This window comes from Pseudomonas sp. PDM25 (assembly GCF_019219045.1).
Taxonomy (GTDB): domain Bacteria; phylum Pseudomonadota; class Gammaproteobacteria; order Pseudomonadales; family Pseudomonadaceae; genus Aquipseudomonas.
Map to the genome: position 1 here is coordinate 1 of NZ_JAHUWL010000015.1, position 57,671 is coordinate 57,671.

General features: G+C 59.1%; 44 protein-coding genes (1 of these 44 running past the window's edge). 21 read left to right on the forward strand and 23 right to left on the reverse strand.

The window, feature by feature from the left end:
• A partial coding sequence (locus tag KW848_RS24295) for a dermonecrotic toxin domain-containing protein (RefSeq protein WP_375154733.1) occupies positions 1–622 on the reverse strand: 622 nt, incomplete at its 3' end.
• 134 nt (positions 623–756) lie between these two features.
• Complete coding sequence (gene treR, locus KW848_RS24300; RefSeq protein WP_218538321.1) at positions 757–1,461, reverse strand: trehalose operon repressor; 705 nt, start codon at positions 1,459–1,461, stop codon at positions 757–759.
• 237 nt (positions 1,462–1,698) lie between these two features.
• Here treR and treP point away from each other — a divergent pair, with 237 nt between their 5' ends.
• The 7 genes from treP to tadA all read left to right on the forward strand — a co-directional run bounded on the left by treP (position 1,699) and on the right by tadA (position 11,100).
• Positions 1,699–3,141 carry a PTS system trehalose-specific EIIBC component gene (gene treP, locus KW848_RS24305; RefSeq protein WP_111450267.1) on the forward strand — a complete coding sequence of 481 codons (1,443 nt, stop codon included), beginning with the start codon at positions 1,699–1,701 and terminating at the stop codon, positions 3,139–3,141.
• A 117-nt stretch (positions 3,142–3,258) separates the two neighbouring features.
• Positions 3,259–4,905: an alpha,alpha-phosphotrehalase gene (gene treC / locus KW848_RS24310; RefSeq protein ID WP_218538322.1), complete on the forward strand. Its 1,647-nt coding sequence runs from the start codon at positions 3,259–3,261 to the stop codon at positions 4,903–4,905.
• Positions 4,906–5,011: 106 nt separating this feature from the next.
• Complete coding sequence (locus KW848_RS24315; RefSeq protein ID WP_218538323.1) at positions 5,012–6,235, forward strand: carbohydrate porin; 1,224 nt, start codon at positions 5,012–5,014, stop codon at positions 6,233–6,235.
• Between the two features lie 62 nt (positions 6,236–6,297).
• On the forward strand, positions 6,298–8,832 hold the full coding sequence (ptsP, locus tag KW848_RS24320) for a phosphoenolpyruvate--protein phosphotransferase (RefSeq protein WP_218538324.1): 2,535 nt from the start codon (positions 6,298–6,300) through the stop codon (positions 8,830–8,832).
• A gap of 2 nt (positions 8,833–8,834) precedes the next feature.
• The gene (locus tag KW848_RS24325) at positions 8,835–9,122 is read left to right on the forward strand and encodes a PTS transporter subunit EIIB (protein WP_218538325.1); all 288 of its coding nucleotides are present in this window, start codon (positions 8,835–8,837) and stop codon (positions 9,120–9,122) included.
• 104 nt (positions 9,123–9,226) lie between these two features.
• Positions 9,227–10,603: a multicopper oxidase family protein gene (locus tag KW848_RS24330; protein WP_218538326.1), complete on the forward strand. Its 1,377-nt coding sequence runs from the start codon at positions 9,227–9,229 to the stop codon at positions 10,601–10,603.
• Positions 10,603–11,100, forward strand: coding sequence for a tRNA adenosine(34) deaminase TadA (gene tadA, locus KW848_RS24335; protein ID WP_218538327.1), 498 nt, complete (start codon positions 10,603–10,605; stop codon positions 11,098–11,100). Before KW848_RS24330 ends, tadA begins: the two co-directional genes overlap by 1 nt.
• Before the next feature lie 135 nt (positions 11,101–11,235).
• On the opposite strand, the gene cmoB is transcribed toward tadA, so the two are convergent.
• The 7 genes from cmoB to KW848_RS24370 form a co-directional block, all read right to left on the reverse strand.
• Positions 11,236–12,192, reverse strand: a complete 957-nt coding sequence (cmoB, locus tag KW848_RS24340; protein ID WP_218538328.1) for a tRNA 5-methoxyuridine(34)/uridine 5-oxyacetic acid(34) synthase CmoB — start codon at positions 12,190–12,192, stop codon at positions 11,236–11,238.
• Positions 12,189–12,968, reverse strand: coding sequence for a carboxy-S-adenosyl-L-methionine synthase CmoA (cmoA, locus tag KW848_RS24345; protein WP_218538329.1), 780 nt, complete (start codon positions 12,966–12,968; stop codon positions 12,189–12,191). The genes cmoB and cmoA overlap by 4 nt, the downstream gene beginning before the upstream one ends.
• 153 nt (positions 12,969–13,121) lie before the next feature.
• Entirely contained in the window at positions 13,122–13,757 is a 636-nt protein-coding gene (locus KW848_RS24350) for a lysoplasmalogenase (protein WP_218538330.1), read from the reverse strand.
• A 2-nt stretch (positions 13,758–13,759) separates the two neighbouring features.
• Entirely contained in the window at positions 13,760–14,152 is a 393-nt protein-coding gene (locus KW848_RS24355) for a protease inhibitor I42 family protein (protein ID WP_150658656.1), read from the reverse strand.
• Positions 14,153–14,355: 203 nt separating this feature from the next.
• On the reverse strand, positions 14,356–16,773 hold the full coding sequence (lon, locus tag KW848_RS24360; RefSeq protein WP_218538331.1) for an endopeptidase La: 2,418 nt from the start codon (positions 16,771–16,773) through the stop codon (positions 14,356–14,358).
• A 545-nt stretch (positions 16,774–17,318) separates the two neighbouring features.
• Positions 17,319–19,730: a glucose/quinate/shikimate family membrane-bound PQQ-dependent dehydrogenase gene (locus KW848_RS24365; protein ID WP_218538332.1), complete on the reverse strand. Its 2,412-nt coding sequence runs from the start codon at positions 19,728–19,730 to the stop codon at positions 17,319–17,321.
• Positions 19,731–19,944: 214 nt separating this feature from the next.
• Complete coding sequence (locus tag KW848_RS24370) at positions 19,945–21,327, reverse strand: carbohydrate porin (protein ID WP_218538333.1); 1,383 nt, start codon at positions 21,325–21,327, stop codon at positions 19,945–19,947.
• 400 nt (positions 21,328–21,727) lie between these two features.
• On the opposite strand from KW848_RS24370, the gene KW848_RS24375 reads away from it, so the two are divergent.
• Positions 21,728–21,958, forward strand: coding sequence for a VF530 family DNA-binding protein (locus KW848_RS24375; protein WP_111452034.1), 231 nt, complete (start codon positions 21,728–21,730; stop codon positions 21,956–21,958).
• A 2-nt stretch (positions 21,959–21,960) separates the two neighbouring features.
• A complete protein-coding gene (locus tag KW848_RS24380; RefSeq protein WP_218538334.1) occupies positions 21,961–22,617 on the forward strand; it encodes a Pr6Pr family membrane protein in 657 nt (218 codons plus the stop codon).
• Between the two features lie 125 nt (positions 22,618–22,742).
• Here KW848_RS24380 and KW848_RS24385 read toward each other — a convergent pair whose 3' ends face one another.
• Both KW848_RS24385 and KW848_RS24390 read right to left on the reverse strand, forming a co-directional pair.
• Entirely contained in the window at positions 22,743–23,528 is a 786-nt protein-coding gene (locus tag KW848_RS24385; RefSeq protein ID WP_218538335.1) for a siderophore-interacting protein, read from the reverse strand.
• On the reverse strand, positions 23,525–24,100 hold the full coding sequence (locus KW848_RS24390; RefSeq protein WP_192410264.1) for a PadR family transcriptional regulator: 576 nt from the start codon (positions 24,098–24,100) through the stop codon (positions 23,525–23,527). Before KW848_RS24390 ends, KW848_RS24385 begins: the two co-directional genes overlap by 4 nt.
• A 507-nt stretch (positions 24,101–24,607) precedes the next feature.
• Between KW848_RS24390 and KW848_RS24395 the strand changes: the two genes are divergently transcribed.
• The 5 genes from KW848_RS24395 to KW848_RS24415 all read left to right on the forward strand — a co-directional run bounded on the left by KW848_RS24395 (position 24,608) and on the right by KW848_RS24415 (position 30,278).
• Complete coding sequence (locus tag KW848_RS24395) at positions 24,608–25,084, forward strand: CS1 type fimbrial major subunit (RefSeq protein ID WP_192410265.1); 477 nt, start codon at positions 24,608–24,610, stop codon at positions 25,082–25,084.
• Between the two features lie 107 nt (positions 25,085–25,191).
• A complete protein-coding gene (locus tag KW848_RS24400; RefSeq protein ID WP_218538336.1) occupies positions 25,192–27,714 on the forward strand; it encodes a CS1-pili formation C-terminal domain-containing protein in 2,523 nt (840 codons plus the stop codon).
• 4 nt (positions 27,715–27,718) lie between these two features.
• Positions 27,719–28,939, forward strand: a complete 1,221-nt coding sequence (locus KW848_RS24405; protein WP_218538337.1) for a hypothetical protein — start codon at positions 27,719–27,721, stop codon at positions 28,937–28,939.
• 59 nt (positions 28,940–28,998) lie between these two features.
• Positions 28,999–29,745: a molecular chaperone gene (locus tag KW848_RS24410; protein WP_192410268.1), complete on the forward strand. Its 747-nt coding sequence runs from the start codon at positions 28,999–29,001 to the stop codon at positions 29,743–29,745.
• Positions 29,746–29,777: 32 nt separating this feature from the next.
• Entirely contained in the window at positions 29,778–30,278 is a 501-nt protein-coding gene (locus KW848_RS24415) for a CS1 type fimbrial major subunit (protein WP_218538392.1), read from the forward strand.
• A 71-nt stretch (positions 30,279–30,349) separates the two neighbouring features.
• Here the strand turns inward: KW848_RS24415 and KW848_RS24420 are convergent, their stop codons facing one another.
• Positions 30,350–33,466 carry a transglycosylase domain-containing protein gene (locus KW848_RS24420; protein WP_192410269.1) on the reverse strand — a complete coding sequence of 1,039 codons (3,117 nt, stop codon included), beginning with the start codon at positions 33,464–33,466 and terminating at the stop codon, positions 30,350–30,352.
• Between the two features lie 298 nt (positions 33,467–33,764).
• The gene (locus KW848_RS24425; RefSeq protein WP_218538338.1) at positions 33,765–34,223 is read right to left on the reverse strand and encodes a transposase; all 459 of its coding nucleotides are present in this window, start codon (positions 34,221–34,223) and stop codon (positions 33,765–33,767) included.
• Positions 34,224–34,851: 628 nt separating this feature from the next.
• On the opposite strand from KW848_RS24425, the gene KW848_RS24430 reads away from it, so the two are divergent.
• The gene (locus KW848_RS24430; RefSeq protein WP_192410271.1) at positions 34,852–36,270 is read left to right on the forward strand and encodes an amino acid permease; all 1,419 of its coding nucleotides are present in this window, start codon (positions 34,852–34,854) and stop codon (positions 36,268–36,270) included.
• 72 nt (positions 36,271–36,342) lie between these two features.
• Here KW848_RS24430 and KW848_RS24435 read toward each other — a convergent pair whose 3' ends face one another.
• Positions 36,343–37,467, reverse strand: coding sequence for an OpgC family protein (locus tag KW848_RS24435; RefSeq protein ID WP_218538339.1), 1,125 nt, complete (start codon positions 37,465–37,467; stop codon positions 36,343–36,345).
• 242 nt (positions 37,468–37,709) lie between these two features.
• Between KW848_RS24435 and KW848_RS24440 the strand changes: the two genes are divergently transcribed.
• From KW848_RS24440 to KW848_RS24455, 4 genes are all read left to right on the forward strand, one after another.
• Positions 37,710–38,084, forward strand: a complete 375-nt coding sequence (locus KW848_RS24440; protein WP_111452022.1) for a GtrA family protein — start codon at positions 37,710–37,712, stop codon at positions 38,082–38,084.
• Positions 38,081–39,022: a glycosyltransferase family 2 protein gene (locus tag KW848_RS24445; RefSeq protein ID WP_218538340.1), complete on the forward strand. Its 942-nt coding sequence runs from the start codon at positions 38,081–38,083 to the stop codon at positions 39,020–39,022. The genes KW848_RS24440 and KW848_RS24445 overlap by 4 nt, the downstream gene beginning before the upstream one ends.
• 1 nt (position 39,023) lies before the next feature.
• Positions 39,024–40,532, forward strand: a complete 1,509-nt coding sequence (locus KW848_RS24450; RefSeq protein WP_218538341.1) for a glucosyltransferase domain-containing protein — start codon at positions 39,024–39,026, stop codon at positions 40,530–40,532.
• Positions 40,533–40,681: 149 nt separating this feature from the next.
• The gene (locus tag KW848_RS24455) at positions 40,682–41,056 is read left to right on the forward strand and encodes a GtrA family protein (protein ID WP_218538342.1); all 375 of its coding nucleotides are present in this window, start codon (positions 40,682–40,684) and stop codon (positions 41,054–41,056) included.
• Between the two features lie 157 nt (positions 41,057–41,213).
• Here KW848_RS24455 and KW848_RS24460 read toward each other — a convergent pair whose 3' ends face one another.
• From KW848_RS24460 to KW848_RS24475, 4 genes are all read right to left on the reverse strand, one after another.
• Entirely contained in the window at positions 41,214–42,833 is a 1,620-nt protein-coding gene (locus tag KW848_RS24460) for an FMN-binding glutamate synthase family protein (protein ID WP_218538343.1), read from the reverse strand.
• 89 nt (positions 42,834–42,922) lie between these two features.
• On the reverse strand, positions 42,923–45,217 hold the full coding sequence (locus KW848_RS24465) for a glycoside hydrolase family 3 N-terminal domain-containing protein (RefSeq protein ID WP_218538344.1): 2,295 nt from the start codon (positions 45,215–45,217) through the stop codon (positions 42,923–42,925).
• Between the two features lie 14 nt (positions 45,218–45,231).
• Entirely contained in the window at positions 45,232–46,875 is a 1,644-nt protein-coding gene (locus KW848_RS24470; RefSeq protein ID WP_218538345.1) for a glucan biosynthesis protein D, read from the reverse strand.
• Between the two features lie 271 nt (positions 46,876–47,146).
• On the reverse strand, positions 47,147–47,947 hold the full coding sequence (locus KW848_RS24475) for a LuxR C-terminal-related transcriptional regulator (RefSeq protein ID WP_111452018.1): 801 nt from the start codon (positions 47,945–47,947) through the stop codon (positions 47,147–47,149).
• Positions 47,948–48,072: 125 nt separating this feature from the next.
• Here KW848_RS24475 and KW848_RS24480 point away from each other — a divergent pair, with 125 nt between their 5' ends.
• The gene (locus tag KW848_RS24480) at positions 48,073–48,894 is read left to right on the forward strand and encodes a carbon-nitrogen hydrolase family protein (RefSeq protein ID WP_218538346.1); all 822 of its coding nucleotides are present in this window, start codon (positions 48,073–48,075) and stop codon (positions 48,892–48,894) included.
• Between the two features lie 224 nt (positions 48,895–49,118).
• Positions 49,119–50,444 (forward strand): APC family permease, encoded by a 1,326-nt coding sequence (locus KW848_RS24485; RefSeq protein ID WP_218538347.1) that lies wholly within the window; start codon positions 49,119–49,121, stop codon positions 50,442–50,444.
• Between the two features lie 115 nt (positions 50,445–50,559).
• Here KW848_RS24485 and KW848_RS24490 read toward each other — a convergent pair whose 3' ends face one another.
• The 5 genes in view from KW848_RS24490 to KW848_RS24510 are tightly spaced (at most 33 nt apart) and all read right to left on the reverse strand, a layout consistent with a single transcriptional unit that may run on beyond the window.
• The gene (locus tag KW848_RS24490) at positions 50,560–51,960 is read right to left on the reverse strand and encodes an ATP-binding protein (protein WP_218538348.1); all 1,401 of its coding nucleotides are present in this window, start codon (positions 51,958–51,960) and stop codon (positions 50,560–50,562) included.
• Positions 51,957–53,768 carry a DAHL domain-containing protein gene (locus tag KW848_RS24495; protein ID WP_218538349.1) on the reverse strand — a complete coding sequence of 604 codons (1,812 nt, stop codon included), beginning with the start codon at positions 53,766–53,768 and terminating at the stop codon, positions 51,957–51,959. Before KW848_RS24495 ends, KW848_RS24490 begins: the two co-directional genes overlap by 4 nt.
• Positions 53,765–54,724 (reverse strand): cytochrome-c peroxidase, encoded by a 960-nt coding sequence (locus tag KW848_RS24500; RefSeq protein ID WP_218538350.1) that lies wholly within the window; start codon positions 54,722–54,724, stop codon positions 53,765–53,767. Before KW848_RS24500 ends, KW848_RS24495 begins: the two co-directional genes overlap by 4 nt.
• Positions 54,725–54,757: 33 nt before the next feature.
• On the reverse strand, positions 54,758–56,647 hold the full coding sequence (locus KW848_RS24505) for a bifunctional diguanylate cyclase/phosphodiesterase (RefSeq protein ID WP_218538351.1): 1,890 nt from the start codon (positions 56,645–56,647) through the stop codon (positions 54,758–54,760).
• Positions 56,644–57,671 carry the 3' end of a bifunctional diguanylate cyclase/phosphodiesterase gene (locus KW848_RS24510; protein ID WP_218538352.1) on the reverse strand. The gene runs 1,279 nt beyond the window's last position, so 1,028 of the gene's 2,307 nt are visible here — the last part of the coding sequence; the start codon falls outside the window, past its right edge; the stop codon is at positions 56,644–56,646. The genes KW848_RS24505 and KW848_RS24510 overlap by 4 nt, the downstream gene beginning before the upstream one ends.

Genomic DNA, 57,671 nt, shown 5'->3' on the forward strand with positions numbered 1-57,671 from the left:
GCCGGGTGAGCGGCCTGCTGACATTACCGGCGCAGGCGCTGAGCACCGTGCTGAAGTGTTCTTGGGTCAAGTAACCCTTCTCGTAGTCTTCAATGGCTTTGGCGATGAACGTGCACTTGGCCAGCGCCCGGAAGTTGGTGCTGTGCTTTTCCCAGAATGTCGCGATGGCCGTTTTGTAGCGATCAGCGAAATTGATGTCCCAGAAGGCTTTCAGCACGTCGTTGCCGTGCAGGCGCACTTCATTGGTTTCATCGTAGGATTCGGCGTCCGCCCCCACACGATAAAAGCCGCCGTAGAGGTCCAGCAGGTCGGCATTGTCCTGGTCGTGGACGCTGAAACGTTGCATGACCAGTTGCGGGAAGGTCATGGATTCCTTGGGTTTTTCAAGGATGTGCTGCCAGCCGGTAAAGGGCGTGGAGCTGCTTTGGGCGCCATGGAACCGGTGCCACCAGACTTTGTCGGGTTCGATATCCGTGATGTCGTGCTGGACGAGAATGTCCTTGGCGACCTGATATGCCAACGCGTGCAGGTCGGGGCAGTCGGCAGCGAGATCAGTGATCAGGGGCTGGAGGGCCAACACATCGGCAGCGTCGGGCAGGGTAATTTCTTGGGTATCGTCCATGATGTCTTCCTTGAGAGGTGGTCGGGGCGCTCACTATCTCAAGGGGCATCGGTTCCAGCTGTAAGGCACTGGGTCGTTGGCGGTGGTCAGTTGCTGACGCAAGACGTAGGAAATGATGAGTACCAGAGTCAGGCTCAGCGCCGTGCAATGTCAGAAAAGTAAAACTTGTCCAGCGTATGCCGCGACTCGGTGTACTCGAACTGCCGACCATCCTGCAAAAACGTCTGGTTGCTGACCACGATCACATGGCTCTGGCCGTCGAGGTCCAGGTGTTGCTGGTCGTCCTTGCTGCGGGGCACCGCTTCGATGGTGCGCTGGGCGTAGGCGATTTGCAGTTGCAGGGTCTGCTCGATGAAGGCGTAGATCGAGTGCTCGGCAATGTCCCGGGACAGGCCGGGGATCACGTCGCTGACGAAATGGTTGATGTCCAGGATCACCCGTTTGCCGTCAATCCGCCGTACTCGTTTGATTCGCGTGATCAGGCTGCCGGCTTCGGCCTGGATGTGTTCCAGCAGCGTGCCCTCAAGCGGTATCTGAGTGAACTCGACCACCTCTGTGCTGACGTCATTACCCAGGCGTGGATACGTTTCCTGAAAGCTGACGATCCCGCCGAGCTGGAATTCGATCGGGTTGGTCGACAGCACGAACGTGCCTTTGCCGTGGACCTTCTGCGCGAAACCGCGCTCCTGCAATTGCTCGATCGCCTTGCGCACGGTGCCGCGACTGGCCTGGTAGCTGTCCATCAGTTCGGTTTCGGAAGGCAACCGGGCGCCGCGTTCCAGACGTTCGGTCGTGATGCTGGCAAGCAGATCGCTGTAGATCTGGTTGTATTTACTCATGGGGATGGCTCTATGCCGCGCTGTACTCAAGGCTTCGAACCTTAAGGGCAGGGTAGGGGTTTGTCCATGCGGCGTTAGGTTTCTTTGACTTTGGAGGTAGGAAACATCGCCGCCTGTCGGGTTCAGGATAAACAAAATCAAACTCGTCTGTACGAGTTGTTGCTTTAACTCGTACAGACGAGTACTTTTCGCTTCGGCGTGCTGCCAATAACAAAAAACTACAGCGCAAGGACAATCATGAGCCACGACTATCCGAATATCGCCAGCGAGCTGCTGCAAAGCCTCGGTGGCAGCGACAACCTCGAGCAGGCCGCGCACTGTGTCACACGGCTGCGCCTGGCCCTCAAGGACCCGAGCCTGGTCAACAGCGCCACGCTGAACCAGATTGATCTGGTCAAAGGCTCGTTCTTCACTGGCGGCCTGTTCCAGGTGGTCATCGGTCCCGGTGAAGTGGAAAAGGTCTACGCCGAACTGCGTCGTCAAACCGGTCTCGCCGCCTCGACCATCGCCGACGTCAAACAGAAAAGCGTCGAGAAGATCAATCCCATGCAGCGTCTGGTGCGGGTGTTTTCCGACGTCTTCATGCCGATTCTGCCGGCGTTGATCATTGCCGGCCTGCTGATGGGCATCAACAACCTGATCGGCGCCAAGGGCATGTTCATCGAGGGCAAGACCCTGCTGGACGCCTATCCGAAGCTTGACGGGCTCTGGAGCCTGATCAACCTCATGGCCAATACCTCGTTTGTGTTCCTCCCGGCGTTGGTGGGCTGGTCGGCGGCCAAACGCTTTGGCGGCAGCGAAATCCTCGGCATCGTGCTTGGCCTGATGCTGGTGCACCCCGATCTGCTCAATGCCTGGAACTATGGCAAGGCCGTTGCGGGTCTCGACGGGCAGAGCCTGCCGTACTTCGACATCCTCGGTTTGTTCCAGATTGAGAAGGTGGGTTACCAAGGGCAGATCCTGCCGATCCTGATGGCAGCCTACGTGATGAGCGTCATCGAAAAATGGCTGCGGGCGCGGGTGCCTAACGCGGTGCAATTGCTGGTAGTGCCGATCACCACCATCGTTGTGACCGGCGTGCTGGCGCTGGCGGTGATCGGCCCGGTGACCCGGCATCTGGGGATTCTCATCACCGAAGGCGTGGTCATGCTGTTTGACCTGGCGCCGATGGTCGGCGGGGCGATTTTCGGTTTGCTCTACGCGCCGCTGGTGATCACCGGCATGCACCACATGTTTCTCGCGGTCGACTTGCAGCTGATCTCCACCCAGGGCGGCACTTTCATCTGGCCGATGATCGTCATGTCCAACCTGGCCCAGGGCAGCGCGGCATTGGCGGTGTTCTACATGACCCGCAACGTGCGGGATAAAAGCATGGCCTCGACCTCGGCGATTTCCGCTTACTTCGGCATCACCGAACCGGCCATGTTCGGGGTCAACCTGCGCTACAAATTTCCGTTTTATGCGGCCCTGATCGGTTCGGCCCTGGGCTGCATTTTCCTGTCGCTGAACAAGGTCCAGGCCTCGGCGATCGGCGTCGGTGGCTTGCCCGGTTTTATCTCGATCATTCCGCAGTTCATTCCGATGTTCGTGATCGGGATGGTGATTGCCATGGTCGTGCCGTTTGTTCTGACCTGCGGGTTGAGCATGAAGATTGTTCGGCCTGGGTATCGGGTTGCCTGATAGATCGCATTCGCGAGCAAGCCCGCTCCCACATGGGAATGCATTCAACTGTGGGAGCGAGCCTGCTCGCGATGAGGCCCTAAGGGCCGCTACAAAACTTATTGAAGGAATAGCGCCATGCAAGACTGGCAACGTTCGGTGATCTACCAGATCTACCCGAAGAGTTTTCACAGCCACGCCGGCAACCCCACGGGTGATTTGCTTGGCGTTGTGGCCAAGCTCGATTACCTGCACTGGCTGGGTGTCGATTGCCTGTGGATCACGCCGTTCCTGCGCTCGCCCCAACGCGACAACGGCTACGACATCAGTGATTACTACGCCATCGACCCGAGTTACGGGACCATGGCCGATTGCGAATTACTGATCGCCGAGGCCGGCAAGCGCGGGATCAAGTTGATGCTCGACATCGTGGTCAATCACACCTCCATCGAGCACACCTGGTTCCAGCAGGCCCGTAGCAGCCTCGACAACCCGTACCGGGATTTCTACATCTGGCGCGACCAGCCGAACAACTGGGAATCCAAGTTCGGTGGCTCTGCATGGGAGTATGAAGCCCAGACCGGTCAGTACTTCCTGCACCTGTTCGACCACACTCAGGCCGACCTGAACTGGGACAACCCAAAGGTGCGCGCCGAAGTCTTCAAGATGATGCGTTTCTGGCGCGACAAGGGCGTCGGCGGGTTCCGTCTGGACGTGATCAACCTGATCTCCAAACCGGCGGACTTCCCGGAGGACAACACCGACGGTCGACGTTTCTACACCGACGGCCCGAACGTCCACGAGTACTTGCAGCAAATGCACCGCGAAGTGTTCGAAGGCCATGACCTGATCAACGTCGGCGAGATGTCTTCCACCAGCCTGGAGCACTGCATTCGTTACTCGCGACCCGAGTCGAAAGAACTGTCGATGACCTTCAATTTCCATCACCTGAAGGTCGATTACCCGAACCTGCAGAAGTGGATCCGCGCTGATTTCGACTTCCTCGAACTCAAGCGCATCCTCTCCGACTGGCAAACCGGCATGCAGGCCGGCGGTGGCTGGAACGCGTTGTTCTGGTGTAACCACGACCAGCCACGGGTGGTCTCGCGTTTTGGTCATGACGGCGAATATCGCGTGCTCTCGGCGAAGATGCTCGGCACGGCGCTGCACTTCCTCCAGGGCACGCCGTTCGTGTACCAGGGCGAGGAACTGGGCATGACCAATCCGGGCTTCGATCACATCGATCAGTACCGCGATGTCGAGACGCTGAACATCTTCCGGCTCAAGCGCGAGGCGGGTGCGAGCGATGCCGACAACATGGCGGCGATCATGCAGAAGTCCCGGGACAACGGCCGTACGCCGATGCACTGGAATGCCGAGCCCAACGCGGGTTTCAGCGCTGTCGAGCCGTGGATCGGGGTGCCGGCGAACGCCGGGCAGATCAACGTTGCCGCTCAGCTCGATGACCCGGATTCGGTGTTGCATCACTACCGTCAGTTGATCGCTCTGCGCCGCAGTGAAGCGCTGATGTCCGACGGTGTCTATCGGCAATTGTTGCCCGAGCACACGCAAATCTGGGCGTACGTGCGTGAGGGCAATGGCGAACGCTTGCTGGTGCTGAACAACTTCTACGGCACGCCATGCGAAGTCGAACTGCCAGATCAAGTGATCAGCGAAGACATGGCCCAACGTCTGGTCATCAGCAATTACCCGGACTGTCCGACGCGAAATCGGCAGGTCCGCTTACGGCCTTATGAGTCGTTCGTGCTGCATATGACCGACTGACCGACCGCAAAAAAACACCGACTCAAAAAAACACGCAGAACGCTGCGCGGGGGAGTTTTGCGCGCCGATTTTGCTGCTGCACACAATAAAAATAATGGGGTAGCTCTTGAACACAACAATAAATCGCAGCCTTGCAATGGCGGGCGTGTGCCTGGCCTTGCCTCTTTCGGCCCAGGCGCTGGAGTTCGCCGGTTACTTGCGCAGCGGCGTCGGCACCTCGGTCAACAGCGGTAAACAGCAGTGCTTCCAGCTGCCGGGCGCGCAGACCAAATACCGCTTGGGCAACGAATGCGAGCAGTACGCCGAACTGGAATTGCGCCAGGATCTTTACACCCTGGATGACGGCTCGGTGCTGAGCGTCGACGGCATGGCTTCGTTGTACAACCAGTACGACAAGGACCTGACCTTCAACGGTGACAACGGCTCGGTGCGCCTGCCGCAGGCGTATGCGCAGTGGTCGAACATGCCCAGCCTCAACGGCGGTTCGCTGTGGGCCGGCCGGCGTTACTACAAACGGAACGATATTCACATTTCCGACTTCTACTATTGGAACCAGAGCGCCACCGGCGGCGGTATCGAGGACGTGCTGATCGGCGATCTGAAATACAGCTACGCCTTCTCGCGCAAAGACAACCTGTACCAGAAGGACTACATCAACCGCCATGACTTCAACGTTGCCGGCTTCAACACCAACCCCGGCGGTGCGTTGGAATTCGGGCTGAGCTACATCGACAAACCCGACAGCCGCGACGCTCACCGTGGCTGGGCGATCACCACCCAGCATGTGCAGAAGGGCTTTTTGGGCGGCAAGAACAAACTGGCTTTCCAGTACGGCGAAGGTCCCGGCACCGGGTTGGGTTATACCGGTAACGTGAAGCTCGACGACAGCAACAAAAGCTATCGGGTGGTGGAGTTCTTCGACTGGCAAGTGACGCCGCGATTTGGCGGGCAGATCGAGGCGGTTTACCAGAAAGACATTCGCTCCGACGGCAGTGATCAGAACTGGATTTCCCTGGGTGTTCGCCCGACCTATGCGCTCACCGAGCAGTTCAAACTGGTGACCGAACTGGGTCACGATCAGGTCGACGCCACGGGCGGCACGCGCAAGCTGAGCAAGTTCACCTTCGCCCCGACCTGGTCGCCCAAGGGGCCGGAATTCTGGGCACGGCCCGAGGTGCGTCTGTATTACACCTATGCGAGCTGGAACGAGGCGGCCAAACGGGCGGCCAATGAACAGGCGCAGGGCTCAGCGTTGTCCGACACCGGCGCTTTCGGCACGGCGCGGCACGGTTCGAATGTCGGATTGCAGGTCGAGTACTGGTGGAAATAAGCGATGCTGTCGGAGCCTCGCGCTCCATCGGCACTTCAAAGAACAAAACAGCAGGTGACGTCATGGCCACACCCCAACAATTGCAACTGCACGCGCCCCTGTCCGGCGTATTGATGCCATTGGACCTCGTGCCCGATCCGGTGTTTTCCAGCCGCGTGATCGGCGATGGTCTGTGCATCGATCCGACTTCAACGACGTTGTGCGCGCCGCTGGCAGGGGTTGTCAGCAACGTGCAGGCCAGCGGGCATGCGATCAGCATCACCGACGAAAATGGCGTGCAAGTGTTGATGCACATTGGCCTCGACACGGTGAACCTGGCCGGGAAGGGGTTCACGCGGTTGGTGGAGGAGGGCCAGCAGGTTGACGTTGGGCAGTCGCTGATCGAGTTCGATGCCGATTTTGTGGCGTTGAATGCCCGCAGCCTGCTGACGTTGATGCTGGTGGTCAGCGGTGAGCCGTTCACTTGGCTGACGCCGGAAACGGGTGTGGTCGACAGTGGCCAGCCGTTACTGAGCTTGAAGCCCATCGAGCAGGCAACGGATGAGCCAGTGCCGGAAGCGGGCGAAGCAGTGTTTTCCAAACCGGTGACACTCGCCAATCCGAACGGTTTGCACGCCCGTCCGGCCGCGGTGTTCGCTCAGGCGGCGAAAGGTTTTTCGGCGAGCATTTACCTGCATAAACAGCAGGCGAGTGCGAACGCGAAATCCCTGGTGGCGATCATGGCGTTGCAGACGGGGCACGGTGACGTTGTGCAAGTCAGCGCGGCCGGCCCGGATGCTGAAGCGGCGATCAAGACGCTGGCCGAGCTGCTGATCAGTGGATGCGGTGAAGCGGTGGCGGCCTCGGCGCAGGTTGAGGCGAAGGCGACCGAGGCTTCATCGCTGACGGTGTTGCGTGGGGTTTGCGCATCGGCCGGGTCGGCGTTTGGCCAAGTGGTGCAGATAGCCGAACAACACCTGGAAGTGAATGAATTCGGCGCCACACCACAGGTTGAACGCGATCATCTGTCCCGCGCCCTGGCCGAGGCGCTGCTGGCCTTGCAAAAATTGCGTGACACCGCCATGGGCAGCGCGCAGGCAGACATCTTCAAGGCGCACCAGGAACTGCTCGAAGATCCGGGCTTGCTGGAGGTGGCTCACGTGCTGATCAACGAAGGCAAAAGTGCCGGGTTCGCCTGGCGCGCGGCCACCGAGTCGGCGGCAACGGTGTTCAAAAGCCTGGGCAATGCCTTGCTGGCGGAGCGGGCGGCGGACCTGGCCGATGTTGGCCAGCGAGTGCTCAAGCTGATCCTCGGCGTACAGGATCAGGCGATGGAGCTGCCTGAAGGGGCGATCTTGATCGCCGAACAACTGACGCCGTCACAGACCGCCGGGCTCGATACCCGCAAGGTACTGGGTTTCGCCACGGTCGGTGGTGGCGCTACCAGCCACGTTGCGATCCTCGCTCGAGCGTCCGGTTTGCCAGCGATCTGCGGGTTGCCCGTTCAGGTGCTGGGGCTGGCCAACGGCACTCAAGTGTTGCTCGACGCCGACAAGGGCGAGCTGCATCTGGACCCGGATCTGGCGGCCATCGAGCAGCTGCAAGCCAATCGTCAGCGCCAGCAGAAACGCCATCAACATGAGTTGGTGCATGCTGCGCTGGCAGCTTGTACCCGCGATGGACACCATTTTGAAGTGACGGCCAACATCGCCTCGCTGGCTGAAGCGGAGCAGGCCATGACGCTGGGCGGAGAAGGCGTCGGACTGTTGCGTTCGGAGTTTCTTTATCTGGATCGCAATCATGCGCCGAGCCATGACGAACAGGCCTCCACCTACAGCGCTATCGCCCGCGCCCTGGGGCCGGCGCGCAATCTGGTGGTGCGGACTTTGGATGTCGGCGGCGACAAACCGTTGGCCTACGTGCCGATGGACAGCGAAACCAACCCGTTCCTCGGCATGCGCGGGATTCGTTTGTGTCTGGAGCGCCCGCAGCTGCTGCGCGATCAGTTCAAGGCGATCCTGAGCAGCGCCGGGCTGGCCCGTCTGCACATCATGCTGCCCATGGTCACGCAGCTGTCGGAGTTGCGCCTGGCTCGGGAGATGCTTGAGGAAGAGGCGCTGGCATTGGGCCTCACTGAACGGCCGAAACTGGGGATCATGATCGAAGTGCCGGCAGCGGCGCTGATGGCTGACCTGTTTGCGCCCGAAGTGGATTTCTTCTCGATCGGCACCAACGACCTGACTCAATACACCCTGGCCATGGACCGCGATCACCCGCGCCTGGCCAGTCAGGCCGACAGCTTTCATCCGTCGGTGCTGCGTTTGATTGCCAGCACCGTGAAGGCCGCCCATGCCCACGGCAAATGGGTCGGTGTGTGTGGCGCCATGGCGTCGGAAACGCTGGCGGTGCCGTTGTTGCTGGGACTTGGGGTGGATGAACTGTCGGTGAGCGTGCCGTTGATTCCGGCGATCAAAGCGGCGGTTCGCGAAGTGGATTTGCTGGACTGCCAGGCCATCGCCCAGCAAGTGCTGGGCCTGGAAAGCGCCGAGCAAGTGCGCGAGGCGTTGCGGCTGTATCACGAGGCGACGGTCGATACTTCACTGGTACTGGAGAACTGAACATGTTCGAGAAAATGCAGCGGGCGTTCTGGAAAGCGTTGACCCCGGATCTGGTGGTGGATGAGCCGAAAGTGGTGGCTCAGCCTGTTTCTGGTCTGGCTCCGGATATCGTCGCCGCATTGGGCGGTGTGGATAACCTCAAGGCGCAGCAGCCGGTGGCGCTGACCCGGGTTCGGGTGGAGTTGCGGGATGTGGGGCGGATGGATCGGCAGGCATTGAATGTGGCCGGTGTGCCGGGCGTCATGATGCTGGATGACGGCGTGGTGCACCTGATCACCGGCCTCCATTAACCCTGTGGCCTTGGGTCACCCTTACTGTTTCTCATCCGCAGGTGTATCGTATTCGCCTTTTACAGGCTCCATGCCTGTCGCTGATACGTGAGGTAGTTGAGTTCATGTCCTTTACCCGTCGCCAAATCCTCGGTGGCCTGGCCGGTCTTGTTGTCGTTGGCGTCGGAGCGGGGGGCGCGTCGCGGTACTGGTTGGGCAAGATGGCCGACGCCGACGCAGGCCACGACTACGAGCTGATTGCCGCACCGCTGGACGTTGAACTGGTGGCCGGGCACAAGACCGAAGCCTGGGCGTTCGGCCCGTCGGCGCCGGGCACCGAGTTGCGCGTGCGTCAGGGCGAATGGCTGCGGGTACGTTTCATCAACCACCTGCCGGTTGCCACCACCATTCACTGGCACGGCATCCGCCTGCCGCTGGAAATGGACGGCGTGCCCTACGTCTCGCAGCTTCCAGTGCTGCCGGGCGAATACTTCGACTACAAATTCCGCGTGCCCGACGCCGGCAGCTACTGGTATCACCCGCATGTGAACAGCAGCGAAGAACTCGGTCGCGGGCTGGTCGGCCCGTTGATCATCGAAGAGCGCGAGCCTACCGGCTTCAATTACGAAAAGACCTTGAGCCTCAAGAGCTGGCACGTCGATGAAGAGGGCGCTTTTGTCGCGTTCAGCATTCCTCGTGAAGCGGCCCGTGGTGGCACGGCCGGGCGCCTGTCGACCATCAACGGTGTCGCGCAAGCGGTGATCGAATTGCCCGCCGGGCAGATCACCCGGGTGCGCCTGCTCAATCTCGATAACACCCTGACCTACCGACTCAACATTCCTGGCGTCGAAGCGCAGATCTACGCGCTGGACGGCAACCCCATCGAACCGCGCCCGTTGGGCAAGGAATACTGGCTTGGCCCGGGCATGCGCATTTGCCTGGCGATCAAGGCACCACCGGCCGGTGAAGAACTGTCCCTGCGCAATGGCCCGGTACGACTGGCCACGTTCCGTTCGGTGGCGAATACCGATGCGCCGACCCAGTGGCCACCCGCACTGCCCGCCAACCCGGTGGCCGAGCCTGACCTGGCCAATGCGGAGAAACTCAACTTCAATTTCGAATGGGTAGGCTCAGTGTCGGTGAATGTCGATAATGGCAAGCCGCCAAGCCTGTGGCAGATCAACGGCAAGGCCTGGGACATCACCGACAAGACTTGCGCCGACCGCCCGATTGCCAAGCTCGAGAAGGGCAAGAGCTACATTTTCGAATTGAAGAACATGACTCAGTATCAACACCCGATTCACCTGCACGGCATGAGCTTCAAGGTGATTGCGTCGAACCGGCACAAGGTTATTCCGTACTTCACGGACACCTACTTGCTGGGCAAGAACGAGCGCGCGCAAGTGGCGCTGGTGGCGGATAACCCAGGGGTCTGGATGTTCCACTGCCATGTGATCGACCACATGGAAACCGGCCTGATGGCCGCCATCGAGGTGGCCTGATGCGTCAGATACGCCCGACAGCAATCATCGACCGCAGCCGTGATCGTGACTTCATGCGCGAAGCCCTGGCCCTGGCCGCCCAAGGCGCGGCCCTGGGTGAGGTGCCGGTGGGCGCAGTGCTGGTGCAGGACGGTGAAATCATCGGTCGGGGTTTCAACTGCCCGATCAGCGGCAACGACCCGAGTGCTCATGCCGAAATGGTCGCGATCCGCGCTGCTGCGTTGGCCGCCAGCAACTATCGTCTGCCCGGCAGCACGCTGTACGTGACGCTTGAACCGTGCAGCATGTGCGCCGGGCTGATCGTGCATTCGCGGATTGCGCGAGTGGTGTATGGGGCGCTGGAGCCGAAGGCCGGGATTGTGCAGAGTCAGGGGCAGTTTTTTACCCAGGGATTCTTGAATCACCGGGTGCTGTACGAAGGCGGGGTGTTGGCCGAGGAGTGCGGGGCGGTGCTGAGCGAGTTCTTCAAGGCCCGAAGAGCCAAACCAGCAGACTAAAACACCAGTCCAGTGTGGGAGCGGGCTTGCTCGCGAAAGCGTTGGATCAGTCAACATCTCTGTTGAATGTTAGTCCGCATTCGCGAGCAAGCCCGCTCCCACATTTTGATCTCCATGGGGAAGGAGATCGGTGTTTTACTTGCGGGCGACGATGACGGCGCGCATCGGCGCGGGCAAGCCCTCGATGGTCTTGCTGTGATCTTGCGGGTCAAGGAAATCGCTCAGCGACTGATACTTCATCCACTCCGTCCCGCGCTGTTCCTCGACCGTCGTCACGCTCACATCCACGCAACGCACATCGCTGAACCCGGCACGGCGCAGCCACAGTTCCAGCGCCGGCACCGACGGCAGGAACCACACGTTACGCATCTGCGCATAACGGTCTTCCGGTACCAGCACCTGCTGCTGATCGCCTTCAATCACCAGCGTCTCCAACACCAATTCGCCGCCCTTGACCAGGCAATCCTTCAGCGCCAGCAAATGCTCGATCGGCGAGCGGCGGTGATAGAACACGCCCATGGAAAACACCGTGTCGAAGCCTTCCATGTTCGGCGGCAGGTCTTCGAACGGGAACGGCAGGTGCCAGGCATTGGGTTCGGACAGGTAACGCTGCACTGCCTGGAATTGGCAGAAGAACAGCCAGTTCGGGTCAACACCAATCACACTGTCGGCCCCGGCACCGAGCATGCGCCACATGTAATAGCCATTGCCGCAGCCGACATCGAGGATGCGTTTACCCTTCAGATCCAGATGCGGTGCAACCCGCGACCACTTCCAGTCCGAACGCCATTCGGTGTCGACATGCACGCCAAACAGATCGAACGGCCCTTTGCGCCACGGCGACAAACCCATCAGTGCGGTGCGCATCTGAACGCGGGTTTGGTCATCGCAATCGGTGTCCAGCGTCAGGCCATTCAGTAAATCGACGACCTTCGGCTGAATCTTCGGCAAAGCGTCCAGCGCACTTTGCCAGCGCTCCAGATCGCCATGACCCTTTTCCATTTTCTTGTCGAGTTGCGCCTGCAGAGTGTTCGCCCAGTCGGCCAACGGAGTACCGGCCAGACGGCGGGCGAGGGGAGAGAGATCAATCATGGCAAGGCAATCAACGAGGCAAAGTTAAGACACTGGAACCACGGCACGACTTTCGAGAACCCGGCGGCCAGCAGGCGCTCGCGGTGTTCTTCGAGGCTGTCGGGCTTCATGACGTTTTCGATGGCGCTGCGCTTCTGGGCAATCTCCAGTTCGCTGTAGCCGTTGGCGCGTTTGAACGCGACGTGCAAGTCAGTGAGCAACGCATGTTCTTCGAGATCGTTGAAGCGCAGCTTCTCCGACAGAATCAGCGCGCCACCGGGCAACAGCGATTGGTGGATGCGCGAGAGCAATGCGGTGCGCTGCTCCGGGGCGATGAATTGCAGGGTGAAGTTCAGCGCCACCACCGAGGCTGGCTGGAATTCGAGGGCCAGGATGTCGCCTTCGATCACTTCCACCGGCAGCAGCTCCTGGAACATCGAGTCCTGACCATTAAGGTATTCGCGGCAGCGTTCGACCATCGCCGCCGAGTTATCCACAGCGATCACGCGGCAACCGTCAGTGCGTACGTGTCGGCGCAGCGCCTGAGTCACGGCGCCCAAGGACGAGCCGAGGTCGTAGAGCACGCTGTTTGGCTGGGCGAACTGCGCGGCGAGCACGCCAAGGTTTTCAACGATGGTCGGATAACCCGGCACCGAGCGCTTGATCATGTCCGGGAACACCCGCACCACGTCCTCGTTAAAGGCGAAGTCAGGCACCTGGGCCAAAGGCTGGGCGAAAAGGCGATCGGGTTCTTTGCTCACGGCGGTTCCAGCGGCATAGGTGGAAAAGGTCGGCATTTTAGCCAAATTGACGGGGCGATGCGCGGGTTGTCTGATAAACGCTGGGTAGGATCCGAGGTTTGCGTGTTCAGTGAGACCGCTTTCGCGAGCAAGCCCGCTCCCACAAGTACAGCGCTATTCCCTGTGGGAGCGGGCTTGCTCGCGAAGGATTCAGCGCGGTTTCTGAGTGAATGCCGACGCCGCAATCCCCCATTGCCCCAACCAGTAGCTGAGGATGATCATGTAAGGCGCGGCATGAAACGGTGCGACGAATCGATTGATGCCAATCACGCTGTCCGAAAACACAAACGCCAATGCACCGCCAGCCGCCAGCAGCGCCGAGCGTTTGGGCACGTCAGTGCCGAGTCGAGCCAGCGCCCGCCAAAGCATGGCGCTGATGGCCAGGCCGTAGACGATCACCGGGATGAGCAGCGGACCCAGCCCATTGGAAATCAAGATCCCCAACAACACCGCGCCGACGCCCAAAGCGATGATCAGCGGTAACAGCGCCAACCGCCGGCAATCACTCAAATAGGCCTTCAGATACGCCAGATGCGCGACCAAAAATGCCCCAAGACCAAACACAAACAAATCCCCCGGCCATGCCAGCAACACATCGCCGAGCAGAGAGAAAATCAATCCAAGGCTGATCCAGCGCCGATATTCGCTGGGCGCTGAGTCATGCAACCAACCAAGCAGCGCCAATACCGGCAGCGGTTTGACCAGCAGGCAGAGCAACGCCGCATGCACACTGACGCCGTAGAGGAACGTCACCGCGCCCATCAGCGCCAGAATCAGCCAGCCCACGATCAGTTAACCGAGATCGCACAGTCGAACGTTTCCACTGCCGGTACTTCCGGTGCCCATGGCTGTGAGTAGGTCAGACGCAAACGGCCAGTGCCCGCGGCGAAGGACTGGAAGCGCCAGGTGGAGAGGCCGGCGCTGCCGACGATCCCCGCATCTTGCGGGTTGCTGTAGACCTCGGGGCTGAGCGCGCGCAATACGCCACCGGCCGAATCCTGGATCGCCCAGCGGTAACCCGTGGTCGGGTTGCTTGGCAGGGTCAGGATCAGGTTTTGCCCGCTGTGCAATTGCACTGGGCATTCGCTTTGTTTTTCCACGGTCACGTTCTGTTTCGGTTGCGTGGCGCACGCGGCCAGCAAGGAGAGGGCGAGGGGGACAAACAGGCGGGTGGGGGACATAAGGTCAGTGGCTCCGGCATTCACGACGAACGGCGAGCATAACTGAAGATGAGACAAAGTGTGACAGTCGAACCGCGGCAGGCGGAGGTTTGGGGGCGTTGGTATCAACGCCTTCGCGAGCAAGCCCGCTCCCACAGGTTCATCGCAATCCTTGTGGGAGCGGGCTTGCTCGCGAAAGCGGCCGCTTGAGCACTACACCATTATCAGAACAGAATTTTCGCCACATCCGCAAAGCGCTTGGCAAAGTGCACGGTAATCCCTTCCTTCAGATAATCCGGCAATTCCTCGAAGCTGCCGCGGTTAGGCTCGGGCAGGATCAGCTCGAAGATCTTCTGTCGCCGCGCCGCAATCACCTTTTCACGCACGCCGCCAATCGGCAGTACATGCCCGGTCAGCGTCAGTTCGCCGGTCATGGCGATGCCTTTTTTCGGTGGCTGGTTTCGGGCGAGCGAGAGCAGGGCGCTGGCCATGGTCACGCCGGCGCTCGGGCCGTCTTTCGGGGTGGCGCCTTCCGGGACGTGCAGGTGTACGAAGGCTTCGTCGAAGAACTTCGGATCACCGCCGAACGACTTCAGGTTGGAGCTGACGTAGCTGTAGGCGATTTCCGCCGACTCCTTCATCACATCGCCCAGTTGCCCGGTGAGTTTGAAGCCACGGTTCAAGGTGTGAATGCGCGTGGCTTCGATCGGCAAGGTCGCGCCGCCCATGCTGGTCCAGGCCAGGCCCGTGATCACGCCAGTCCCCGACAGCACTTGCTCGTTGCGGAAGACGGGATGACCGAGTGAGGCTTCCAGGTCTTTCGGGCCGAGCTTGATGACCGCTTTCGGCTCGTCGATCAGTTTCACAACGGCTTTGCGCACCAGTTTGCCCAGTTGTTTTTCCAACTGTCGCACCCCGGCTTCGCGAGCGTAGCCATCGATCAACGCCTTCAACGCGCTGTCGCTGATCGACAGGCTGCCTTTGGACACGCCGGCCTTCTCAAGTTGCTTGGGCCACAGGTGACGTTTGGCGATGGCGATTTTTTCTTCGGTGATGTAGCCCGACAGGCGAATCACTTCCATCCGGTCCAGCAACGGGCCGGGGATCGAGTCCAGGGTATTGGCGGTGCAGATGAACAGCACTTTCGACAGGTCCAGACGCAAGTCCAGGTAGTGGTCGAGGAATTCGACGTTCTGTTCCGGGTCGAGGGTTTCCAGCAGCGCCGAGGCCGGGTCGCCCTGGTAGCTCTGGCCCATCTTGTCGATCTCGTCGAGCATGATCACCGGGTTCATCACTTCGACATCTTTCAGCGCATGGACGAGTTTGCCCGGCTGCGCGCCGATGTAGGTGCGGCGGTGGCCCTTGATCTCGGCTTCGTCGCGCATGCCGCCGACGCTGAAGCGGTAGAACGGCCGACCGAGGGATTCGGCGATGGATTTGCCGACACTGGTTTTACCAACGCCCGGCGGGCCGACCAGCAGCACGATGGAGCCGCTGATCTCGCCTTTGTAGGCGCCGACCGCGAGGAACTCGAGGATGCGGTCCTTGATGTCGTCGAGGCCGGCATGGTGTTTGTCCAACACCTTGCGTGCGTGCTTGAGGTTGAGTTTGTCCTCGCCGTACACGCCCCACGGCACCGAGGTTGCCCAGTCGAGGTAGTTGCGGGTGACCGCATACTCCGGCGAACCGGTTTCGAGGATCGACAGTTTGTTCATTTCCTCTTCGATGCGTTTTTGCGCCTGAGGCGGGAGAACCTTGCCGGTCAGCCGTTGCTCGAACTGCTCGATGTCGGCGCTGCGGTCGTCCTTGGTCAGCCCCAGCTCTTGCTGGATGACCTTGAGTTGTTCCTTGAGGAAGAACTCGCGCTGATGCTCGCCGATCTTGCGGTTAACTTCAGCGGAAATCTCTTTTTGCAGGCGCGCGACTTCGACTTCCTTGCGCAGCATCGGCAGGACTTTTTCCATGCGTTTGAGCATGGGCACGCAGTCGAGCACTTCTTGCAGCTCGCTGCCGGTGGCCGAGGTCAGGGCGGCGGCGAAGTCGGTCAGCGGCGACGGGTCATTGGGGCTGAAGCGATTGAGGTAGTTCTTCAGCTCTTCGCTGTACAGCGGGTTGAGCGGCAGCAGTTCCTTGATCGCGTTGATCAGCGCCATGCCGTAGGCCTTGACCTCGTCGGTCGGCTCGGTGGGCTGGTGCGGGTATTCGACTTCCACCAGGTACGGCGGGCGATGGTGCTTGAGCCAGGTCTTGAGGCGTACGCGGGTCAGGCCCTGGGCGACGAATTGCAGTTTGCCGTTTTCGCGACTGGCGTGATGCACCTTGACCAGCGTGCCGTAGAGCGGCAGGGCCGAGGTGTCGAAATGACGCGGGTCTTCCTGGGGCGTGTCCATGTAGAACAGGGCCAGGGAGTGGTGATCGGATTTGCTCACCAGATCCAGCGTTTCCGCCCACGGTTCTTCATTGACGATGACCGGCAGCACTTGGGCCGGGAAGAACGGGCGGTTGTGGATCGGGATGATATAGACCTTGTCCGGCAGGTTCTGGCCTGGCAGGGCGAGGCCTTTGCCGGTGGAGTGGTGTTCGGCGTTCTCTGGGTCGGCGTAGTCGCTCGGGTCTTCGGGGAATTCTTGCTGGTCGGTCATGGGGCACCTGCGCAATAGGGTATGGGTCTTAGATGGGGCAGGTGGGGGGTGGTTTCAATGGCTCGGGATATTTCTGGGTGTGTGTTCAGGGTTTTGACAGGTGCGTTTGACTTGGCGGCCTTTGGGCCGACCCTGTTTTGGGTTGACCGGGTACATATCCATTGCTGCGCGCCACTCCCCGGACGAACACCTCCACTCAGACCCCCGAAGGGGCGGGTGGATGAAGATCAAGAGCTGCAGGCGAGCTAACGCTCGGCCTGATGAGTGGTGAGGGGCGAAAGGCGAACACGGATCCCCTGTGGGAGTGAGCCTGCTCGCGATGACGACCTGACAGCCGACCAATCATTCGCAGATGTACACCGTTCCACTGTGGGAGCGAGCTTGCTCGCGATGACGGAGTGTCAGACGACATCAATGTCGGATGTTAGGCCGCTTTCGCGAGCAAGCCCGCTCCCACATTTGTTCAGCCGTGTGGCAAAAAATAGCAGCCACAAAAAAGGCGACCCCCTCGCAGGAGTCGCCTTTCCTTTAACCGCCGCTAAAACTTACTCGGACAGTTTGTACGCAATCACATAGTCACCTTGCTTGGTGCCCAGCGACCCATGACCACCTGCAACAACAAGCACGTATTGCTTGCCGTCCTTGCCGGTGTAGGTCATCGGCGTGGTTTGCGCGCCGGCTGGCAGGCGGCCTTCCCACAGTTGCTTGCCGTTTTTCACGTCGTAGGCGCGCAGGTACTGGTCGAGGGTGCCGCTCAGGAAGGCCACGCCACCGGCAGTGGTGAAGGTGCCGCCCAGGCTAGGCACGCCCATGCTCAGCGGGATCGGAACCGGCGAGCTGTCGCGCACGGTGCCGTTTTTGTGTTTCCAGATGATTTTGCTGGTGGTCAGATCGACCGCTGTCACGTAACCCCAGGCCGGTGCCTGGCACGGCAGGCCCAATGGCGAGAGCAGGGGTTCGAGGATGACGCCGTATGGCGCGCCTTTGTTCGGCTGCACGCCTTCGGTTTCGCTTTTACGCGGGCCTTGGGCAGCGATTTCGGCGGCCGGGATCAGTTTCGATTTGAACGCCATGTAGTCCGGGTTCATGAAAGCGATCTGACGCACCGGGTCAACGGAGATACCGCCCCAGTCGAACACGCCGAAGTTGCCTGGATACACGATCGAACCTTGCAGCGATGGCGGCGTGAACGGGCCGTCGTAGCGCATGGATTTGAAGCCGATCCGGCAGATCAGTTGGTCGAACGGTGTCACTCCCCACATGTCGCGTTCTTTCAGCGGCGGCGGCATCAGGTTCAGGTCGGATTTCGGTTGGGTTGGCGAAGTGTGATCACCTTCGACAGCGCCTTGAGGCACTGGCACTTCGTTGATCGGTACGATCGCTTTACCGGTGCTGCGGTCCAGCACGTAGATGCTGCCTTGCTTGGTGGACGCGAGTACCGCTGGCTTCACGCCGTCAGCGGTTTTCAGGTCCATCAGGGTTGGCTGGCCGCCGACGTCCATGTCCCACAGGTCATGGTGGGTGAACTGGAAGTGCCAGCGCACTTTACCGGTGGCAATGTCGAGGGCGGTCAGGCCGGCGGCGTGCAATTCCGATTCAGGGGTGCGCGCACCACCGAACTGGTCCGGGGTCTGGTTGCCCATCGGCAGGTAAAGCATGCCGAGTTTTTCGTCGACCGCGAACATGGACCACATGTTCGGCGAGTTGCGGGTGTAGATCTTGCCTTCGGCAATCGGCGTGGTGTCGTCCGGGTTGCCGCTGTCCCAGTTCCACACCAGTTTGCCGGTGTGCACGTCGAACGCGCGGATCACGCCGCTAGGCTCGTCGGTGGAGACGTTGTCGGTGACGTGGCCGCCAATCACTACCAGGTCTTTAGTGACCGCTGGAGGCGAGGTGGAGTAGTAACCGCCCGCCGTGAAGCCGCCGATGTTGGCGCGCAGATCAACCTGGCCCTTGTCGCCGAAGTCTTCGCACATCTTGCCGGTGTCGGCGTCGAGGGCGATCAGACGGGTGTCGGCAGTCGGCAGGAAGATCCGGCGTGGGCAGACGCTGCTGACCGGCGCAGGGTTGGCGGTGCCGGTCGGGCTTTGTTCGGACGCATAAACGGCGTCATCGTGATAGGTCACGCCACGGCAGGTCATGTGTGCCCAACCCTTGAAGTTCGCCGCGTTTTGCGTGGAGAGCTTCGGATCGAAACGCCAGATTTCCTTGCCGGTGTCCGGGTCCAGCGCGATCACCTGGCTGTGCGGCGTGCAGACATAGAGCATGCCGTTGACTTTCAGCGGGGTGTTTTCAGCCGTGGTTTCACCCGGGTCGTTCGGCCCTGGCAAGTCACCGGTGCGGAAGGTCCAGGCCGGAACGAGTTTGTTCGCGTTCTGCGGGGTGATCTGGGTCAGTGGCGAGTAACGATCGCCGTGTGCGCTACGGCCGTAGGAGTTCCAGTCACCGTCGGGCATGGCCGGGGCGGTGTTGGTCATGCCCGGCACGCTGTCGCGGTCCAGTTGGCCTTTGATTTCACCCGGGTGGGTGAACAGGCTGGCCAGCGCGGCGATACCAGTGATGACCACGGCAGCGCTCAGTACGCCGGTACCGACCGGGTTGAACTCACCGCTGCGCAACGGGCGACGAAACCACGGCAGCAGCATCACGATCCCGAGGGTAAAGAGCAGCGCCAGACGTGGCACCAGTTGCCACCAGTCCAGGCCGACTTCCCACAGTGCCCAGACCGTACTGGCGAACAACACCACGGCGTACAGACTCAGCGCTGCATAACGGTCGGCAATCAGCAGCACGCCGGTCAGCGCCAGGCCGATACCGGCCAGCAGGTAATACAGCGAGCCGCCGAGCATGCTCAGCTTGATCCCCCCGGCCAGCATGGCCAGGCCCATTAGCAGAAGCAGGATACCGAGCAGGCTCGGCAGCAGACGGCTTCGACTCAAAGCACCATCAGTGCTCATAGTGTGGTTCTCCGTGACGTTTTAAGTAGTCCCGCGCAAGTTCACTGTAGATGATGATCCGGTGCGGGCAGGGTTCAGATAAAAACTGTTGGGTTGACGCATTACCCTGTGGGAGCGGGCTTGCTCGCGAAGAGGCCATCACATTCAACATCCTGGTTGCCTGATAGACCGCTTTCGCGAGCAAGCCCGCTCCCACAGGGGTTTGTGGTGTTGGTTAGAACGACGACTGGATCTTGATCCCGCCAATCAGCGCGTCATCGACCTGGTCCACGCCACCGGGGTGGCGGATGTATTGCAGGTTCGGGCGCACGGTCAGCCAGTTCGTGACGTGCACGCCGTAATAGAGCTCGGCGCTGTATTCAGTGTCCTGCGGTGGCAGGAAGGACGGGTCGTTGTAGTCGAACACGGCGCGGGCCTGATTGGTCGCCTCGGCGTTCTTGCGATAGGCCGGGTTGACGTGGACGCGAGCCAGGGCGAAACCGATGTCGTCCCTGGCGCGTGCATCGAACAAGCCTTTGTAGACGACGCCTGCCTGGACATAGTTGTCGATGGCGTTGGTCTTCTTGTCGTGCATCGTGCCGTTGGCGAACACGCTCAGGCCGCGGGAGTTGTCGCTGGCGCGGCTGGTCAATTGCTGCTGCACACCGAGCCACACACCGTGTTTGCTCGACGCGCTGCGGTAAGCCTCGCCACTCAGGGCGGCCGGCTGACCGTTGCTGTCCTTGTAAGCATCGGTGGCGTTGGCACTGCTGTAGTAATAGCCTGCGCGGTATTCACCCGGCAGGCCGTTGAGCTTCGGCGACCAGACCAGTTCCACCGGCAGGATCGCACCCTGGGTGCCACTGCCGCTGAGCTTGAAACCATTGTCGCGATCAAGGTTCGACGGGTTCTGCTCATAGGCGCCAATTTGTGCATAGAGCTCAGGCGTCAGGTGATATTTGACCCGCATCGCCCATTGGCTGACCGGCCAGTTGTACCAGATGCCACCGACCCAGTTGCCGACCTGCGAGCCGCAGAACGCCAGGTTCTGGAAGTCGCAGGGGAAGCTGTTGAAGTCTTCGCCTTCGCCGAAACGGCCAACTTTGATGTCGAGCTTCTGATCGAAGAATTTCTGCTGATACCACATCTGCGTCAGGCGCCAGGTCTGGCCACGGCCCCAGACTTCCTGAGCCGAGGTGAATCCGCCCACACGGGGATCATTGATGCGGTCGTTGCTGATGTTGTTGCCGTTGCGCTCGGTGATGGTCAGCTGAAATTCGGCGTCGTCCCAGCCCAGAATCTTCTGCAGGTCCAGGTGCGTGCCGAGGCCAAACTGGTCGCTGTAGCGAGCGGTGCGGTCATGGTCGTAACCGCCGTGCAGATTGCTGCCCATTTCGCCGGTGTAATCGACTTTGAAGTCGTAGCCTTTTTCCGAAAGTTCGGTGCGCGTGCCGTTCCAGTCGCCGAGCATCCACGGCGACTCACTGTCGAAAGCCGGAGCGGCCTGGGTGCAAGTGGCGAGGCCCAACGCGGTGAATCCGCCGATCAGGTTCAGGGCTTTTCGATGAGCAATAGGGGTGCAGACAGCGCTGTCTCGCGGAGTTGGGAAGTCGGACATATAAGTAGAAATTCTGATCTTTTTCTGGGGGTGAACTGAAGGCAACGAGATGGATCGGGCAGTGAAGCGTTTCAGCTTAAGGGCGGCAGGATAATGATCTGTTACAAAGAGAGAAAGCGCTTTTACTGACATGCAGCTTTTCGGAATTGGTAACAGTGCATTAACCGGCAAAAAAATGCACAACCTGTAGGAGCAAAGCTTGCTCGCGATGGCGCCGGCTCAATCCAACATCTATGTTGACTGGCAAGACGCCATCGCGAGCAAGCTTTGCTCCTACAGGGTTCTATTTGCTCCTACAAATCGCTGTCGTTGGCCTACAGTTAACTGAGTCCTTCCCCCCATCGAAGCCCTCGGCTAAGGTGCGCGGCTTCTTTATTCTTTCTTCGCGCAAAGGCCCGGCATGACCGAACAGAACAACAACCCGCTGCACGGCGTGACGCTGGAGCAAATCCTCAACGCCCTGGTTGATCACTACGAATGGTCGGGGCTGGCCGAGCGCATCGATATCCGCTGTTTCAAGAGTGATCCGAGCATCAAGTCGAGCCTGACATTCCTGCGTAAAACCCCGTGGGCGCGGGAGAAGGTCGAGCGCTTGTACGTGAAGTTGATGCGCACCAAGCGCCCGGTCTGAGCATGGTTAGCCTCTCGACGCCGGGGTCTGCCGCGAGGCGTCGTTTTGTGGCCGTGGCGGCGGTGCTTGGCTGGGCGGGACTGAGCATTCAGCTGTACCTGATTTTCTACTCACGCTGGACGCTGGCGGCCAGCCTGCTCGGTGGGCTGGTCAGCTTCTTCAGCTATTTCACCGTGCTGAGCAATACGCTGGTGGCGACCGTGCTGACGTGTGAGCTGACGTCCAGCGAGTCGGCGACGCGGCGCTGGTTTTTGCAACCGTGGGTGAGTAGCGGCATTGCCGTGAGCATCGCTGTGGTCGGCCTGGGGTACAACGTGTTGTTACGCCATTTATGGCATCCGCAAGGCTGGCAATGGCTGGCCGATGAGCTGATGCATGACGTCATGCCACTGCTGTTTCTGGCGTATTGGTGGTGCTGTGTGCCGAAAGGCGCGTTGCGACTTCGGCATATCGCTGCGTGGGTGATCTATCCAGTGGTGTACTTCGCATATTCGTTGTGGCGCGGGCATCTGCTGGCGGTTTATCCCTATCCGTTCATAGATGTCGAGAAGCTGGGTTATCCACAGGTGTTCATGAATGCCGGGGGGTTATTGGTAGGGTTTGTGGTGATTGCCTTGTTGGTGGTGGGACTGGATCGCTGGCGAAAACCAATTTTATAAACGCCAAAAATCCCCTGTGGGAGCGGGCTTGCTCGCGAAGGCGGTGTGTCAGTCATATCAATGCTGAATGACACTCCGCCTTCGCGAGCAAGCCCGCTCCCACAGGGGGATTTTCGCTGAGGTTGTCACTCTTCGTCGCTGTCATCCAGTCGCCAGTAACCCACGGCTTTGACGAGCTTTTCATCCAGCCCGTGCTCATCCAGCAACACCCGGCGTATCTGCCGCGACACTTTGCTTTCGGTCGCCACCCAGGCGTACAGGTTGCCGCTGGGCACTTGCAGTTGTTTAACGGTGTTGAGCAAGTTGTTCTTCCCGCCTTCGCGCAAGACCCAGATCACATTCACCTGTGCAGCGCTTTCCAGCTTCTGTTGCTCGGCACCGTTCTCCACTTCGATGACCGCCAGCACCCGGCGATTGGCCGCCAGGCTTTCCAGGCGTCGAGCGATCGCAGGCAGGGCGGTTTCGTCACCGATCAGCAAGTAGCTGTCGAAGATGTCCGGCACGACCATCGAGCCCCGTGGCCCGCCGATGTGCAGGAATTGGCCGGGTTTGGCTTGCTCGGCCCAGGTCGAGGCAGGGCCGTCGCCGTGCAGCACGAAGTCGATGTCCAGTTCCAGCGTGTTCAGGTCGTAACGACGCGGTGTGTAATCGCGCATGGCCGGCATCGGCTGATCGGTTTTGCCGGCACCGAGCACCAGGGTTTCCAGCGCCGCTTGTTCCGCCGCGGTTTGTGGAAACAGCAGTTTGACGTGGTCGTCCGTGCCGAGGCTGACGAAGCCTGCGAGTTCCGGTCCACCCAGCGTGATGCGGCGCATGCGCGGCGTCAGGTCGACTACCCGCAACACTTCCAGACGACGGCGTTTGATCTCGTGGCTGACACGGTGGATGGTTTGCACGATCACTTCGGTCATTCGGCTTGCTCCTGAGCGGGTTGAACGACAGGGCCATCGACGATGGCTTTGGCGGTGTTGTTGAGCAGGTCGCGCACCCGCAGGATTTCTTCCGGGCTCCAGCGGCCGTGATGCATCTGCAAGGCATGACGCAAGTTGTGCACTGCTTCGTGAATCTCGGCGGGGCGATCATGGCCGCGCAATGAGCGCTTGCTGACTTCGATGCGCATCCGCACACCATCCAGTGCGATCGCCTGATCGCTTAATGACAGACGTCCGGCCTCGGTGATGGTGTAGCGTTTTTTCCCGCCCTCGGCGTCGCCCAGGATCATTTCGCTTTCTTCAAGGAAGGTCAGGGTCGGGTAGATCACACCGGGGCTGGGGCAGTAGGCGCCGTCGAACATGCTTTCGATCTGGCGGATCAGGTCGTAGCCGTGGCAAGGCTGTTCGGCGATCAGCGCCAACAGCAGCAGTTTCAGGTCACCGGGGGCGAAAACCCGGGGACCGCGTCCACCGCGTTCGCGGCCGGGGCGTTTCTCGAAGCCGTCGTGGCTGTCACCGTGTTCACGGTGGGGGGAATGATGGTCTCTCATTTTTTGCTTTCTCTCGTCGTGTTTAGATACAACTTAAGATATATCTTAACGAGAGCGCAAGGACTCCCGACCAGTGGCCACCCCGAGCGTCGCGTCGGGTCGAAGCCTGCAATATCAAAAAAATGGTGGTTTTTAATTCAGTGAAAAGCCAGAAATTAGTGTTAACTCTCTAATGTTATGTGCGTGCCTAATGTTTGCTGGGTATGTAGTGTTAGTCCTACAGAAGTGACTTCCTTAATATCTCGTTGTTATCGCGGATAGAGCAAGAATTGTAGTCTGTGTCTTACAGCCAGACAGTCACTTTTATGTTATTTCAGGTTTTTTCTTTCCTCGCTAATGCACTCTGGCTACGCGGTTGTCGGAACTTGCCTGCTTACTTTCCAGAATAATTGGCCGATCATCTTTCGGCGTTGAAAGTTCATCTGGATAAAGGGGCTGCTCGTGACGGTTCCACTTATCCAGTAACTTTCAACGAATCGATTATTTTAAAACGACAGGTACTGACTAATGTTCAAGAAAATCGCGTTTGCTGCTCCTTTGGCTGTTCTGGCACTGAGCTCCTCGATGGCGTTTGCCGCTACCGAGGCCAAGCACTCCATCAACATTGTGGCCCACGTTCCGGCCGACGATTTCTACGCGGTGCCGGTCGATGCGGACCTGGTCAACAAGGACCAGGACATGAGCTACAACCCGTCTACCGACTCCATGAGAACAGTTGACGGGCACTTTGACGTGCTGCACACCGCCGGCAAGGTTCACGCCCGCCTGGAAGGCGTGCCGAAGCTGATTGCCGGTAACAAGACCATCGACCTGAAAGTGGAGCTCAACGGCAAAACGCTGACAACCACTTCGCAGGAAGTTGTTGGCGAAACCGAGTCCAACGTCCGCTATCGCGCACCGTTCAAAATCAGTGCAACAGGCGGCAAGCCTGATGCAGGTGATTACACCGGCGTTGTCCTGCTGGTAGTTGAACCTTCCGTCTAAGTAAGACTCGCGGCAGAACGTTTACTTATTCAAAGTAACGTAACCGGTCGGCAAACATTCGGTTTGTCGGCCGGGTTTTGACTTCCTTGTAATCAGAGTACTTGTTCATGTTCCCGATGACGCCCATCGCGGCAGCGCTTGCGTTGCTGTTATGTAGCAGCGCATTTGCGGCGCCGACTTCTATTGATAATACCCCCAGAAGTTTGCTGGCCCAGGCCAAGGGTCTGCCGGCGGATTTCGAGGAGCATTTCTTCGATGTGCCGTTGGCCGTTCGGGTCGAGCTCGATCAACAGCCCCTCGGCGAGGCGATGATTGTGTTGTCCCGCGACGACCGGGTGACGTTGCTCGATTTCACCGATACCAGCGAAAGCCGCTTCGACGCCAGTGAGCGCCAAACCTGGGCCGATGTGCTCAAGCCCGGCGTGGCGCTGGGCGCCTGTACCGGCCAGTGCCCGGAACAGATGCTGGCGGTTCACTACAACCTGGAAAGCTCATTGCTGTCGATCGTCACCGAAAATGCCGAGCGCGACACTCAAGCCAAGCGTTTTTACGAACAGCCCGAAGGCGGCAGTAGCGGCTTGATGGTGCGCAACCAGCTCAACCTCAACGGCGGCCAGGATCAGGATCTGGGCGGGCGTTTCGGCCTCGAAGCCAGTGGTAGCCTTGGCAACTGGAGCCAGACCATCAACATGCAACTGGCACGTCTTGGCGGCCCGGACACCAAGACCTACCACGCGGTGCATGAGCTCTACACCCAGCGCGAACTGCAAGGCAGTTTTTTTCGACTGGGTTATTTCACCCCCAATTCCGAAGGCCTCACTCGTCAGCCGCGCTCGTTTGGCACCAGCCCTGATATCGCCGTGGGCGTGATGTACGGCAGTTCTGACAGCCTGGCGATCGACAGCCCGAAACCCAGCGTTTATCCGATTTATGTCACCGCCAATCGCCAGGCCTCGGTGGAGATTTTTCGCGATGGTTTACTGATCAACACCCAGTCAGTCCCGGCAGGTTTGCAAACCCTTGACACCCGGCCATTGCCCGGTGGTATTTACGAAGTGGAAGTGCGATTGATCGAAGACGGTCAAATCACCTCGACCACCCAGGAACTGATCTACAAACCGATCAACTGGCGCAATCTCGATGAGCGCTGGCGCTACAACCTGTTCGCCGGGCAGGAAAACAAACTGCTCAGCAACTGGGATCAACAGAGCGACGGTGACGCGACGGCGGGAGCTGCGATCAATTACCTGCTGCATCCTCGAGCGATTCTAGGGTTGTCGGCACGTCAGGTCCGCAACACGCTTCAGTACGGCAGTTCCATCGACTGGAGCCTGGCCAACAGCATCAACCTCTACGCCAATCTGTACCAAACCGAAGACCACGGCAGCGGCGCCGATCTGCAAGCGCTCTACAACTATGGTTCCGGCAGCCTGGTAGTGAGCCATAACCGCAGCTGGCTCGACACCACCAACACCTACGACACGTTGCCCGACGGCACCCGCGTGCGCCAACGTAACGTGTTCATCGGCGAGACCAGCAATTCATCGCTGGCATTGAACCACCGGATCAGCCGCAAAAATTCGCTCAACGCGCGGGTGTCTCACAGCGACGGCAACGTTGAAGGCGTCGGTCTGGATCTGGGTTGGACGCAACGCATGACGCTGCTGGGCAGCGATGCCAACTGGCGGCTGTCGCTGTTCGATCGTCCGGGCAGCTTCAGCAGCGGTGATGCGCGTAATCGCGGGGTCGATCTAAGCATCAACATGGCATTGGGCGGACCTGGCCAGCAGGTATCCGGCAGCATCGGCTCGCGTACGGCCCGTGACGGCAGCCGCGACAACAACGCGTCACTCGGTTACCGCAAAGACCTGCAAGACCATGTGCTGCAGAGTGTCTCGGTGACTGCGCTCACCGACACCTACGGCGTCGGCTTATCGAGCTTGACGAACTTTCGCACCGATGCGATCAACGGCGACGGTTTTGTTCAGCGTTCATCCTTCAATGGCAACTTCACTGGCGGCGTAAACCTCGACAGCACGGTGGTCGTTGGTGGTCAGCGCATGGCCCTGACCAGCCAGCATCAGGGGCGCGGCGCCGGGATGATTGTCGACATCGAGTCCGATATCGACGGCATCGCCCTGCGCGCCGACGACCTCAGTGGCGGCAGCGTGGCGTTGCGCCCGGGGCGCAATTTCATTCCGTTGACGGCCTACAGGAACAGCTCGGTGAGCTTTGATTTCGAAGGCAACCATGTGCCGGCGGCGAGCATCGAACCTTCCCGTACCCGCTATCACCTCAACAAGGGCGGCGTGGATTATCGCCAGGTGCGGGTGATGAAAACCCTGACCGTGCTCGGGCGCTTGCTCGACGCACAAGGAAAGCCGCTCAAGGGGCATCACGTGATCAACCATGCCAGTCGTGGGGTGACTGAAGTCGACGGGTTTTTCTCGATGGAAATGAACGCCGGTTCACCGACCCTGGAGGTGCGTTACGCCAATCAGCTGTTGTGCCGTTTCCGCCTCGATGCCAATCGTCATCGCAGTGAAAACAACGTGTTGATGATCGGTGATCTGCAGTGCACGCCGGACACGCTGGCTGATGCCAGTTCCTTTGATCAGAAGGCAGGTTGAAGCCATGAAAATCTCTACTATCGGCCTGGCGCTGGCGATGACGCTGGTGGCTCCATCGGTCGGGGCGGTTAATCAGGAGATCCGGGCGCTGTTCACCCCCGATCCCTCGCAGCCGCAAAAAAACGTATTCATCAACAAGACCCCGAACAGCGGCTATTGCGCGACTTACCCGGACCAGTGCCAGGACAACAATATGTTCAGCATTCGTTTGCCGATTCGCTTCGGACCGAGGGTAAACATCGGGCGTCTGGATCTCATCCCTGTGAAAGTACCGGCCAACTGGCGGCAACTGACGGTGACGAACAGGCAAACACTGGAAACCGAAACGGTCGAGGTGCGCATTACCGGTGTTGGTTCCGAATACGTCCTGAGTCATTCGGCCGCCAGCCTGGTCGGTGTGACAGACATTCTCGAGGGACATCAGAAACTGTGGTACGGCAATAGTTGGGTATATGCGCCACCTCCTTGCGAGTACAGCGGTGTCGGGGCGTATACACCCAATACTTATCGATTCTTCTGGAAAACCCCGATTGAGGCGGCCTGCAACAAAAGAACCTACTTTGCTATCCCGCACATGTCCTTCGACACTCTGGATATTGCCTATGAACTGCGCACGCCCAACCCGCTGGGAATGTCGAGCGGGCTCTATACCGGTTCGATGACCTATCGGGTCGGCCCAGGCGCCGATTTCGACTTGGGAAGCATGCCTGCGAACGACAGTAACCTGACCCTGGACTTCGTGCTCGACGTACAGCACACCCTCAAGGTCGATATCCCTCCTGGCGGGGAAAAAGTCCGTTTGACCCCGGCAGGTGGCTGGCAAAGCTGGTTGCAGGAAGGGCGCAAGCCTGTACGGCTGTTCCGGGATCAGAGTTTCAATATCTCGGCGTCGACGCGTTTCAAAATGCACCTGGAATGCGAAATCGCCATAAACCCTTTTGAATGCATGATCCTGGACCGAAAGAGCGGGCGTGCGGTTGAGGTGCAGGTCAGCACCACACTGCCAAATGGCCTGACCGACCTCGCCGGCCAACCGGTCAAGCAACGCCGGCTACGTACCGGTGCAGCGAATGCCCAGCAGTTTCAACCGAGCTTTTATGTGGAAAGGCGTCCAGGCGTACTGCACTTCGAAATTCCATCCAGTCAGATGGGTTTCATGCTCAGCCCCGGTCAGGCGGGCTACTACGCCGGCAACGTCACGGTGATCTGGGATTCGGATCTTTGATGGGCTGCGTATCGCCAGGTGCCATCCGTGTTGTGTTCAATGTCATGAGGTTCAAGGGTATGAAACGTCTGTGGTTGCTGTTGGGTTTGAGCGGTTTTTCATTGGGTCTTCAGGCCGGGCCGCAGATTAACGTCGGAACGGTTTACGACTATCTGGATGGTGACAAGAGCACCTACCTCAAGCGTGTGTTCAACCGCGGTGACAGCACCGCGTTCGTCAAAGTCAACATCCTGGAGATCCTCTACGACGACGATGGCACGTCCCGTGAAGTGCCGGTCAAGACACAAGCGGATGAGAGTGGCCGTGATGGCTTGATGGCCAGTCCCGCGCGCTTGATCGTGCCGGCCAATGGCATGCAAGGCACACGCTTGCTGCTGATGGGCAATCGGGACACCGAACGATATTTTCGCGTGCGCTTTGTGCCGGTGGTGCCGGAAAAGGAAGACGACTTTGCGGTGTCCAGCGAGGAACGTGATGAGTACAAAAAGAATCTGTCGGCGGGGGTCAACGTCATGACCGGGTTTGGCACGGTGTTCTTCGTGCGGCCAAAGGACACTCGTTTCGACAGCGTGATCAATGACGCAGCCGAGCGTTACACGCTGCGCAATAACGGCAATACGGTCGTAGTGGTCGACGAGTTTCGCAACTGCTCGCTGAAGGATGAAACCGAGTGCGAGCCGACTACCAAACACCACATCCTCGCGGGCAAGACGTTCGAATTCGAGAAAAAGCCCGGTCGCGAGTACCGCTTCACTCTGGTCGAGGGCAACGCGAAAAAAACGCTGCGCATCGCCAGCAAGCAATGAAGAGGTGATCGGTGATGCAACAGATAACTGACATGATCAAGCAAGCGACCGTCGCCGGATGCGTGGGGGCCTTGACACTGATAAGTGCTTGCGCTTTCGCGGCGCGGGAGGAGCACACGTTCGAAGTGTCGGCGGATATTCCGACCCTTGGGTTTTATGTAATCCCGGCCGAGTCGGACTGGATTCACCGACCGCAGCGGTTGAACTGGAACCCTTCCACAAAAACCCTGAGCAGCGTGCGCAAGTATTTCGATGTGCGGCATGACACCAGCGCCATTGAAGCGCGCCTGGAGGCCACCCCCTACCTGTCGAACGGCAGGCCGAGTGACAACATGGCATTGCGGGTCAGTTTCAACGGGGTGGAGTTGAGCCCGGACCTTTCTGCGCGGCTGGTGGTGTCGGCGGCCGAAGCGGCGGCAGGCACGCGGGTGTTGCTGGAAATCGCGCCAGTGAAGCCGCCCGGGGGATACCGCCCGGGGGATTACGACGGCAACGTACTGTTGTTGTTCAACGCCAGGGCGCCGGGGGAGTGAGCGCAAGCAGGCGCTTCGGTTTTCAAGGCGCACGCGCATCGGCCGCCACCATTGAACTGAATGTCTGAAACTCACAGTCGCGATGTCGGAACCGGCGCACACGCGACACTGCTACCCGGTTGCAGGTACGGCATCAGAATCGGCGCCATCCCCTTGAGCACTTGCACTGGCAGGGCCGAAGTGAACTTGAACGCTTCGGCCGATTGCCCGGGCACGAACGCCGTCATTGTGCCGAAGTGACGATCGCCGATGTAGAACACAAAGGTCGCGGTGCGGTTAATGGATTTCGAACTCAGAATTCGCCCACCCGAACCGAAGGCTTCGATGCGGTTATCGCCCGTGCCGGTTTTGCCGCCCATGGCCAACGGTTTGCCATCAGGCGTTACGAAACTGCCGGAGATACGTTTGGCTGTACCGGCATCCACCACTTGCGACAACGCTTCGCGCATGGCTGTGGCTACCTCGGAAGGCATCACCCGTTTACCGACATCCGGGTTATTGATCAGTTTGGTCTCATACGGCGTGTTCGCCGCGAAGTGCAGGCTGTCGATGCGCAGTGTCGGCATGCGCACGCCGTCGTTGAGGATGGTACCGATCAGCTCCGCCAATGCTGCCGGACGATCGCCGGAACTGCCGATGGCGGTGGCCAGCGACGGTACCAGGTGATCGAACGGATAGCCGACTTTCTGCCAGCGCTGGTGAATGTCGAGGAACGCCTCGATCTCCAGCATGGTGCGAATGCGGCTGTCGCGGGCAAGCTTGTGACGGCTTTTGAACAGCCAGCTGTAGACTTCCTGGCGTTCGAACTGGCTGGCTTTGACGATCTGGCTGAACTTGGCATCCGGGTTGTTCAGCAGGTAGCCCATCAACCACAAATCGAGCGGGTGGACCTTGGCGATGAAGCCCTGGTCCGGCAAGTCGTAGGCCCCAGGGCCGTAGCTTTCGTAAAGCCGTTGGAGACGTTCGTCGGTCAGCTTTTCGGTGAGCTTGGCGCCTTTGAGGTGCGAGCGCACGAACATGTTGAAGCTTTCCTGACTGGCCTGTGGCAACAGATACCGATGCACCGCGGCCATGCGAATCGGGGTCGGGCGCATGCTGTCGAGGAAGGTCTCGAGCCGCGCCTGGGTGTCCTTGTTCTTGTACTTCTTCCAGAATTTCAGGAGGAACGATGTGCCTTCCCGGTCGGCAAACGAAGCCAGGTATTCCTGACGCCGAGGGTCGCGGTCGTCCTTGAGCAATTCGGCGCTGCTGTTGGGGCCTGAATAGGTGGTATAGCGCACCAGATCACGCATCAGCCGAATGAACGGCAGGTTGATCGACTCACGTATTGCATCGCGAAGCGTCGGCATGCGGCCGTTGTCTTCCTTGCGAAAGTTATGGAACACATGCAACCCGCCACCGGTAAAAAAGGCTTCGCCGGGGCTGGCGGAGTATTTGCGGTCCAGCGCGGCGCCAAGCATGGCTGGCAGGTTGCGGTCTTTGTTCTGGATCAGGTAATCGACGGCCCAGCGACTCAGATGGTCCTGCTCCGGGACCTCGACTTTCTTCAGTTCCGGGACGGTCATCGTTGCGTATTTATCGTGCAGCTCGGCCATGATCTGCAAATAGGTGGTCAGCACACGCATCTTGGCGGTGGAGCCCAGCTCCAGCTTGCTGCCTTCATTGATATCGAACGGCTGGTCGGTGCTGTCGGTCTGCACCCGCACCCGCGAGCCGTCCGGGGTCAGTTCGAACAGCGTGAAGCTGTAGCGCACCTGGGCGGTACTGGTGGGGGTCAGCAGGCGTTCGCCCATCAAGCCGATCTGCGTTGCAAACACAGGGTCGGCCAGATGCTTCAGGTACTCGGTAGCCTGGGTTTGCAACTCGCCTTGCAGGGTGCTGGTGGCGGAAAGATCAAGGCGATCGAGGTCGTACAGCGGACGGTTGAGCAACCCGCCCAGACGACTGCGTGCCACGCTGATGCCCTTGTTGGTTTCGATCGGCTGAATGGTTGGCTGTGTCTGCCAGTCGCGATAGGTCACTTTGCTGGCCAATGCCGCTGCCGCGAGTGGCGCATCGATCACGTCATTCTGTGCCAGCAGGCGAATGTGGCTGTCGGTGAGGTCGGCCAGTTCCTCGCGCCCCTTGGTCAGGTAGTGGGAAGGGCGGCGCTGGGCAATCATCAAAGACAGCATCTCCCGCAGGGCCAGACCTTTTTCCGACATGCTTTTCGGATCTGTCTCCTTGCTGGCCAGCCGCTCGTTGGCCTGGTTGAAATCGGCGCCGTACCAGACGCGCAAACCTTCGGCCATGCCATGCACTTCACCGTGACCCGGTACTGCCGACAGGGGCACGCTGTTGAGGTAATCGCGAATCACGTTCTGCCGGGCTTCGAGGGTCTCCGGTCCGGCCTGATAGGCGCGCACACTGGCAGAAATCATCTGCCGGATTTTTTCCGCGCCCGACACGGTCAGGCCATCGGGCGAATGCCGGTACTTCTCAAGTTGCGTTGCCAGGGTACTGCCGCCCGCCGACTGGCCCGGCAGGTGCATTAACTTGGCGACCTGGGACCACGCTGCCATGCCGAACCGAGGCCAATCCACGGCAGGGTTGGCCCGGGGCTGACGGGGATCGAGCAGAAAGCGGTTTTCGATGAACAGCAAACTGTTGACCACCACAGGGGGGATCGCCGCAAAGCTTGAATACAGTTGTTGTGGGTACTTGTACTGGTAAAGCGGTGCCGCACGGCAATCGGTGATCACCAATCCAGCCTGGATTTTCTCCGCGTAGGGCACGAAAAAGCCCTTGTCGGTGTAGTCCATCAACTTTTGCGAAAACCGGGTCTGTGACGCCACAACGTAATCACGCTTGATCAAACGCGGCAGGAACTCACCCAGAGAGCTGTAGCCCAGGCGCAGGTCGAAAGGACCGGCACCGGGATAGCGAATGGCATCGCTGGGACCGGGTTTGAGCTCGTAGCTCAGGGTGGCCGCGTATTGGCTGAGTTCCCGGGATTGAAACTTCGATGTGCGCATTTCCTTGGCCGCAGCCAACCCCAGGACAATCAGGATAATCAGCAACAACAACCAGAACGCCCACCAGCCGTGCTTTGTGCGACTGCTTCGGGGTTTTTCAGGTAAAGGCGTTTCGTCCATACGTCCAGTCGGAACCACATTTTTACTCGAATCGGTTTGCCACAAAACGCCCATAGTCGACTGATCCATTTACGCAGATTGAGAGGACTTGTCTGAAGCTTAGACGGTGGTTGGCGTTGGTGAAAAAATTGTGGATACACAAATATCATGGATCCACTTTGACTTGTGGCGAGGGGATTTATCCCCGTTGGAGTGCGAAGCGCTCCCTTGTGTCCTTTCAGTCACACCGCGTCCTCAGGTTTTACGGCTGCTGCGCAACCGAACGGGGTGGTGCGGCATTCCGATAAATCCCCCTCACCACATAAAATCCCCTCACCACAGGGAGTTCGGTAGCCACAGAAGAGGAGTGACGTTACAACCAGCAGACATCCCATAGCGGGTAATCGCCGATTTTGTCTACGAGCCCTGCTCTCAAGGGATTTGCAACGATGTATCGAGCGAACGGCAGGAGTTCTTCTCCATCGCGGATTGCCCGGTCGTGGTAGCCAGTTTGCCAGAACGCGCCTTCACGGTTTAACGCCCGATTGATGGTGAGCGTGCTACGAGACTTGGTGGTCTGCATAAGCTGCGCCAAAGTGCATTGTTCGAGTTGTAGCAGCCAATGAAAGTGATCAGGCATAACCACCCAGGCTATTGAGTTGACCCAGCCCAGTTCATGGGCCCGTCGGAGTTCTGCAACCAGCAGGCGTCCCAACCGCCAATCAGTGAATATCTGTCGGCGTTGATGTACTACGGCCGTAATGAGATAGGCCCGTCCTGGTTCTGAGTAACGTCCTTGGCGCAGCAGGTGAGAGTTTGGGCGAGAGAGCATTCCTTTGCGTCCTTAAGCAGTGGTCCCCATTCACCCTAGCCATCCAACTGCCTACACATCGCTGCAACTCCTGCGTGAATATTCTGAAAATATTGAAGGATCCAATTTGAAACGCAATTTCCTGTGGCGAGGGAGCTTGCTCCCGCTGGGCTGCGAAGCAACCCCAAACCTTGCGACCGCGGTTCGTCTGATAAATACGGTTTACAGGCTTTGCGACTGCTACGCAGTCGAGCGGGAGCAAGCTCCCTCGCCACAAGGATCTCATCAAGCTGTAAGTAGTGTTCTAGACGCGTGTAAGGGAAAGTACAGCCTATTCAAGAACATGACGATGCACCATTACCGTGCAATACTCCGCGCCGTTTTAGTTGCGAATAATCTGACGTAAGCCAGGTAATGCCCCTCCGTAAACCGGACTTTTACCGAGAGTTCTCGCTAAATGTTGTGGTTTATAGAGTGAAAAACCCTATAGGAAGCTTTTTATACTGCACGCCCCGCTGATCTTGCAGGTTTTGTCCTACAAGACGGGTTTGCCCACGAAGCAGGCCTGGTTTCAGACAAGCATTGGCTTACCGGTCAGCGCTTCGACACTCGGTGGTCATATCCAATAACAAGACGAGGTTGTACCCCTATGCCAGGCAATCACCTGTCCAATGGCGAGACCGCTCAAGGCGGCCCGCTCAAACGCGAACTCGGCGAACGGCATATTCGTTTGATGGCGCTCGGTGCCTGTATCGGCGTCGGCCTGTTCCTCGGTTCGGCCAAAGCCATCGAGATGGCTGGTCCGGCAATCATGCTTTCCTACATCATCGGCGGTCTGGCGATCCTGGTGATCATGCGCGCCCTCGGCGAGATGGCGGTGCACAACCCGGTCGCCGGCTCCTTCAGCCGGTATGCTCAAGACTACCTCGGCCCATTGGCGGGCTTTCTGACCGGTTGGAATTACTGGTTCCTGTGGCTGGTGACCTGCGTTGCGGAAATCACCGCGGTGGCGGTGTACATGGGCGTCTGGTTCCCTGATGTACCGCGCTGGATCTGGGCACTCGCCGCGTTGATCAGCATGGGCTCGATCAACCTGATCGCGGTGAAGGCCTTCGGTGAGTTCGAATTCTGGTTCGCCCTGATCAAGATCGTCACCATCATTGCGATGGTGATCGGCGGTATCGGCGTGATCGCGTTCGGCTTTGGCAATGACGGCGTGGCGCTGGGGATTTCCAATCTCTGGGCACACGGGGGCTTCATGCCCAACGGCGTGCAAGGCGTGTTGATGTCCCTGCAAATGGTGATGTTCGCCTACCTCGGCGTCGAGATGATCGGCCTGACCGCGGGTGAAGCGAAGAACCCGCAGAAGACCATTCCCAATGCGATCGGCTCGGTGTTCTGGCGGATTCTGCTGTTCTACGTCGGCGCGCTGTTCGTGATCCTTTCGATCTACCCGTGGAACGAAATCGGCACCCAGGGCAGCCCGTTCGTGATGACCTTCGAGCGTCTGGGCATCAAGACCGCCGCCGGTATCATCAACTTCGTGGTGATCACTGCGGCACTGTCATCCTGCAACGGCGGCATCTTCAGCACCGGGCGCATGCTCTACAGCCTGGCGCAGAACGGTCAGGCCCCGGCCGGCTTCGCCAAGACTTCGAACAACGGCGTGCCCCGTCGCGCGTTGCTGTTGTCGATCTTCGTGCTGTTACTGGGTGTGCTGCTCAACTACATGGTTCCGGAGAAAGTGTTCGTCTGGGTGACGGCGATTGCCACCTTCGGCGCGATCTGGACCTGGGTGATGATCCTGCTGGCCCAGCTCAAGTTCCGCCAAGGCCTGAGCGCCAGCGAACGTGCCGGCCTGAAATACAAGATGTGGCTGTACCCGGTCAGCTCGTACCTGGCGCTGGCGTTTTTGGTGCTGGTGGTCGGCCTGATGGCGTACTTCCCGGACACTCGCGTGGCGCTCTATGTGGGGCCGGCGTTCCTGGTGCTGCTGACGGTGTTGTTCTACATGTTCAAGCTGCAACCGACCAATGTGTCGCAGGGGGCGGCGGTGCGTGCTTCGTAAGGTGTAACGCCTGAAATGAAAAAGCCCCGGTCGTGATGATCGGGGCTTTTGCGTTTGTAGGGGCAAAAGATCTTAGGCGGCCGCCACCGACATTTGCCGATTCAACTGCTTGTTGAATTCCAGCCACGCCCCCAGCAACGCCATCACCCCGGCCCCCACCAACGCGGTGAAAACCTGCATGGCAAACGCATCGTCGGTCAGGGCGTTGAGCATGTCCGCCAAGGGCGCCAACAGCACGCCGAGGCAGAAAACTTCCAGTGAATAGCGCCCCATGCGACAGCATTGCTGCGCCAGCCAGTTTTGCGTCCAGCCGTTGCCGGGCAAGAGCCTGGCGGTGACGTAGGCCAGCGCCAGGAAGTGCAGCAGACGGACCGGCGACAGATCGGTCTTGCTGATCGGGTACAGCAGGTTGCTCAGGCTGGCGGGCATCAGGGCATCGTGTATTTGCGGCCAGCGCAAGGAGACAGTCATCACCCCGGTCACCACCACGTACACCGCTGCGCTGACAAACAAGGGCTGGCGCAACAGCGGGCGAGTGTCGGGCAACCGTGGCCGCTGCCCGTGAATCGCCATAAAGCCGCCGAGGATAAACAGCAGTTGCCAGGTGACGGGGTTGAAGTACCACACACCGTCCTTGATGGCCGCCAGGTTCCAGCCAAACCGCGGTGCCAGCAAGTACACCGCCAATGACACCGCTACAACCGCCCACGGCTTGCGCACCAGCAACGGCAAGACCAGTGGCAATCCCGCCAGCAGCACGATGTACAGCGGCAGCGGGTCCATCAGGTTCGGCTTGAAGCGCAGCAGTAACTCATCAGTCAACGCTTGCTGGGGGTTGCTGATGAAGTGATGCATGCCCATTTCCTCCACCAGATCGCGGGTTTCCACATGGCTGTTGGCGAAGAACACGATGCCCATCAGCATGGCCAGCAGGAAAATATGGACCACGTAGAGCACCCAGGCGCGCCGCAGAATCTTCACGCAGGCGATCAGGTAACCCTCGCGCGCAAGGATTTTGCCGTAGGCCAGAACGGCTGCGTAGCCGGCGAGAAACACGAATATTTCTGCGGCATCGCTGAAACCGAGATTGCGCAGGGTGATTTGACCAAGGGGGTTGTGAGGCACGTGATCCCAAAAAATGAAGATCAGTGCCAGACCGCGAAAAAAGTCGATTCGGTGATCGCGCTCAAACGTCATGACGGCAGGCTCGTGAACGGGTGTCGGGATAAGGAGTAGCCGAAGGGGCCAAAGGAGTTGCGTGCCGCACATCGGCGGCGCGCAGGGTGGCGTGATTCGCGGGCAATTGCAAAACCGGGATATTACGGGATGTCTCCTGGCATTCAGGCAAGCCTTGACCGCTGGTCTGAAAGGTCCGCCCACCTGTGATTTCTGACAGTAGACAAGTTCAAAGTTTTATGACGTGAAACGGGAGAATCACCATGAGATTTTTGTGGAAAGGATTTTCCAGCTACACGGTAGTCGGGGTCGCCAACACGCTGATCCACTGGCAAATTTTTTTCCTGCTGAGCGTGGGGGCCGGCCTCAGTCAGGCGGTCAGCAACCTGGCTGCCTTCTGCGTTGCCGCCTCGTTTTCCTTCTACATGAACGCGCTGTATACCTTCGAAGCCAAGGCGTCGGTCGGCGGTTATCTTCTATTCTTGGGAGCTATGGGGGCGCTGAGTCTGGGCGTCGGCCATGCCGGTGACGTATGGAGACTTCATGGCCTGCTGACGGTGTTTATCTTTTCGGCATTGAGCCTGGTGCTTGGCTTTCTGTTTTCAAAGTACGTGGTCTTTCGCGAGCGTAGTGCATGAGAGTCTCGTTGATCGTTCCGGTATTCAATGAAGAACAGGCGGTCAGCCTGTTTTATCAGGCCGTGCGTCGCGAGTTGAGGCTTGACCCGGCCGAGGTCGAAATCGTGTTCATCAACGATGGCAGTTCCGACCGCACGGCTGAGGAGGTCAAGGCCCTGGCGCAGGCCGATGAACAGGTCTTGCTGATCAACTTCTCGCGCAACTTCGGCAAGGAGCCGGCGTTGTTCGCCGGCCTGGAATATGCCACCGGCGATGCGGTGATTCCCATGGACGTCGATTTGCAGGACCCGATCAGCGTCATCCCGCGGTTGATTGGCGAATGGCAAAAAGGCGCGGATGTGGTGCTCGCCAAGCGCCGGGATCGCACCACCGACAGTTACCTGAAACGCCACAGCGCTTCGCTGTTCTACCGTGTGCTGAACCGCATCGCTTACACCCGCATCGAAGAAAACGTCGGCGATTTTCGGCTGATGGATCGCAAGGTGGTCGACGTGATTCGCGCGCTTCCCGAGCACCAGTTGTTCATGAAAGGCGTGCTGTCATGGGCCGGGTTCAACACTGTGGTGGTGGAGTACGAGCGCGCCGAGCGAGTGGCGGGCACCAGCAAGTTCAATGGCTGGAAGCTCTGGAACCTGGCGCTGGAAGGCGTGACTTCGTTCAGTACGGTGCCGTTGCGCTTATGGACTTACGTCGGTGGCGGAATTTCGATCTTCGCGGTGCTCTACGCGGTGTACATGGTGCTGGACAAGATTTTCTTCGGCAACAGCGTCCCCGGTTACCCGTCGTTGATGACGGCCATTCTGTTTCTCGGCGGCGTGCAACTGATCGGCATCGGCATCCTCGGTGAGTACGTCGGCCGCATCTACATCGAAGCCAAGCATCGGCCGCGTTATGTGGTGAAAGACATCGTTGGCGGCAAAGACCGGCTCGGGTTTTAGCATGGGCAGGTTCAGCGACTTTTTCGGCAAGGAACTCGGGCGTCGGCAGGTCTGGCTGTTTTTTCTGTTGGCGACCTTGGTGTATGTGGTGCCGCTGCTCCTCGCGGACTATCCGTATATCGATGACAACTGGCGATCGTTGTCGGCCGGTTTGGCTTGGACGGGGCAGGGGCGGTTGTTCAGCGAGCTGTTCTACAACCTGCTGACGTTCAGCAATGCCGCGCCGAACATCTTTCCGCTGCCGCTGTTGATCGCCACACTGGCCATGGCCGCGGCGCTGACCAGCCTGACGTTTCATTACTACCCGCAACCGACGATTGCCTGCTGCCTGGTGACGCTACCGCTCTGGTACAACCCGTTCTTTCTGCAAAACCTGTCTTATCAATACGACGGGCCCGCCATGGCGTTGAGCGTGGTGGCGGTCATCTATGCGATTACCTTCCGTCCCCCCTCGCGCATTCAGCAGTGGCTGGTGCCGTCCTTTCTGGTTGCCTTGGCGATAGGGCTGTATCAGGTGAGCTTCAATGTGTTTCTCGGGTTGTGTTGCGTGGAGGTACTCAGGGGCGCCAATGACAAACTCGCCTGGCCGCAATGGTGCGGGTTGATCGGCTGGAAAATCGCTCAGGCCTTCCTGGGCTGCCTGATTTACGCCGTCAGTGCTTATCCGTTCACTCAACACAATCGCACCCTGCTGCTGAACTGGAACGCGGAGCCGTTGCTGCAACTGCACGTCAACATCGCCAGGGTGCTGGAAAAAGTCGTGCTGCTGTTTCACGGCGGATTTACCTGGGTGTTCGCCGGGTTGTTGCTGTGCGCCATAGCTGGCGCGGTTCGCCTGGGGCTCAACGTCGTGACGCGTCAGGACAGCACCGCGAACAAAATGCTGATCGGCCTGATCTGTGTGCTGGCATTACCGGCAGTGACCTTACTGGTGTCGGGTATGGCGCTGTTTTTCCGGGACTTCAATGAAGGCGCCAGGACCTTGATGGGCTTCGCGGTCCTGTTGGTGCTGTTGTTCTATTTGAGCCATCTGGCGCTGGCACGAATCCACCAGCGGCTGCCGCTGTTGTTGGTGATTCCGTTGCTGGCGATGCTTTCGCTGTCGTACGCCTACGGGCGCGTGCTGACGGTGCAGAAAGCCTTCGCGGCCAGCGCGCTATTGAGTCTTCAACACGACATCGTGTCGAATCGACAGCTGTTCGAAGCCAAGCGCATTTACATGTCAGTGACCTATTCCGATCACTGGTTGCTGGGGGCAGCAGGCTCGTTCAAGCAGATGCCGGTGTTGCACTATCTGCTGAACATCGACTTCTACATGCTGGCCGAGAACCTGCCGAAAGTGGGGATCACCAACGTCGTTGCAGAGAAGGAGCGACGTAACGCGACCCGGGTGGGGTATCAGGGTTATCCGCCGCTGGTGGAGAGCCAGTACTACCGGATTTATCTGATCGGCGATTACGGTTTTATTGTCATGAAAGAGCCTGCGCCGATTAAGAGGCTGCACTGGTGAAAGGTGAGGGGCACTGTTCGCGACGATATCGTTAGATGTGACCGTTGGTCTGGAATCCTCGCCTGCCTGTTATTTCTGTCAGTAGACCGCTACAGGGCAGTCACCTAGTTTGAAAGGCACCTGAAACAGGGATATTGGCAGGAGTCAGCATGAAAGCGTTATTGAAAGGATTCTGTAGCTACATGTTCATCGGCGTGATCAATGCGCTCATCCATTGGCAGATTTTTTTCGTACTCACCGTCGCCGCCGAACTCAGTCAGGCGATCAGCAACTTTGTGGCGTTTTGCATCGCGGTCACCTTTTCCTTCCATGTGCATGCGCTTTACACCTTTGACAGGAAGGCGATGGTGCTGGGCTATCTGTTGTTCAGCGCTGTCATGGGCGTCGTGAGCTATGGCGTCGGACATATTGCAGATCTGTGGCAGGTGCATGGTTTGGTGACGGTGACATCGTTTTGGTTGTTGTACCTGATTGGCGAGTTCTTCTTTTCCAGGTTTGTGGTGTTGCGTGGATGTGAGTCATGAGGGCTTCTCAGCCGACGATCCCGATGTTTGGGCCGCTTCACGGGCGAACAGTTTCAGTGTATTCGGGTTTGATGAAATCCCGAGCGATGACTTTCAGCATGCTGTCCTTCCTTGGTGTTAAGCCAACCTCCCGATGAGGTTGGCGTTCAATCGTTGTTTACGCAGCAACCACCTCATTCGGCTCAAAACTGTCCGCCCGCGCCATCTGCCACATCCGCGAGTAAAACTCCCCATTCACTTCCCCAGTCAGCAACTCCCCCGGTTTCAAGAACACATGCAACTGCGAGAACAATTTGATCTCGGTCGCCGACATGCGCCGTACCAGATGCTTGGCCGATAGCTGCGAAGGATGTTCCAACCCGGCAGCGGCGAGCATTTCGGCCAGGGCCTTGAGCGTGTTGCGGTGGAAGTTGAAGACGCGTTGGGCCTTGTCCGGGACGACGAGTGCGCGTTGGCGCAGTGTGTCCTGGGTGGCGACACCGGTCGGGCATTTGTTGGTGTGGCAGCTTTGCGACTGGATGCAGCCGATGGCGAACATGAAGCCACGCGCCGAGTTGGCCCAGTCGGCGCCGATGGCCAGGACGCTGGCGATGTCGAAGGCGCTGACAATCTTGCCGCTGGCGCCGAGTTTGATTTTGTCCCGCAGGTTCAGGCCGACCAGCGTGTTGTGCACGAACAACAGGCCTTCGCGCATTGGCACACCAATGTGGTCGGTGAATTCTACGGGCGCGGCGCCGGTGCCGCCTTCCTTGCCATCGACCACGATGAAGTCGGGGAGGATGCCGGTTTCCAGCATGGCCTTGGCGATGCCCATGAATTCCCACGGATGCCCCAGGCAAAACTTGAAACCCACCGGTTTGCCGCCGGACAGTTCGCGCAACTGCTGGATGAAATGCATCAACTCGATCGGTGTGGAAAACGCGCTGTGCCGCGACGGCGAGATGCAATCTTCGCCCATCAGGATGCCGCGGGTTTCGGCGATTTCCCGGGTGACTTTGTGCTTGGGCAGGATCCCGCCGTGGCCGGGTTTGGCGCCCTGGCTCATCTTGATTTCGATCATCCGCACTTGCGGCGTCTGCGCTTGTGCGGCGAAGCGTTCAGGGTCGAAGCGCCCGTCAGCGGTGCGACAGCCGAAGTAGCCGCTGCCCAGTTCCCAGGTCAGGTCGCCGCCGTTTTCCCGGTGATAGGCGCTGATGCTGCCTTCACCGGTGTCGTGGGCGAAGTTGCCGAGTTTCGCCCCCTGGTTCAACGCCCGAATGGCGTTGGCGCTGAGGGAGCCGAAGCTCATGGCCGAGATGTTGAACACCGACGCCGAGTACGGCTGCGTGCACTGCGGGCCGCCGACCGTGACGCGGAAACTGCTCGGGTCGCTCAACGGCGCAGGGCGCATGGAGTGGCCGATGAATTCGAAACCCGACTGATACACATCGATCAAGGTGCCGAAGGGTTTGTCGGCGCTTTCGTTCTTGGCCCGTGAATAGACCAGCGAACGCTGAGCCCGGGAGAAGGGCAGGGCGTCGCTGTCGGACTCGAGCAGGTACTGGCGGATTTCCGGGCGAATACCCTCCACCAGATAGCGGATGTTGCCGAGGATCGGGTAATTACGGCGCACGGCGTGAGGGCTTTGCAGCAGATCGAACAAGCCCACGAGGCTGAGAATGCCGGTGGCGACGGTGATCGGCCAGAGCCAGTCGTGCTCCAGAAAGGGCAGGCTGGCGAGGGTGAAAATCACGCAGGCAGCAAAGAAGGCGTAGCGGCTCAGGAGTGACAGGCTCATACGGTTTCCTTGGGTTCGGACTTGGTGGGGCAGTCCGCATTCTGCGCCCGTAGGGAACCCGTGAAAAGAGAATGACACCGCCCCGGCATTCACATGGCTGAAGTCTCGCGCAGCATCCGCGGTATGGCTGAACCGAGCCCCGGCAATCGTTTACCGGACGTTACCTCGAAGCTCGCCTGATTGTCCGTGGCAGAACTGCCGCCGACAAACACCGTAAACGTTCCGGGCTCAACCACTCGCAGAAAATACTTATCCAGCAGCGCAAAGTCCTCCTCATCCAGCAGGAAACTTACTGTTCGTGTTTCTTCCGGAGCGAGCCTGACCCGCACAAATCCACGCAAACTGCGCACCGGACGCGTCACGCTAGCGACATCGTCGCGCAGGTATAACTGGATGATTTCCTCTCCCGCTCGCTTGCCGGTATTACGGACCGTCACCTGCACCGACAGTTTTTCACTCGCTGTCAGCGTCGTTGCACTGAGTCTCGGGGTGTCGTATGTAAAGGTCGTGTAACTCAGGCCATGTCCGAAGGGATAAAGTGGCGTCCAGGGTTGGTCAACGTACTTCGAGGTGAAAACCGCCTCTTTGCTCGGTGGGCGGCCGGTATTCTTGTGCTCAAAGTAAATGGGTACCTGCCCGACCGAGCGCGCAAAAGTGATGGGGAGCTTGCCACTTGGATTCACGTCACCGAACAACACATCGGCCACGCCGTGGCCCATCTCGGAACCGAGAAACCAGGACTCAAGGATAGCGGGCACTTTCTCGGCCATTCTCGGAATGGCCAAGGGTCGACCGTTCATGAGAATGACCACCAAGGGTTTGCCTGATTCGATCAACCGCAACAACAGTGCATCTTGAGCACCAGGCAGGCCCAGGGATGCACGACTGCGTGCTTCGCCACTCATATCCGCACTTTCGCCGAGAACGGCAATCACCACATCGGCATCCGCGGCGGCGCGTTGTGCCTCGTCGACCCCTGAGAGTTCGGCGTTGTCGGGCGAGGCTCCTGGTCTGTAGATGACCTGTGTCGCGGGCGATACCGCGCGCTTGATTCCCTCAAGAACTGTAATCGAGTCCTCGGGGCGGCCGTCCCCTGACCAAGAGCCCAATGTGGCATTGGCGTCAGTAGCGAGCGCGCCTACCACCAAGAGTTTGTGGATGTCCTTGGGCAGCGGCAACAATTGGTTGTCGTTCTTCAACAGCACAATGGATTTTTGCGCCGCTTCCCGCGCCAGCGCGCGCATCTGGGGCGAGAGGGTCAGCTGACGTTCGCGGACCGGGTCGCTGTAGCGATAAGGGTTCTCGAACAGGCCCAGTCGTTGTTTGGTTTGGAGTACACGCCGCACAGCGTCGTCCAGCAAGCGCTGTGGAATTTGCCCGCTGCGCACCAGTGCCGGTAATTCCTTAGCGTAGAGACCGCTGACCATGTCGATATCCATCGTGGCCTCGAGTGCGAGATTGACCGCTGTCGTGGGGATTGCAGCGACGCCGTGCTCCATCAGTTCCGGTATGCCGCAGTAGTCGCTGACAATGACCCCGTCGAAGCCCCACTGATCGCGCAGTCTTTCCTTAAGCAGCGAGCGGTTTGCATGCATCGGTGCTCCCGCGATCTCGTTGAATCCAGGCATGATCGCATCTGCCCCTGCCTCTACAGCGGCACGAAACGGCGGGAGATAAACCTCTCGCAAGGTACGTTCCGAGATATCGGCAGTGTTGTAGTCACGCCCACCTTCGGCGGCCCCGTATGCAACAAAATGCTTGGCGGTGGCCAGCATCATGGACGCATTTTTCTCATCGGTATCCCGAAAACCTCGTACACGCGCAACCGCCAGCGAGGAACCCAGAAACGGGTCCTCGCCTGCACCCTCTACCACCCGACCCCAACGTGGGTCACGCGCGATATCGACCATGGGCGCGAAGGTCCAGTGCAATCCGCTGGCGGTTGCTTCGACGGCGGCGGCACGGGCAGTGCGTTGTGACAGTTCAGGATCCCAGGCCGAGGCCTCGGCAAGTGGAACTGGAAAAATGGTGCGAAAGCCATGAACCACGTCGAATGAGAACAGCAACGGGATATGCAGGCGGGACCCTTCGACAGCCCTGCGTTGCAGTTGACGTGTGGTTTCGGCGCCATAGACCCCGAGCAGAGAGCCGGAGTCTTCAACACGAACAATGTTTTCGCCTTTGTTATCCACAATGGGGCCGGTGGGCGTCGCTTGCATACCCAGTTGTGTGAGCTGGCCGGCCTTTTCTTCGAGTGTCATCTGCGCGAGCAATGTTTCAATCAGATTATCGTTACCGGACGATGAATCCGCATAGGCGTGAACCCACGTTCCCGTCACGAGCGTAGTCAGGATGGCGTTTCTGATGAGGCGTCGGACATCCATGGCCGGTAGTCCTCTCAGGAAACGTTAAAAGTTTCGGAAGGATGTTGCAGCGCTATCGCCCCAGATTGTGAATCGAATGGGTGATACTGATAGAGCCATGTTTCCGACAGCGTCTTGCCGTCCAGGAGTAAGAACAAGCGCAGTTCCACCGGATCTTTCCCATCGACGCTTAAATCGAACTGAGCACGCCAGTGACCTGGCACGCCATCTGGTACGGCCTCTGTAAATACATTCGAGAATGTTCCTCTCGAGGAAGACAGTACGGCTTGCGGTTTTACCCCGAAGGCGAGCTTCTCCAGCGGTGTGCCTTTGAACTCTACGACGAACTTGCGCACGCCTTTGGGGCGCGGTTGGCCGGGTTGGCCGCCATTGCCCAAGCGCGTCGCCACGCAACGAGCCAATTCAGAAGGGTAGGGTTCATCCGCCAACCAATGAAGGCGATAACGTAGCCGATAGGTATTGCCTGCCTCGGCAGGTTCAGCAGGGACCCACATGGCGACGATATTGTCGTGAATTTCATCGTCAGTGGGGATTTCCACCAACTGAACGCTGCCTGCCCCCCAATCGCCAAGAGGTTCTACCCACAGACTGGGGCGACGTTCGTAATGCACGCCGTCCTCAAAATTGTTGAAGTCCCGATCCCGCTGTAATAAACCAAAACCTCGTGGATGGTTGTCGCTGAAAGCCGACGCCATGGTGCGCCCTGGGTTGTTCAATGGTCGCCAGATGCGCTCGCCGTTCCCGGTCCAAAGCGCCAGGCCATCAGAATCGTGTACCTCGGGGCGCCAGTCGGCAGCGGTGCGCTTGGCGGTTTCGCTGAACCAATGCATGGAGGTCAGCGGGGCGATGCCAAAACGTCCAACATCCTGGCGCAGAAATAGCGCGCACTCGACATCCATGACCACACCTTTGGTCCGGTGAATGGTGAAGCGATAGGCGCCACAGATGCTGGGGCCGTCGAGCAACGCGTACAGCGTCACGCTCTCATTGCGATCCTCCTTGGGGGTTTCAAACCAGATGTGCGTGAAGTTTGGAAACTCTTCAGCCGTATCCGGTTGCGCGACGTCCAGCGCGATGCCGCGCGCTGAAAGCCCATATTGGTACAACTCGCCAATGGCGCGAAAATACGAGGCACCGAGAAAGGCCACCCAGTCATTGTGCTTCCAGTCGCGTTTTTTCTGGTCACCCCGGCGACTTTCCTGAAGACGAAATCCAGAAAAACCACTGTCCGGGGGAAGTGCATGAGCCGGACTTTCGGCAGGCATAGTGAAGTAGCTCGGGTCGTAGATTATCTCTTGAGCAATACCTTCTTTAATCAAATGCAGGCGGACCGGTACACGAAAGTAGGTGCCCAAGTGAAAAAAAGTGACAGGGTATTGTCCTGACCCTTTTGAAAAAAGCGCATGTTGCGGGTCGAACTTTATTTTTCCATGGGCTTCGTAGTCGATCTTTGACAGGAGTTGTGCAGAAGCTGTTGCTGGAGCGATATAGGGCTTCAACACTAAGGCTCGCGCACGTTCAATCAAACTGTCGAAGGAGAACACCTCAGACGCACCCAGCTTCAGATGTTCTTCTGCGATTGCCGCTGACTTGATGTTCAGAGCGCAGAAAGCCGTTGAGAGTGACGCGAATGTCAAAAAGGAGCGGCGTGTAAACATAAGGAAACCTGTCCGTGGCTGATGAGTAAAAACGTTTAATTACCTTAAACGTCCAATTGCAACGCGCTGATCATGCAAGAGCACGCTTAGATCAACGAAGTGAGTTAGTTACTCAGCTAGATCCAGGACAGGCAGTGCGGGCATAACCGCATTGATTGAACATCAACGTCAGACGGATTGTTTAGCGGGGAGGTGGGTCGGGTCTACTGTCAGAAATAACAGGTCTCTTCTGTTTCCGATAAGTGGTAACAATCAATGAAGTGACGGGTGCTCAGGCATTTTGTGCCTGCAGAAAAATCGAAAACAGCTCCGACTGGGATTTGATCCCCAGTTTGCTGTACATGTGTTTCTTATGGACTTTCACGGTTTCAACAGAGATTTCCAGCTTGCGGGCGATTTCTTTACTGGAGCAACCGCTGAGCATCAAGCGTCCGACATCCAGCTCCCGGGCGGTCAATTGCGCGCCTTTGAGTTGCTGCACCGACGTCTCCAGCTGCACGCGCCAGTCGACTGGCGGTGGTGCTGGCGCAAGGGCCACGACTTCGTTGATTTCGTAGGGCAGGCGCTGGCGTAACAGGCCGAGCACCCAGGGCTGGATCAGCGACAGCAAGGCAATCTGTTGGCCGCTGAAACGTTGCTTGCTGCCCAGTGACAGGCACAGCGTGCGGTCGCCTTCGAGTTGGCAATTGAACTGGATTTCATCGGCCACCACATTCAGACGAAAGTAGCGCTGGTAATACTCGGTCAGCTCGAAATGCTCCGGCGCCACTTCCGACAGGCGATAAAGCCCGGTGCGCGACTGCTCGCGACAGGCGATGTAGAACGGATCGAGCAGGTACAAACCGCGCAGATAGTCCTGGAACAACTGATCGGGACTGCCGTCCGCGCCCGGGCATTCGGCGAACACTTGCGGGTGCTGATCAGCGCTGAAAAGCAGCGCCACCCAGCTGTCGAAGGTCACGTACTGATCCAGCAACCGTACCAACTGCGTCCAGAAATTGGGCTTGTCCAGGGCGTCGATCAGTTGCCCGACCGAGCGGTGCCACGCGATGTCGTCTAACGAAAGTGTCATGCCTCTACCCCTATCGGGTTACCCCAGCGGCGTGATTTCCCGGCCGGTGGCTTGCTGCGCATACTGGCGCACAGACACCGACCGGGCAATCTTTCTGCCAGCCTGGTCAAGAACAAGGAATACCCATGAAAGTCGAACTCGCCCAGTTGGCGGGCCGTGACAACGACACGGCTTACAACCTCGACCGCGCGCTGAAGGCGATGGCGGCCTGTGCTGCCGATACGCAGCTGATCGTGTTTCCCGAAACCCACCTGATGGGCTTCCCGACCCTCGAGGCGTTGGCCGAAACCGCCGAACCGCTGGACGGTCCGACCGTCAGCGCGGTGCTGGCTGCGGCCCGTGAACGCAATATCGCCGTGGTGATCGGCATGGCCGAAAACGACAACGGCCGCTTCTACAACACCACGCTGCTGATCACCCCCGAAGGTATCGCGCTGAAATATCGCAAGACGCACCTGTGGGCGTCGGACCGCGGTGTGTTCGAGCCCGGCGACCGTTACGCCACGTGTGAGTGGAACGGTGTGCGGGTCGGCCTGCTGATTTGCTACGACATCGAATTCCCGGAAACCGCCCGGGCCCTGGCGCAATTGGGGGCCGAACTGCTGATCGTCACCAACGGCAACATGGACCCTTACGGCCCGACTCACCGCACCGCGATCATGGCCCGCGCCCAGGAAAACCAGGCGTTTGCGCTGATGGTCAACCGGGTGGAAGAGGGCGATGGCGGGTTGGTGTTCGCGGGTGGCAGTGCGCTGGTGGATCCGCTGGGGACTTTGTTGTTCGAGGCCGGGCGGGAGGAGGGGCAGTTTGCAGTGGAGCTGGACCTGAATCAGTTGACGGCGGCGCGGCAGGATTATCGGTATCTGGATGATCAGCGGCTGCGGTTGCCGGGAGAGATTGTTGAGCATGCTTGTGGATTGCGGGAGCTGCTGATTCCAAAAGGTTGATCCAAATTCTCTGTGGCTTGTACTGGCCCCCTTCGCGAGCAAGCCCGCTCCCACATTGGTTGTGTGAACTCCCGAGATCAAATGTGGGAGCGGGCTTGCTCGCGAAGAGGCCCTGACAGGCGACACATCTGTGTCGGCCAATAACCAGAACAACAACGAAACACCCGAAATTTAGCGCCGAACTCGGCTCTGCCATAAATCTAATAAATTCGGAGTAGTCGCTCATGGCTCATTTGCAACGCACCCTGTCATTGGGGTCGGTGGTGCTGTTCGGCATCGCCTACATGACGCCGATCATCGTGCTCGGCACCTTTGGCATCCTCGCTCAATCCACCGCCGGCATGGTCCCGGCCGCTTACCTGGCGGCGCTGGTGGCGATGTTTTTCACCGCCATGAGTTACGGCCGAATGGCCTCGGCGTTTCCCGTCGCTGGCTCGGCCTATAGCTATGTCCGCAAGGCGATCAGCCCGAAACTCGGTTTCATTGCCGGTTGGGCCGTGCTGCTCGACTACCTGTTCCTGCCGATGGCGATCTGGCTGATCGGCGCGGCCTACCTCAACTCCGCGTTCCCGGCCGTGCCGCAGTGGATCTGGGTACTGGCGTTCATCGGCATCACCAGTGCAATCAACATCGTCGGCCTGAAACTGGCCAACGGCATCAACGCGTTACTGATGCTGGTGCAGTTCCTGGTGCTGATCGCCTTCGTGGCGCTGTGCGTTCATTACGTCGGTGGTGATGCGAGCACGCCGTTGTGGTCGGTCAAACCGTTCTTCAACGGTGATATGCAGATGCCGCTGATCATGAGCGGTGCAGCCATCGCCTGTTATTCATTCCTCGGGTTTGACGCGGTCAGCACCCTGACCGAAGAAACCCGCGACCCGCGCCGCACCATCCCGCGAGCGATCATGCTGATCACCCTGATCGGCGGGTTGATCTTCGTCGGTGTGTCGTACTTCGTGCAGATCGCGCATCCGTCGTTCCAGTTCGACAGCGTCGACTCGGCAGCCTATGAAATTGCCCGCAACATTGGTGGTGACCTGTTCGTGTCGATCTTCCTGATCGGCCTGATCGTCGGCCAGTTTGCGTCGGGCCTGTCGGCGCAGGCCAGCGGCTCGCGGCTGTTGTTCGCCATGGGTCGCGATGGCGTGCTGCCAAAATCGTTCTTCGGCACTTTGCATGAACGCTTTGGCACACCGGTCAACAGCATCCTGCTGTGCGCCGTGGTCGCGTTGCTGGCGCTGAAACTGGACGTCACCACCTCGACCTCGTTCATCAATTTCGGCGCGTTCCTGGCGTTCAGTCTGGTGAACCTGTCGGTGATCTTTCACTACTGGATCGGCGGTGAGCACAAAGGGCTGCGTGAATTCGTGTTGTTCCTGCTGTTCCCGTTTATCGGTCTGGCGGCGGATTTGTGGCTGATGGTCAGCCTCGATCACCTGGCGATCTATCTGGGGTTGAGCTGGCTGGCGATTGGCGTGGTGTACCTGGCGGTGCTGACTGGCGGCTTCCGTCGCCAGCCACCGGAGATGGATTTCCAGGAAGCCACATAACCCGTATAAACCCGTAGGAGCAAAGCTTGCTCGCGATTGCGGTGTGTCAGTCGACATTAATAGTGAATGACACACCGCAATCGCGAGCAAGCTTTGCTCCTACAGGGGTGGGGGTTCAGAGATTGGATTGGTGAATCGGCAACTGGACCCGAAACGTGGTTCCCACGCCGACTTCACTGCGCACCGTAATATCCCCCCGATGTTTTTTCACGATGCCATAGGACAGGGACAACCCCAGCCCCGTCCCCTGGCCCACCGGTTTGGTGGTGAAAAACGGGTCGAAGATTTTCAGCAAGCTGTCCGATGCGATGCCGGAGCCAGTGTCCGCGACCTCGATCCACACCGTTTCCGCTTCAAGCCCGGTGCGCAAGGTGATGGTGCCGCGCTCCGGGCCGATGGCCTGAGAGGCGTTGACGATCAGGTTCATGATCACCTGATTGATTTGCGAAGGCAGGCATTCGATGTCGGGCAGGTCCTGGTATTCCTTGAGCACATCGGCCTTGTACTTGAGTTCGTTGGCGACAATGTTCAAGGTCGATTCGATGCCCTGTTGCAGATTGGCCCACTGCCATTCCTGATTGGAGTCCACCCGGGAGAAGTCCTTCAGGTCCTTGACGATCTGCCCGACCCGGTTGATGCCGTCCTTGGACTCCTTGATCAGCAGCGGAATGTCCTCGCGCAGGAACTCCAGCTCGACCCGTTCGCGCAGTTGGTTCAAACGCTCGATGAGCTCGCTGGAGCCGATCGCCTCTTCCGCATCGCGATAGGCGTCGAGCATTTCCTGCAGTTGTTTGAAGTAGCCGTCCAGGGTGCCGAGGTTGGAGGAAATGAAGCCGATGGGGTTGTTGATTTCATGGGCGACGCCAGCCGCGAGCTGCCCCAATGAAGCGAGTTTTTCCGATTGCACCAATTGGGTTTCCAGCTGTTTGCGCTCGTCGACTTCCCGCTGCAATTCAACGCTGGTTTCTGTCAGTTGCCGGGTTCGGCGTTCGACCATTTGCCCTAAATGGTCCATCTGCACGCTGGCCCGTTCGGTCATGTCCCATTTGGTCAACAGGGTGTTGGCCATCTGCTGGACTTCAATGTTGTCGAACGGCTTTTTCAGGATCAGCAGCCGGTCATGTGCGTTCAATCGATCGAGCAGTTCATCCCAGGAATAGTCGGAATAGGCGGTGCACACCACCACTTGCAGGCGTGGGTCGGCCTGCCACAAATGTTCGATGGTCTGCGCACCGTCCCAGCCCTCGGGCATGCGCATGTCGACAAAGGCCAGGGCGTAGGGGCGGTTTTCCTGCAAGGCCCATTTGAGTTTGCCCAGGCCTTCCTGGCCGCCATAGGCCGAGTCGAGCTCGAACAGTGCACGGGTTGATTTCACTTCGCTGCCAAACAGCTCGGCCTCCATCTCGTCCAGTTCGACGGTCTGTTCCGGCATGGGCGTGAGAATCTTGCGGAAGTCCACGTGAATGGACGGGGTGTCATCGATCAGCAGAATGCGTCGATTCGAAAGCTCGCTCATGCTTCCTCCTTGACGGTTTTCAGCGGTATCTGCAACGTGAACAGCGCACCCTTGCCCGGTCCGTCGCTATGGGCGGTGAGGTGGCCGTTCATTTCGATGGCGGCCAGGGCGCAGCTGTGCAGGCCGAAGCCGTGGCCTTCCTTGCGGGTAGTAAACCCGTGGGAAAAGATGCGCGTCATGTTTTCCTCGGCGATGCCTTCGCCGTCGTCCTTGACGCTGACTTGCAGGATCTTGTCTTCGACGATTTTGACCCCCAGGGTCATTTGTCGCGGGCGGTTGCTGAGGTCGGACATGGCGTATTTGGCGTTGCTGATCAGGTTGATCAGGATCAGCAGCAACCGGTGCTTGTCCCCCATGACCTGCGGCACATCGCTGTACTCCTTGACCACCGTGACGTGGTGTCGGGTCAGGGCGCCAGAGTTCATGCGCAGGGCGTCTTCCAGCAATTCGCTGATGTGCAGCGGTTCCATCAGGCTGTTGGCGCCTGCGTAGGACTGCTGGGTGGCGACGATGTCCTTGATGTGGTCCACGCTTTTGGTCAGTTGGGCCAGTTCGTCGGTCATGCCTTGTTGTTCCAGGGCTATCGCGTCCACCAGTTGATTCAGGTAACCGGGTAGCAACTTGCCTTTCGGGTCCTCGGTCAGAAAGGTGCCGAGGTCACCTTGATGGTCGTTGATCAGTTGCATGGCCTTGCCCAGGCCCAGTGCCTTGCTGCCGCGCAGTTTGCGGGTCACCAGGTCGGCCGAAATGTTCACGCTGTTGAGCACGTTGCCGACATTGTGCAGCACATTGGTGGCGATCTCGGCCATGCCGGCCTGGCGCGCGGTGTCGAGCAGTTCGCTCTGGGTATCCTTGAGTTCGCGGGTGCGCTCTTCAACCCGCAGCTCCAGGTCTTCATTGGCGGTTTGCAGGGCTTTGTTGACGCGGTTGATCACCGTGAAACTGCGCATCAGGTGAATCGCCAGGTACACCAGTAACAGCACCAACAGTACGGAAAACACCAGCATGTAGAAGTGATAACGCTGATCGACCGCGTCGGTCCGCTGCTGGTCGGTGTTCAGCAGGTTGGTAATGTCGTCCAGGCGTTCGGCCACGGGAACGGCTTCGATGTTTTCCAGTAACCGATTGACCACGGGTTGTTCGCGCACAATCAGCGCGATGTGGTTGCTCATAATGTCGATCGGACTGTGGAACTGTTCAGGCAGACGCTGTTTGTTCACCCCCAGTTTGTTCAACCCGAGCAGGATGTCGGCGGCCCTGTCATCGGAGGTGACCTGGGCGAACTCCAGGCTGCTGAGCAGCAAGTCATAGGTGTCGGTGGCGATGTTCTGAAGTTGCAGTTGGTCCTCACCCACCAACCCGGACAGCTGTTCCTGAATGTCGTCCTCGGCGGTGGGCAGGAACGCCAGTGAGTTGCGCAGCACGGCGTTGTGAGACTTGAACTGCTCCACCAAACGGGTCTTTTCCTGAATGGCGCTCAGGTACGCATCATGGCTGGTGCGCCAGACGGGCGAGTCGTTGCGGCCATGGCTCGACTCCATGGTGTCGAACCGCTCCCAAAGGTCCGTTATCTCGGTCAGTGGCGAGACCAACGGATCGTAGTTGTGACTGATGGCGATCCTGGCCTTGAGGATCTCGGTTTCCCATTGTGCGTTCAGCTGTTTGATCCGGCCGATCAAGTCCCGGGATTCGGCGTAGGTTATCGTCTGGTTCGAGCTGGATTTGAGGTACAGAAACAGCAGCACTGAAGCCAGCATCAGGGCCACGACGCCGAGCAACGCCAGGTTGCGGCGGTTAGACGTTTTCATAAGGGCTTGCCTCCCCATTCACCGGTCAGGGTCTTGAGGAATTTGATGATCAGCGTCTTGTCGTCGGCAGAGGGAATACGACCGAGCTGGAACTTGAACATCACATCCACCGCCTCTTCGAGGGTTTTGGCCGAGCCATCGTGAAAGTACGGCGCGGTCACGGCTACGTTGCGCAGGCTCGGGACCTTGAATACGTTGCGGTCCTCTTCGTCTTTGGTGATCAGATAGCGGCCCAGGTCGGCTTCGGTGGGGTTGCCTCGAGTCTTGAAGTAGTCGCCCATGACCCCGAACTTCTGGAACATGTTGCCGCCGATGTTGACGCCCTGGTGGCAGGCGATGCAGCCGTAGTCCTTGAAACGTTGGTAACCGTATTTCTCGTCGAGGGTGAGAATGTCGGTATCGCCTTGCAGGTATTGGTCGAAACGCGAGTTGGCGCTGATCAGCGTGCGTTCATAGGTGGCCAGGGCATTCTGCACATTGTTCATGGTCACGCCGTCCGGGTAGGCGTTGGCGAACGAGGTCTGATAAGCCGCATCGGCGGTCAGCATCTGCACTACATGCTCCCAGTTACTGCCCATTTCACTGGGGCTTTGCACCACGCCGTGGATCTGGGTTTCCAGTGTGTCGGCGCGGCCGTTCCAGAATTGTCGGAAATTCAGGCTGGCGTTGAACACGCTGGGGGTGTTGATCGTCACTGGAACGCCGTTGAACCCGAGGGAAAACGCCTTGTTGTCGGCACCGCCATTTTCCAGTCGATGGCAACTGGCGCAGGACAGTGAATTGTTGACCGACAAGCGTGTCTCGTTGAACAACTGGCGACCGAGCTCGATCCGCAGCGGATTTTGCTGGGGCACCGCCGGCAGTGGTTTGAGCGGCTCATCCAGCGGTGCGGCGCCAGCGCTCAGGCAGAAGCCGAACAACGGCGCCAATAGCAGACGGTGAAAAGAAGGCGACATCTGATGATTCCTTGGCTTGGGCCTGCGCATCGCTCACGTGGCTGCGGATGAAGAGGGCTTCACCGACCCCAGATACCGGACGAAGGCGTCCGGCGCCACGGCTTTGCTGAAGTAGTAACCTTGACCCTCTTCACATTGATGTGACTTGAGGAAGTCCAGTTGTTCGAGGGTTTCCACCCCTTCGGCAATGATGGTCAGCTTGAGGCTCCGGCCCAGGCTGATGATGGCGCTGACCAGCGCGGCGTCGCTGCTGTCGCGGCTTAAGCCGCGAATGAACGACTGGTCGATTTTCAGCACGTCGATGGGAAAACGCCGCAAGTAGCTCAGGCTGGAATAACCGGTACCGAAGTCATCGATGGCCAGTCGTACGCCCATCACCTTGAGCCGGGCCAGAGCGTTTACCGTGGTTTCGACGTTCTGCATCAACACGCCTTCGGTGATTTCCAGCTCCAGCAAGGCCGGTTCCAGACCTGTTTGTTTGAGGATCTGTTCGATGCCGTCGACAAAGTCTCGCTGACGGAAATCGATGGCCGACATGTTCACCGACATACAGATTTTCGGCAGCCCCGCGGCCTGCCAGGCGCAGGCTTGTCGGCATGCCTCGGCCAGCACCCATTTGCTCAACGGCACGATCAAGCCGCTGTCTTCGGCAATACTGATGAAGTCCGAGGGGTAGACCAGGCCGTGCCCCGGTTTTTGCCAGCGGATCAGCGCCTCGGCACCGACCACCTGGCCACTGACCAGGTCCAGTTTGGGCTGGTAATGCAGGACAAATTCGTTGCGTTCCAGCGCCAGGCGAATGCCGCTCTCGATGCTTTGCTGATCCCGGGCGCGCTGGTTCATCTCGTCGATGAAAAACCTGAAATCGTTCGGGCCGCTTTCCTTGACGTTGCGCATCGCGGTTTCGGCTTTCTTGATCAGCGCGATGGCATCGAAGCCGTCGTCCGGGTAAATGCTGATGCCCAGGCTGGCGGTCACGCTGAGGTCGTGGCCGGCAATGTGCTGGGGCGCGCGGATGGCGTTCAAGAGTTTTTCGGCGATGCCCTTGGTCTGCTGGGGATGGCGGACGTCGGCGAGGATCACCACGAATTCATCGGAACCGTAGCGAAACACCGAGTCGGACTCGCGGATCGTCGCCACCAGATTGCGCCCGACCTGTTTAAGCATTTCGTCACCGGCCGGATGACCCAGGGCATTGTTGATGCGCTTGAAGCGATCGAGGCCCAGAAACATCACGGCCAGTTGTTTGTCATGGCGCCGGGACAGGGCCAGGGACTGGTTCAACCGGTCACCGAGCAAGGTGCTGTTGGGCAGCTCGGTCAGTACGTCGTACTGCAACAGGTGCGACACCTTGAGCAGTTCGTGGACCCGCGCCTCGATGGTTTGCTCCAGGCTCAGGACCTTCATCGCCGCGTCCTGCGCCATCTGCCATTTCCAGGTCAGGGCACTGGCCATCTGGCGGATTTCCAGGCTGTCGAAGGGTTTTTTCAGCACCAGCAACTGGTCGCCGAATTCCAGCCGTTCGGCCATGTCTTCCCAGGTGTAATCGGAAAAAGCGGTGCACAACGCGATTTGCAGGTGAGGGTCGGCCTTCCACAGTTGTTCGATGGTTTCCAGGCCGTCCCAGCCCGGTGGCATGCGCATGTCGGTGAACGCCATGGCATAGGGGCGACCTTCGGCCAGTGAGCGCGTGACCAGTTCGAGGGCTTCCTGGCCCTGGTAGGCCGAGTCGAGCTGGAACGTCAGCCGATCAAGCTGCACGGTGCCGAACAGGGCTTCTTCAGCGCTGGCGAGGGTCTGTTCGCCGCCGGGTTCCTCACCTTCGATCTCGGCGCCAAGAATCTTGCGAAAATCCTCATGAATCGAGGGCGTGTCGTCGATGATCAAGATGCGCCGGTTAGTCCGCACGAAAGGCGTTTTCATCCTTTGCCCTCCGTGGAGCGCGGCGGGTTCTCCAGAATCGGCCCGATGTCATGGTTGGGGGGCACGATGCTGCCGGCCTTCAGCAGCTCGGCGGCCTGCTGGCTGCTGACCGCTTTGCTGAAGAAGTAACCCTGGGCGTTCATCGGTGAACCGGTGGCCATCAGCGAGCTGCGCTGCTCCTGGGTTTCGACGCCCTCGGCAATGATGCCGATCCCGACTTCACGGGCGAAGTTGATGATGGCGCGCAAGGTGTTCGCGCTGGCCGGATCGCGGGCGGCGGTGTCGATGAAGGCCTGAGCGAGTTTCAGGTGATTGACCTGGTAGGTCTTGAGGTAGTCGAACGAGGAGTACTCGGTGCCGAAGTCGTCGATGGCGATCTTCACCCCCAGTTCACGCAGGCGCGGCAGCACATCGTTGTGGGTCCATTTGGTCTGGGCCAGTGTCGCTTCCGTGACGTCGAAGCGCAGGTCCCAGGGGCAGAGTTCCCAGCGCGCGGTGGTGCGCAGCACGTCATAGATCAGTTCGGGGCCACTTTTAAGTTGCGCCAGGGACAGCTTGATCGCAATCACCGGCGGCGCCATTCCCTCATCGCGCCATTGACGCATTTGCCGGCAGGCGCGATCCAGCACCCAGTGACCGAGCGCGACGATGGTGCCGGTCTTTTCCGCCGCGGGCAGGAACGCCGGGGCTTCCAGCAAACCGCGCTCAGGGTGGTTCCAGCTGACTTGCGCTTCCATGCCGAGGATTTTGCCGCTGGTCAAGTCCACTTCCGGCCAGTAATGCAGTTCGAGTTCTTCGTGTTCGATGGCCGTTCTCAGGTCGCTGGCGATGGTCATGCGTTCGACCACCTCCTGATTGATCTCCTCGGAGTGGAAGTGGTACTGGTTGCGGCCCTGTTCCTTGGAGCGGTACAGCGCCATGTCGGCTTGGGTCAGCAGGCCGTCGGCGCTGGTGCTTTCCGGGGTGCAGCTGCTGATGCCGATACTCACTGAGACCCGCACATCATTGCCGGCCAGGGAATAGG

What these genes read in the sequence shown, in the direction of transcription:
- treR (WP_218538321.1), bottom strand. Translation starts at nt 1,461, where the DNA reads ATGAGTAAATACAACCAGATCTACAGCGATCTGCTTGCCAGCATCACG.
- treP (WP_111450267.1), top strand. Translation starts at nt 1,699, where the DNA reads ATGAGCCACGACTATCCGAATATCGCCAGCGAGCTGCTGCAAAGCCTC.
- treC (WP_218538322.1), top strand. Translation starts at nt 3,259, where the DNA reads ATGCAAGACTGGCAACGTTCGGTGATCTACCAGATCTACCCGAAGAGT.
- ptsP (WP_218538324.1), top strand. Translation starts at nt 6,298, where the DNA reads ATGGCCACACCCCAACAATTGCAACTGCACGCGCCCCTGTCCGGCGTA.
- KW848_RS24325 (WP_218538325.1), top strand. Translation starts at nt 8,835, where the DNA reads ATGTTCGAGAAAATGCAGCGGGCGTTCTGGAAAGCGTTGACCCCGGAT.
- KW848_RS24330 (WP_218538326.1), top strand. Translation starts at nt 9,227, where the DNA reads ATGTCCTTTACCCGTCGCCAAATCCTCGGTGGCCTGGCCGGTCTTGTT.
- tadA (WP_218538327.1), top strand. Translation starts at nt 10,603, where the DNA reads ATGCGTCAGATACGCCCGACAGCAATCATCGACCGCAGCCGTGATCGT.
- cmoB (WP_218538328.1), bottom strand. Translation starts at nt 12,192, where the DNA reads ATGATTGATCTCTCTCCCCTCGCCCGCCGTCTGGCCGGTACTCCGTTG.
- cmoA (WP_218538329.1), bottom strand. Translation starts at nt 12,968, where the DNA reads ATGCCGACCTTTTCCACCTATGCCGCTGGAACCGCCGTGAGCAAAGAA.
- KW848_RS24355 (WP_150658656.1), bottom strand. Translation starts at nt 14,152, where the DNA reads ATGTCCCCCACCCGCCTGTTTGTCCCCCTCGCCCTCTCCTTGCTGGCC.
- lon (WP_218538331.1), bottom strand. Translation starts at nt 16,773, where the DNA reads ATGACCGACCAGCAAGAATTCCCCGAAGACCCGAGCGACTACGCCGAC.
- KW848_RS24365 (WP_218538332.1), bottom strand. Translation starts at nt 19,730, where the DNA reads ATGAGCACTGATGGTGCTTTGAGTCGAAGCCGTCTGCTGCCGAGCCTG.
- KW848_RS24370 (WP_218538333.1), bottom strand. Translation starts at nt 21,327, where the DNA reads ATGTCCGACTTCCCAACTCCGCGAGACAGCGCTGTCTGCACCCCTATT.
- KW848_RS24375 (WP_111452034.1), top strand. Translation starts at nt 21,728, where the DNA reads ATGACCGAACAGAACAACAACCCGCTGCACGGCGTGACGCTGGAGCAA.
- KW848_RS24380 (WP_218538334.1), top strand. Translation starts at nt 21,961, where the DNA reads ATGGTTAGCCTCTCGACGCCGGGGTCTGCCGCGAGGCGTCGTTTTGTG.
- KW848_RS24385 (WP_218538335.1), bottom strand. Translation starts at nt 23,528, where the DNA reads ATGACCGAAGTGATCGTGCAAACCATCCACCGTGTCAGCCACGAGATC.
- KW848_RS24390 (WP_192410264.1), bottom strand. Translation starts at nt 24,100, where the DNA reads ATGAGAGACCATCATTCCCCCCACCGTGAACACGGTGACAGCCACGAC.
- KW848_RS24395 (WP_192410265.1), top strand. Translation starts at nt 24,608, where the DNA reads ATGTTCAAGAAAATCGCGTTTGCTGCTCCTTTGGCTGTTCTGGCACTG.
- KW848_RS24400 (WP_218538336.1), top strand. Translation starts at nt 25,192, where the DNA reads ATGTTCCCGATGACGCCCATCGCGGCAGCGCTTGCGTTGCTGTTATGT.
- KW848_RS24405 (WP_218538337.1), top strand. Translation starts at nt 27,719, where the DNA reads ATGAAAATCTCTACTATCGGCCTGGCGCTGGCGATGACGCTGGTGGCT.
- KW848_RS24410 (WP_192410268.1), top strand. Translation starts at nt 28,999, where the DNA reads ATGAAACGTCTGTGGTTGCTGTTGGGTTTGAGCGGTTTTTCATTGGGT.
- KW848_RS24415 (WP_218538392.1), top strand. Translation starts at nt 29,778, where the DNA reads ATGATCAAGCAAGCGACCGTCGCCGGATGCGTGGGGGCCTTGACACTG.
- KW848_RS24420 (WP_192410269.1), bottom strand. Translation starts at nt 33,466, where the DNA reads ATGGGCGTTTTGTGGCAAACCGATTCGAGTAAAAATGTGGTTCCGACT.
- KW848_RS24425 (WP_218538338.1), bottom strand. Translation starts at nt 34,223, where the DNA reads ATGCTCTCTCGCCCAAACTCTCACCTGCTGCGCCAAGGACGTTACTCA.
- KW848_RS24430 (WP_192410271.1), top strand. Translation starts at nt 34,852, where the DNA reads ATGCCAGGCAATCACCTGTCCAATGGCGAGACCGCTCAAGGCGGCCCG.
- KW848_RS24435 (WP_218538339.1), bottom strand. Translation starts at nt 37,467, where the DNA reads ATGACGTTTGAGCGCGATCACCGAATCGACTTTTTTCGCGGTCTGGCA.
- KW848_RS24440 (WP_111452022.1), top strand. Translation starts at nt 37,710, where the DNA reads ATGAGATTTTTGTGGAAAGGATTTTCCAGCTACACGGTAGTCGGGGTC.
- KW848_RS24445 (WP_218538340.1), top strand. Translation starts at nt 38,081, where the DNA reads ATGAGAGTCTCGTTGATCGTTCCGGTATTCAATGAAGAACAGGCGGTC.
- KW848_RS24450 (WP_218538341.1), top strand. Translation starts at nt 39,024, where the DNA reads ATGGGCAGGTTCAGCGACTTTTTCGGCAAGGAACTCGGGCGTCGGCAG.
- KW848_RS24455 (WP_218538342.1), top strand. Translation starts at nt 40,682, where the DNA reads ATGAAAGCGTTATTGAAAGGATTCTGTAGCTACATGTTCATCGGCGTG.
- KW848_RS24460 (WP_218538343.1), bottom strand. Translation starts at nt 42,833, where the DNA reads ATGAGCCTGTCACTCCTGAGCCGCTACGCCTTCTTTGCTGCCTGCGTG.
- KW848_RS24465 (WP_218538344.1), bottom strand. Translation starts at nt 45,217, where the DNA reads ATGGATGTCCGACGCCTCATCAGAAACGCCATCCTGACTACGCTCGTG.
- KW848_RS24470 (WP_218538345.1), bottom strand. Translation starts at nt 46,875, where the DNA reads ATGTTTACACGCCGCTCCTTTTTGACATTCGCGTCACTCTCAACGGCT.
- KW848_RS24475 (WP_111452018.1), bottom strand. Translation starts at nt 47,947, where the DNA reads ATGACACTTTCGTTAGACGACATCGCGTGGCACCGCTCGGTCGGGCAA.
- KW848_RS24480 (WP_218538346.1), top strand. Translation starts at nt 48,073, where the DNA reads ATGAAAGTCGAACTCGCCCAGTTGGCGGGCCGTGACAACGACACGGCT.
- KW848_RS24485 (WP_218538347.1), top strand. Translation starts at nt 49,119, where the DNA reads ATGGCTCATTTGCAACGCACCCTGTCATTGGGGTCGGTGGTGCTGTTC.
- KW848_RS24490 (WP_218538348.1), bottom strand. Translation starts at nt 51,960, where the DNA reads ATGAGCGAGCTTTCGAATCGACGCATTCTGCTGATCGATGACACCCCG.
- KW848_RS24495 (WP_218538349.1), bottom strand. Translation starts at nt 53,768, where the DNA reads ATGAAAACGTCTAACCGCCGCAACCTGGCGTTGCTCGGCGTCGTGGCC.
- KW848_RS24500 (WP_218538350.1), bottom strand. Translation starts at nt 54,724, where the DNA reads ATGTCGCCTTCTTTTCACCGTCTGCTATTGGCGCCGTTGTTCGGCTTC.
- KW848_RS24505 (WP_218538351.1), bottom strand. Translation starts at nt 56,647, where the DNA reads ATGAAAACGCCTTTCGTGCGGACTAACCGGCGCATCTTGATCATCGAC.